This window comes from Nocardioides sp. (assembly GCF_030150155.1).
Taxonomy (GTDB): domain Bacteria; phylum Actinomycetota; class Actinomycetes; order Propionibacteriales; family Nocardioidaceae; genus Nocardioides.
Window position 1 is genome coordinate 1 of sequence record NZ_JASLGR010000025.1, and the last position, 55169, is coordinate 55169.

Annotated in this window: 54 protein-coding genes, 2 tRNA genes and 2 pseudogenes (1 of these 58 running past the window's edge); 22 read left to right on the forward strand and 36 right to left on the reverse strand. The window is 70.7% G+C overall.

Translation table 11 applies throughout. From position 1 onward, the window contains the following. A partial coding sequence (gene metH / locus Q1V88_RS06255; protein ID WP_366914063.1) for a methionine synthase occupies positions 1 to 2212 on the reverse strand: 2212 nt, incomplete at its 3' end. A 118-nt stretch (positions 2213 to 2330) separates the two neighbouring features. On the opposite strand from metH, the gene Q1V88_RS06260 reads away from it, so the two are divergent. Then, positions 2331 to 3191, forward strand: coding sequence for a PAC2 family protein (locus Q1V88_RS06260; protein ID WP_300679383.1), 861 nt, complete (start codon positions 2331 to 2333; stop codon positions 3189 to 3191). Between the two features lie 9 nt (positions 3192 to 3200). Here the strand turns inward: Q1V88_RS06260 and mshC are convergent, their stop codons facing one another. From mshC to Q1V88_RS06280, 4 genes are read right to left on the reverse strand one after another with little or no spacing between them, the layout of a single operon-like run. Further along, positions 3201 to 4439 (reverse strand): cysteine--1-D-myo-inosityl 2-amino-2-deoxy-alpha-D-glucopyranoside ligase, encoded by a 1239-nt coding sequence (gene mshC / locus Q1V88_RS06265; protein ID WP_300679387.1) that lies wholly within the window; start codon positions 4437 to 4439, stop codon positions 3201 to 3203. 29 nt (positions 4440 to 4468) lie between these two features. Beyond that, complete coding sequence (locus Q1V88_RS06270; RefSeq protein WP_300679390.1) at positions 4469 to 5242, reverse strand: SCO1664 family protein; 774 nt, start codon at positions 5240 to 5242, stop codon at positions 4469 to 4471. Next, positions 5232 to 5840, reverse strand: a complete 609-nt coding sequence (locus Q1V88_RS06275; protein WP_300679391.1) for a DUF3090 family protein — start codon at positions 5838 to 5840, stop codon at positions 5232 to 5234. The genes Q1V88_RS06270 and Q1V88_RS06275 overlap by 11 nt, the downstream gene beginning before the upstream one ends. Position 5841: 1 nt before the next feature. Next, positions 5842 to 6552 carry an MSMEG_4193 family putative phosphomutase gene (locus tag Q1V88_RS06280; RefSeq protein WP_300679394.1) on the reverse strand — a complete coding sequence of 237 codons (711 nt, stop codon included), beginning with the start codon at positions 6550 to 6552 and terminating at the stop codon, positions 5842 to 5844. A 46-nt stretch (positions 6553 to 6598) separates the two neighbouring features. On the opposite strand from Q1V88_RS06280, the gene Q1V88_RS06285 reads away from it, so the two are divergent. Then, the gene (locus Q1V88_RS06285) at positions 6599 to 7579 is read left to right on the forward strand and encodes a magnesium and cobalt transport protein CorA (RefSeq protein ID WP_300679397.1); all 981 of its coding nucleotides are present in this window, start codon (positions 6599 to 6601) and stop codon (positions 7577 to 7579) included. Between the two features lie 24 nt (positions 7580 to 7603). Here Q1V88_RS06285 and Q1V88_RS06290 read toward each other — a convergent pair whose 3' ends face one another. Together Q1V88_RS06290 and Q1V88_RS06295 are read right to left on the reverse strand one after the other, a co-directional pair. Continuing rightward, positions 7604 to 8137: a hypothetical protein gene (locus tag Q1V88_RS06290; protein ID WP_300679400.1), complete on the reverse strand. Its 534-nt coding sequence runs from the start codon at positions 8135 to 8137 to the stop codon at positions 7604 to 7606. A 67-nt stretch (positions 8138 to 8204) separates the two neighbouring features. Next, positions 8205 to 9032 (reverse strand): undecaprenyl-diphosphate phosphatase, encoded by an 828-nt coding sequence (locus Q1V88_RS06295; protein WP_300679403.1) that lies wholly within the window; start codon positions 9030 to 9032, stop codon positions 8205 to 8207. A gap of 63 nt (positions 9033 to 9095) precedes the next feature. Between Q1V88_RS06295 and Q1V88_RS06300 the strand changes: the two genes are divergently transcribed. Together Q1V88_RS06300 and Q1V88_RS06305 are read left to right on the forward strand one after the other, a co-directional pair. Further along, entirely contained in the window at positions 9096 to 10040 is a 945-nt protein-coding gene (locus Q1V88_RS06300) for an aldo/keto reductase (protein WP_300679405.1), read from the forward strand. A 3-nt stretch (positions 10041 to 10043) separates the two neighbouring features. Then, positions 10044 to 10262, forward strand: coding sequence for a DUF5703 family protein (locus tag Q1V88_RS06305; RefSeq protein ID WP_300679408.1), 219 nt, complete (start codon positions 10044 to 10046; stop codon positions 10260 to 10262). Between the two features lie 2 nt (positions 10263 to 10264). Here Q1V88_RS06305 and Q1V88_RS06310 read toward each other — a convergent pair whose 3' ends face one another. Next, the gene (locus tag Q1V88_RS06310) at positions 10265 to 11611 is read right to left on the reverse strand and encodes a M20/M25/M40 family metallo-hydrolase (RefSeq protein ID WP_300679411.1); all 1347 of its coding nucleotides are present in this window, start codon (positions 11609 to 11611) and stop codon (positions 10265 to 10267) included. Between the two features lie 65 nt (positions 11612 to 11676). On the opposite strand from Q1V88_RS06310, the gene Q1V88_RS06315 reads away from it, so the two are divergent. From Q1V88_RS06315 to Q1V88_RS06325, 3 genes are all read left to right on the forward strand, one after another. After that, positions 11677 to 11761 (forward strand) — tRNA-Leu (locus Q1V88_RS06315). A 157-nt stretch (positions 11762 to 11918) separates the two neighbouring features. Then, positions 11919 to 12003, forward strand: a tRNA-Leu gene (locus Q1V88_RS06320). Between the two features lie 157 nt (positions 12004 to 12160). Beyond that, positions 12161 to 12736, forward strand: coding sequence for an HAD family acid phosphatase (locus Q1V88_RS06325; RefSeq protein WP_300679414.1), 576 nt, complete (start codon positions 12161 to 12163; stop codon positions 12734 to 12736). 42 nt (positions 12737 to 12778) lie between these two features. On the opposite strand, the gene Q1V88_RS06330 is transcribed toward Q1V88_RS06325, so the two are convergent. Next, positions 12779 to 14047, reverse strand: coding sequence for a carboxypeptidase-like regulatory domain-containing protein (locus Q1V88_RS06330; RefSeq protein WP_300679417.1), 1269 nt, complete (start codon positions 14045 to 14047; stop codon positions 12779 to 12781). A 67-nt stretch (positions 14048 to 14114) separates the two neighbouring features. Between Q1V88_RS06330 and Q1V88_RS06335 the strand changes: the two genes are divergently transcribed. Together Q1V88_RS06335 and Q1V88_RS06340 are read left to right on the forward strand one after the other, a co-directional pair. Continuing rightward, on the forward strand, positions 14115 to 15122 hold the full coding sequence (locus Q1V88_RS06335; protein ID WP_300679420.1) for a glycoside hydrolase family 6 protein: 1008 nt from the start codon (positions 14115 to 14117) through the stop codon (positions 15120 to 15122). A gap of 55 nt (positions 15123 to 15177) precedes the next feature. Next, complete coding sequence (locus Q1V88_RS06340) at positions 15178 to 16254, forward strand: response regulator (protein WP_300679424.1); 1077 nt, start codon at positions 15178 to 15180, stop codon at positions 16252 to 16254. A gap of 96 nt (positions 16255 to 16350) precedes the next feature. On the opposite strand, the gene Q1V88_RS06345 is transcribed toward Q1V88_RS06340, so the two are convergent. From Q1V88_RS06345 to Q1V88_RS06375, 7 genes are all read right to left on the reverse strand, one after another. Further along, complete coding sequence (locus tag Q1V88_RS06345; protein WP_300679426.1) at positions 16351 to 17097, reverse strand: hypothetical protein; 747 nt, start codon at positions 17095 to 17097, stop codon at positions 16351 to 16353. Then, positions 17094 to 18524 carry a glycosyltransferase family 2 protein gene (locus Q1V88_RS06350; RefSeq protein ID WP_300679429.1) on the reverse strand — a complete coding sequence of 477 codons (1431 nt, stop codon included), beginning with the start codon at positions 18522 to 18524 and terminating at the stop codon, positions 17094 to 17096. The genes Q1V88_RS06345 and Q1V88_RS06350 overlap by 4 nt, the downstream gene beginning before the upstream one ends. Continuing rightward, positions 18514 to 19632, reverse strand: a complete 1119-nt coding sequence (locus tag Q1V88_RS06355) for a diguanylate cyclase (protein WP_300679432.1) — start codon at positions 19630 to 19632, stop codon at positions 18514 to 18516. Before Q1V88_RS06355 ends, Q1V88_RS06350 begins: the two co-directional genes overlap by 11 nt. After that, positions 19629 to 21287, reverse strand: a complete 1659-nt coding sequence (locus Q1V88_RS06360) for a cell wall metabolism sensor histidine kinase WalK (protein WP_300679435.1) — start codon at positions 21285 to 21287, stop codon at positions 19629 to 19631. The genes Q1V88_RS06355 and Q1V88_RS06360 overlap by 4 nt, the downstream gene beginning before the upstream one ends. Continuing rightward, positions 21281 to 22216, reverse strand: coding sequence for a transporter substrate-binding domain-containing protein (locus Q1V88_RS06365; protein ID WP_300679438.1), 936 nt, complete (start codon positions 22214 to 22216; stop codon positions 21281 to 21283). Before Q1V88_RS06365 ends, Q1V88_RS06360 begins: the two co-directional genes overlap by 7 nt. A 65-nt stretch (positions 22217 to 22281) precedes the next feature. Then, a complete protein-coding gene (locus tag Q1V88_RS06370; protein ID WP_300679440.1) occupies positions 22282 to 23181 on the reverse strand; it encodes a hypothetical protein in 900 nt (299 codons plus the stop codon). A 71-nt stretch (positions 23182 to 23252) separates the two neighbouring features. Next, entirely contained in the window at positions 23253 to 23552 is a 300-nt protein-coding gene (locus tag Q1V88_RS06375) for a hypothetical protein (RefSeq protein WP_300679443.1), read from the reverse strand. Between the two features lie 42 nt (positions 23553 to 23594). Here Q1V88_RS06375 and Q1V88_RS06380 point away from each other — a divergent pair, with 42 nt between their 5' ends. Next, complete coding sequence (locus tag Q1V88_RS06380) at positions 23595 to 24170, forward strand: LysR family substrate-binding domain-containing protein (RefSeq protein WP_300679444.1); 576 nt, start codon at positions 23595 to 23597, stop codon at positions 24168 to 24170. A gap of 9 nt (positions 24171 to 24179) precedes the next feature. On the opposite strand, the gene Q1V88_RS06385 is transcribed toward Q1V88_RS06380, so the two are convergent. From Q1V88_RS06385 to Q1V88_RS06395, 3 genes are read right to left on the reverse strand one after another with little or no spacing between them, the layout of a single operon-like run. Further along, on the reverse strand, positions 24180 to 24725 hold the full coding sequence (locus Q1V88_RS06385) for a nucleosidase (protein ID WP_300679447.1): 546 nt from the start codon (positions 24723 to 24725) through the stop codon (positions 24180 to 24182). A gap of 18 nt (positions 24726 to 24743) precedes the next feature. After that, the gene (locus tag Q1V88_RS06390) at positions 24744 to 25958 is read right to left on the reverse strand and encodes an acyl-CoA dehydrogenase family protein (RefSeq protein ID WP_300679450.1); all 1215 of its coding nucleotides are present in this window, start codon (positions 25956 to 25958) and stop codon (positions 24744 to 24746) included. Continuing rightward, entirely contained in the window at positions 25958 to 27322 is a 1365-nt protein-coding gene (locus tag Q1V88_RS06395; protein WP_300679453.1) for an acyl-CoA dehydrogenase family protein, read from the reverse strand. Before Q1V88_RS06395 ends, Q1V88_RS06390 begins: the two co-directional genes overlap by 1 nt. 76 nt (positions 27323 to 27398) lie before the next feature. On the opposite strand from Q1V88_RS06395, the gene def reads away from it, so the two are divergent. Next, positions 27399 to 28007: a peptide deformylase gene (gene def, locus Q1V88_RS06400; RefSeq protein WP_300679456.1), complete on the forward strand. Its 609-nt coding sequence runs from the start codon at positions 27399 to 27401 to the stop codon at positions 28005 to 28007. 18 nt (positions 28008 to 28025) lie between these two features. Here def and Q1V88_RS06405 read toward each other — a convergent pair whose 3' ends face one another. Continuing rightward, positions 28026 to 28850: an RNA methyltransferase gene (locus tag Q1V88_RS06405; protein WP_300679458.1), complete on the reverse strand. Its 825-nt coding sequence runs from the start codon at positions 28848 to 28850 to the stop codon at positions 28026 to 28028. 5 nt (positions 28851 to 28855) lie between these two features. Next, positions 28856 to 30073 (reverse strand): uroporphyrinogen-III C-methyltransferase, encoded by a 1218-nt coding sequence (gene cobA, locus Q1V88_RS06410; RefSeq protein WP_300679461.1) that lies wholly within the window; start codon positions 30071 to 30073, stop codon positions 28856 to 28858. Between the two features lie 39 nt (positions 30074 to 30112). Between cobA and Q1V88_RS06415 the strand changes: the two genes are divergently transcribed. Together Q1V88_RS06415 and Q1V88_RS06420 are read left to right on the forward strand one after the other, a co-directional pair. Further along, complete coding sequence (locus tag Q1V88_RS06415) at positions 30113 to 30643, forward strand: YbhB/YbcL family Raf kinase inhibitor-like protein (protein ID WP_300679463.1); 531 nt, start codon at positions 30113 to 30115, stop codon at positions 30641 to 30643. Positions 30644 to 30698: 55 nt separating this feature from the next. Beyond that, on the forward strand, positions 30699 to 32936 hold the full coding sequence (locus Q1V88_RS06420) for a bifunctional diguanylate cyclase/phosphodiesterase (RefSeq protein WP_300679466.1): 2238 nt from the start codon (positions 30699 to 30701) through the stop codon (positions 32934 to 32936). A gap of 11 nt (positions 32937 to 32947) precedes the next feature. Here Q1V88_RS06420 and Q1V88_RS06425 read toward each other — a convergent pair whose 3' ends face one another. After that, positions 32948 to 33637 (reverse strand): FMN reductase, encoded by a 690-nt coding sequence (locus Q1V88_RS06425; RefSeq protein ID WP_300679469.1) that lies wholly within the window; start codon positions 33635 to 33637, stop codon positions 32948 to 32950. Next, positions 33637 to 34785 carry an LLM class flavin-dependent oxidoreductase gene (locus tag Q1V88_RS06430; protein ID WP_300679543.1) on the reverse strand — a complete coding sequence of 383 codons (1149 nt, stop codon included), beginning with the start codon at positions 34783 to 34785 and terminating at the stop codon, positions 33637 to 33639. The genes Q1V88_RS06425 and Q1V88_RS06430 overlap by 1 nt, the downstream gene beginning before the upstream one ends. 105 nt (positions 34786 to 34890) lie before the next feature. Between Q1V88_RS06430 and Q1V88_RS06435 the strand changes: the two genes are divergently transcribed. Continuing rightward, positions 34891 to 35883, forward strand: coding sequence for an alpha/beta hydrolase (locus tag Q1V88_RS06435; RefSeq protein ID WP_300679471.1), 993 nt, complete (start codon positions 34891 to 34893; stop codon positions 35881 to 35883). 10 nt (positions 35884 to 35893) lie between these two features. Here Q1V88_RS06435 and Q1V88_RS06440 read toward each other — a convergent pair. The 3 genes and pseudogenes from Q1V88_RS06440 to Q1V88_RS06450 all read right to left on the reverse strand — a co-directional run. Then, positions 35894 to 36778 (reverse strand): annotated as a pseudogene (locus Q1V88_RS06440) (SPFH domain-containing protein); the annotation flags it as partial. Between the two features lie 35 nt (positions 36779 to 36813). Continuing rightward, the gene (locus Q1V88_RS06445) at positions 36814 to 37269 is read right to left on the reverse strand and encodes an NfeD family protein (RefSeq protein ID WP_300679474.1); all 456 of its coding nucleotides are present in this window, start codon (positions 37267 to 37269) and stop codon (positions 36814 to 36816) included. Between the two features lie 9 nt (positions 37270 to 37278). Beyond that, positions 37279 to 38076, reverse strand: a complete 798-nt coding sequence (locus Q1V88_RS06450; protein ID WP_300679477.1) for an ABC transporter ATP-binding protein — start codon at positions 38074 to 38076, stop codon at positions 37279 to 37281. A gap of 71 nt (positions 38077 to 38147) precedes the next feature. Between Q1V88_RS06450 and Q1V88_RS06455 the strand changes: the two genes are divergently transcribed. Both Q1V88_RS06455 and serB read left to right on the forward strand, forming a co-directional pair. Next, positions 38148 to 38873: a hypothetical protein gene (locus Q1V88_RS06455; protein WP_300679480.1), complete on the forward strand. Its 726-nt coding sequence runs from the start codon at positions 38148 to 38150 to the stop codon at positions 38871 to 38873. A 40-nt stretch (positions 38874 to 38913) separates the two neighbouring features. Continuing rightward, positions 38914 to 40122: a phosphoserine phosphatase SerB gene (gene serB, locus Q1V88_RS06460; protein WP_300679482.1), complete on the forward strand. Its 1209-nt coding sequence runs from the start codon at positions 38914 to 38916 to the stop codon at positions 40120 to 40122. Between the two features lie 15 nt (positions 40123 to 40137). On the opposite strand, the gene Q1V88_RS06465 is transcribed toward serB, so the two are convergent. Genes Q1V88_RS06465 through fabG form a run of 3 tightly spaced genes read right to left on the reverse strand, consistent with a single transcriptional unit; the run spans position 40138 to position 42231 of the window. Next, positions 40138 to 40626 carry a histidine phosphatase family protein gene (locus Q1V88_RS06465; RefSeq protein WP_300679485.1) on the reverse strand — a complete coding sequence of 163 codons (489 nt, stop codon included), beginning with the start codon at positions 40624 to 40626 and terminating at the stop codon, positions 40138 to 40140. A 52-nt stretch (positions 40627 to 40678) separates the two neighbouring features. After that, the gene (gene fabI, locus Q1V88_RS06470) at positions 40679 to 41515 is read right to left on the reverse strand and encodes an enoyl-ACP reductase FabI (protein ID WP_300679487.1); all 837 of its coding nucleotides are present in this window, start codon (positions 41513 to 41515) and stop codon (positions 40679 to 40681) included. Then, positions 41515 to 42231: a 3-oxoacyl-ACP reductase FabG gene (gene fabG, locus Q1V88_RS06475; RefSeq protein WP_300679490.1), complete on the reverse strand. Its 717-nt coding sequence runs from the start codon at positions 42229 to 42231 to the stop codon at positions 41515 to 41517. The genes fabI and fabG overlap by 1 nt, the downstream gene beginning before the upstream one ends. Before the next feature lie 84 nt (positions 42232 to 42315). Between fabG and Q1V88_RS06480 the strand changes: the two genes are divergently transcribed. From Q1V88_RS06480 to Q1V88_RS06490, 3 genes are read left to right on the forward strand one after another with little or no spacing between them, the layout of a single operon-like run. Continuing rightward, positions 42316 to 42636, forward strand: coding sequence for a DUF3099 domain-containing protein (locus Q1V88_RS06480; protein WP_300679492.1), 321 nt, complete (start codon positions 42316 to 42318; stop codon positions 42634 to 42636). Next, complete coding sequence (locus tag Q1V88_RS06485; RefSeq protein ID WP_300679494.1) at positions 42633 to 42854, forward strand: acetone carboxylase; 222 nt, start codon at positions 42633 to 42635, stop codon at positions 42852 to 42854. The genes Q1V88_RS06480 and Q1V88_RS06485 overlap by 4 nt, the downstream gene beginning before the upstream one ends. 9 nt (positions 42855 to 42863) lie before the next feature. Then, positions 42864 to 43784, forward strand: coding sequence for an SURF1 family protein (locus Q1V88_RS06490; protein ID WP_300679496.1), 921 nt, complete (start codon positions 42864 to 42866; stop codon positions 43782 to 43784). Between the two features lies 1 nt (position 43785). On the opposite strand, the gene Q1V88_RS06495 is transcribed toward Q1V88_RS06490, so the two are convergent. Continuing rightward, positions 43786 to 45129 (reverse strand): ammonium transporter, encoded by a 1344-nt coding sequence (locus tag Q1V88_RS06495; RefSeq protein ID WP_300679499.1) that lies wholly within the window; start codon positions 45127 to 45129, stop codon positions 43786 to 43788. A gap of 138 nt (positions 45130 to 45267) precedes the next feature. Further along, positions 45268 to 45936, reverse strand: a complete 669-nt coding sequence (locus tag Q1V88_RS06500; protein WP_300679502.1) for an FCD domain-containing protein — start codon at positions 45934 to 45936, stop codon at positions 45268 to 45270. Positions 45937 to 46120: 184 nt separating this feature from the next. On the opposite strand from Q1V88_RS06500, the gene Q1V88_RS06505 reads away from it, so the two are divergent. Then, on the forward strand, positions 46121 to 47863 hold the full coding sequence (locus Q1V88_RS06505; protein WP_300679505.1) for a 2-isopropylmalate synthase: 1743 nt from the start codon (positions 46121 to 46123) through the stop codon (positions 47861 to 47863). A 56-nt stretch (positions 47864 to 47919) separates the two neighbouring features. On the opposite strand, the gene Q1V88_RS06510 is transcribed toward Q1V88_RS06505, so the two are convergent. Continuing rightward, on the reverse strand, positions 47920 to 49518 hold the full coding sequence (locus tag Q1V88_RS06510; RefSeq protein ID WP_300679507.1) for an ABC-F family ATP-binding cassette domain-containing protein: 1599 nt from the start codon (positions 49516 to 49518) through the stop codon (positions 47920 to 47922). 83 nt (positions 49519 to 49601) lie between these two features. Here Q1V88_RS06510 and Q1V88_RS06515 point away from each other — a divergent pair, with 83 nt between their 5' ends. Further along, the gene (locus tag Q1V88_RS06515) at positions 49602 to 50576 is read left to right on the forward strand and encodes a neutral zinc metallopeptidase (RefSeq protein ID WP_300679509.1); all 975 of its coding nucleotides are present in this window, start codon (positions 49602 to 49604) and stop codon (positions 50574 to 50576) included. Positions 50577 to 50587: 11 nt separating this feature from the next. Here Q1V88_RS06515 and Q1V88_RS06520 read toward each other — a convergent pair whose 3' ends face one another. Beyond that, positions 50588 to 50941, reverse strand: coding sequence for a helix-turn-helix domain-containing protein (locus Q1V88_RS06520; protein WP_300679512.1), 354 nt, complete (start codon positions 50939 to 50941; stop codon positions 50588 to 50590). Positions 50942 to 50959: 18 nt separating this feature from the next. Between Q1V88_RS06520 and Q1V88_RS06525 the strand changes: the two genes are divergently transcribed. Further along, positions 50960 to 52159, forward strand: a complete 1200-nt coding sequence (locus tag Q1V88_RS06525; RefSeq protein WP_300679515.1) for an MFS transporter — start codon at positions 50960 to 50962, stop codon at positions 52157 to 52159. Between the two features lie 10 nt (positions 52160 to 52169). Here Q1V88_RS06525 and Q1V88_RS06530 read toward each other — a convergent pair whose 3' ends face one another. The 3 genes and pseudogenes from Q1V88_RS06530 to Q1V88_RS06540 all read right to left on the reverse strand — a co-directional run. After that, positions 52170 to 53075 (reverse strand): phosphotransferase, encoded by a 906-nt coding sequence (locus Q1V88_RS06530; protein ID WP_300679518.1) that lies wholly within the window; start codon positions 53073 to 53075, stop codon positions 52170 to 52172. Positions 53076 to 53085: 10 nt separating this feature from the next. Beyond that, positions 53086 to 54654 carry a hypothetical protein gene (locus Q1V88_RS06535; RefSeq protein ID WP_300679521.1) on the reverse strand — a complete coding sequence of 523 codons (1569 nt, stop codon included), beginning with the start codon at positions 54652 to 54654 and terminating at the stop codon, positions 53086 to 53088. A gap of 66 nt (positions 54655 to 54720) precedes the next feature. After that, positions 54721 to 55169: pseudogene (locus tag Q1V88_RS06540) on the reverse strand (ABC transporter ATP-binding protein); its annotated part runs 214 nt beyond the window's last position; the annotation flags it as partial.

The following is a 55169-nucleotide window of genomic DNA, read 5'->3' on the forward strand; positions in this document are numbered from 1 at the left end:
TGTCGGCGCCGGCGAGCTCGGGGTTCGCCAGCTTCTCCTCCTCGATGAAGGGGATCAGGTAGGCGACCGCGCGCTTCATCACGCGCGCCGACTTCACCACCTGGGGCAGGAACATCTTGCCCGCGCCGAACAGGTCGCCGACGACGTTCATGCCGTCCATGAGCGGGCCCTCGATGACCTCGATCGGGCGCCCGCCGCGGGCCGCGATCTCGACGCGCAGCTCCTCCGTGTCGGCCTCGACGAAGCCGTCCAGGCCCTTGACGAGGGCGTGGGTGATCCGCTCCCCGACCGGCAGCGAGCGCCACTCCTCCGCCTTCTGGGCCTCCTCCTCGCCGGTGCCTCGGTGCTTCTCCGCGAGCCCGAGGAGCCGCTCGGTGGCGGCGACCGAGTCGTCGGTGCGGTTGAGCACGACGTCCTCGATCGCGTCGCGCAGCTCCGGGTCGATCTGGTCGTAGGGAATCAGCGCGCCGGCGTTCACGATGCCCATGTCGAGGCCGGCGCTGATCGCGTGGTAGAGGAAGACGGCGTGGATCGCCTCGCGGACGGGGTTGTTGCCGCGGAACGAGAAGGACACGTTCGAGATGCCGCCCGAGACCTTGGCGCCCGGGAGGTTCTGCTTGATCCAGCGTGTCGCCTCGATGAAGTCGTCGCCGTAGTTGGCGTGCTCCTCGATGCCGGTCGCGACGGCGAACACGTTCGGGTCGAAGATGATGTCCTCGGCCGGGAAGCCGACCTTGTTCACCAGCACGTCGTAGGCGCGGGCGCAGATCTGCTTGCGGCGCTCCAGGTTGTCGGCCTGACCGTCCTCGTCGAAGGCCATCACGACCGCGGCGGCGCCGTACTTCTTGCACAGCTGCGCCTGGGCGATGAACTTCTCCTCGCCCTCCTTGAGCGAGATCGAGTTCACGATCGGCTTGCCCTGGACGTTGCGCAGCCCGGCCTCGATCACCTCCCACTTGGAGGAGTCGATCATCACCGGCACCCGGCTGATGTCGGGCTCGGACGCGATCAGCTTGGTGAAGCGGTCCATGGCCGCAACGCCGTCGATCATGCCCTCGTCCATGTTGACGTCGATCACCTGGGCGCCGGCCTCGACCTGCTGGGCCGCGACCTGGAGGGCGGTGTCGTAGTTGCCGTCCTTGATCAGGTTGCGGAACCGGGCCGAGCCAGTGATGTTGGTCCGCTCGCCGACGTTCACGAAGAGGCTGTCGTCGGTGATCGTGAACGGCTCCAGCCCTGAGAGCCGCATCGCGACCGGCACCTCGGGAGGGGTGCGCGGGGTGAGGCCGTCGACGGTGGTGGCGATCTCGGCGATGTGCGCCGGGGTCGTGCCGCAGCAGCCACCGACCAGGTTGACGAACCCGGAGGAGGCGAAGTCGTGGATCTGCGCTGCGGTCTCGACCGGCGCCTCGTCGTACTCGCCGAAGGCGTTCGGCAGGCCGGCATTGGGGTAGCAGGAGACGAAGGTGTCGGCGACACGGGACATCTCGGCGATGTAGGGCCGCATCTCCTTGGCACCCAGGGCGCAGTTGAGGCCGACCGCGAGCGGCTTGACGTGCCGCACGGAGTCCCAGAACGCCTCGGTGACCTGGCCCGACAGGGTCCGGCCCGACGCGTCGGTGATGGTGCCGGAGATGATCACCGGCCAGCGCCGGCCGGTCTCCTCGAAGAGCGTCTCGATCGCGAACAGCGCGGCCTTGGCGTTGAGGGTGTCGAAGATGGTCTCGACCATCAGGATGTCGGCGCCGCCCTCGACCAGGCCGCGTGCCGCGACCAGGTAGGCGTCGACGAGCTCCATGTAGGAGACGTTGCGCGCAGCCGGGTCGTTGACGTCGGGGCTGATGCTGGCCGTCCGCGTGGTCGGGCCGATCGCTCCGGCGACGTAGCGGGGCTTGTCCGGGGTGGCGAACTCGTCGGCGCAGGCCCGTGCCAGCCTGGCGGCCTCGTAGTTGAGCTCGTAGCCCAGCTCGACCAGGTCGTAGTCGGCCAGCGATACCGCGTTGGCGTTGAACGTGTTGGTCTCCACGATCTCCGCCCCGGCGGCCAGGTACTCACGGTGGATGCCGGCGATGATGTCGGGCTGGGTCAGCGTGAGCAGGTCGTTGTTGCCGATCAGGTCGGTGCCGTGGTCGGCGAACCGGGTCCCGCGGTAGCCGGCCTCGTCGGGGCGGTCACGCTGGATCGCCGTCCCCATCGCTCCGTCGATCACCATGATCCGCTGGCGCAGGGTCGTGGTCAGATCGGCGGTGGCATCGGGGCGGTACGTCACCTGAGAATCCTCCCACTCCCCTTCACACCCGGGGGAATCGTCTCGCCACTAGGCTGGAGTGGTGATCGAGTTCGAGCGTGCGGCACTGGGTGAGGGAGCGTTGGTCGACCCGGTGGTGATCGCCGCGTTCGAGGGCTGGAACGACGCCGCCGACGCCGCGTCCAACGCTGTGGACCACCTGATCTCGGTGTGGAACGCCCGCCTGGTCGGTGAGATCGACCCCGAGGACTACTACGACTTCCAGGTCAACCGTCCGATGGTCGGCAGCGGTCCCGACGGGATCCGCCGGATCACCTGGCCCACCACCCGGATCTGGCTGGCCTCCCCGCCCGACCTGCCCCGCGACGTCATCCTGATCCGCGGCCTGGAGCCCTCGATGCGGTGGCGCCAGTTCTGCGACGAGCTGATCGACATGCTCGGCCTGCTCGGCTCCACGATGGTGGTCACCCTGGGCGCGCTGCTGGCCGACGCCCCACACACCCGCCCGATCCCGGTCTCGGGGACCTCCACCGAGCCCGACCTGCTGGACCGGCTCCAGCTGGAGGTCTCCACCTACGAGGGCCCGACCGGCATCGTGGGCGTGTTCCAGGAGGCCTGCGTGGGCGAGGACCTGCCGGCAGCGTCATTCTGGGCCGCGGTGCCGCACTACGTCGCCCAGCCGCCGTGCCCGAAGGCGACCCTGGCCCTCATCCACCGGATCGAGGAGCTGCTCCAGACCCCGATCCCGCTGGGTGAGCTGCCCGAGGACGCCCGCGCCTGGGAGCGCGGCGTCGACGAGCTCGCGGCCGAGGACTCCGACATCGCCGACTACGTCCGTTCCCTGGAGGAGACCCGGGACACCACGGACCTGCCCGAGGCCTCGGGTGAGGCGATCGCGCGGGAGTTCGAGCGCTACTTGAAGCGGCGCGACGAGTCCGAGTGAGCCGGCGGACTAGAGCTTGAGGCCCAGCGCGGCGTCGAGCAGGTTCGCGATCGTGACGGCCGCGGTCGGGTCGGAGTTGTCGGCCAGACCGTCCTTGCCCAAGGTGGCGTCCACCCAGGCCTGGACCAGCTCGACGGCCGAGGGGGCGTCCAGGTCGGCAGCGAGCACGTCGAGGACGTCCTCGACCACCGGCAGCGCCGGAGCACCCGAGCCGAGTGCCAGCGCACGACGCCACTCGTCGACGGTGTCGAACGCCTGACGCAGCTCGTCGTTGGTCCACTCCCAGTCCGAGCGGTAGTGGTGACGCAGCAGCACCATCCGGATCGCCATCGGGTCGATGTCGGAATTGCGCAGCGAGGAGACGAAGACCAGGTTGCCCCGCGACTTCGACATCTTCTCGCCGTCGTAGGCGACCATGCCGGCGTGCGCGTAGACCTTCGCGAACGGGGTGCCCGGGACAGCGACCTGAGCGTGGCCAGCACACATCTCGTGGTGCGGGAAGACCAGGTCGGAGCCGCCACCCTGGACGTCGAAGGCACCGCCGAGGTGCTCCATCGCGATCGCGGCGCACTCGATGTGCCAGCCCGGCCGGCCCTTGCCGAACGGCGAGTCCCACGACGGCTCGCCCTCACGCTCGGCCAGCCACACGATCGGGTCGAGCGGGTCCTTCTTGCCCGGGCGCTCGGGGTCGCCGCCACGCTCGGGGAAGATCCGCAGCATCTCCTCGCGGGAGTAGTGCGACTCCTCGCCGAAGGCCGGGTCGGCGGTCACGGAGAAGTAGTGGTCGCCCTCGACCTCGTAGACCGCACCGGCGTCCTGGAGACGCTGGATCAGGTCGATCACGAGCGGGATCGACTCCACCGCACCGGTGTAGTGCGCCGGCGGCAGCACCCGCAGGGCGGTCATGTCCTGGCGGAACAGCTCGGTCTCTCGCTCGGCCAGCTCGACCCAGTCGACGCCGACCTTCGTCGCCCGCTCCAGCAGCGGGTCGTCGACGTCGGTGACGTTCTGCGCGTAGACCACGTCGTGGCCGGCGTTGCGCCAGGCGCGGTTGAGCAGGTCGAAGCCGACGTACGTCGCCGCGTGACCCATGTGGGTGGCGTCGTACGGCGTGATCCCGCAGACATAGAGTCGCGCGGCCCCCTCGGGCACGACCGGGACCAAGCCACCGGTCGCGGTGTCGTGCAGCGCGACCTCCGGGGCAGTCACGGGCAGGGCGGGGACGTCAGGGGCACTCCACGGCTGCATGGCCCGCAGTCTACGGGCGCTCGTCCAGCTCAGAACGGCGGCCACGGGATCGCGGGTCGACCGAGCTCCGGACTGGGCATCGTCGCGGTGCCGATCAGGGTGTCCAGGCGTTCGGCCAGAGCCCTCAGATCGGTGGTGGTGAGCCAGAAGCCGAGCTCGTCGCCGAGGTCGCCCGCGACCTGGGCGCGCAGCTCCCGCAGTGCCCCCAGCTCGGCGTCGGTGAGGCGCTCACCGGCCCACCCCCACAGCACCGTGCGGAGCTTGGGCTCGTGGTGGAAGCAGATGCCGTGGTCGATGCCATAGCGGTGTCCGTCGGGCTGCTCCAGCACGTGCCCGCCCTTGCGGTCGGCGTTGTTGATCACGACGTCGAAGATCGCGATCCGGCGCAGCAGCTCGGAGTCCTCGTGGACCAGGGAGATCGGGGTGTCGTCGTACGCCGTCGCGTCGAAGACCCACAGGTAGCCCGGCGGCACCTTCCCGACCGCGACGATGTCGACGGCCGGGCGAGCGTCCTGGTCGGCCGGGCGCCAGACCTGGACCATGCCCGGGCCGAACGGTCCCTCGCGGAACCAGGTCGGCGGCACCACGTCCCAGCCGAGCGCCTCGGAGATCAGGGCCGCGGCGACCTCCCGGTAGGCCAGCCGGCCGTCAGGGAAGTCCCACAGCGGCTGCTCCCCCGCGATCGGCTTGTAGACCACCTGCTGGTCGCCGATGGTGCCGACGTACGTGTGATTGGAGGCGCCCTGCACCCGGCCGACGAGCACCAGCTCGTCCTCGACCAGGTCGACGCCCTCAGGGGTCACGGCGCTTGAACCCGTTGGCGCGCGGGCACAGATGGCCCCCGACGTCGATCGGACCCCCACAGAACGGGCACGCCTCGCGCCCGGCACCGACCACCTGGAGCGCCCGCTGCGCGAACGCCCGGGCCTGGCCCGCCGCCAGGGAGACGACGAAGACCTCGCTCGGCTCGGCCTCCTCCTCCGCTGCCATCCCGGCCAGCTCGGCGAGCTCCTCGAGCCCTTCGGCCTCCTCCAGGGCACCGGGGTCGACGGCGGTTTCCTCGAACGGGTAGACCTCGATCACGACCCGGGCGATGGACGGGTCCCACGACAGCGTCATGGTGCCGGCGCGGAACTCCTCCTCGATCGGCGACTCCAACGGCTCGTTGTCCACCAGCCCCAGCGGCGCCATCGCCGGGATCACGGTCGGGGCGCTGCCGGCGACCTCGTCGAGCAGCTCCTCGACCCGCTCGGCGAGCAGGGCGACCTGCTGCTTCTCCAGGGCGACGCTGACCAGGCGGCGCTGCTGACGCGCCTGCAGGAAGAAGGTGCGAGCCCCGGGCTCGCCGACGGTGCCCGCGACGAAGCGGTCGGGCTGGTCGAAACGGTGTACGACGGGCATCTCAGGCCGCCTCTCCGGGTCCGGCTCCACCGCCGACGACAGCGTCGTTGCTGCTCTCGGCGGGAGCGTTGACAGGCGGCACCAGCCAGCTGAGGTCGCCTGCGTGGGTGTTGGTGGCGAGCACGAACGGCCGCGACTCGGTGTAGCGGATCACCGAGATCGAGGCCGGGTCGACGTGCAGCCGCTGGAACAGGTCGAGGTGCATCCCGAGCGCGTCAGCCAGGACGGCCTTGATCAGGTCGCCGTGCGAGACGGCCACCCAGACGGCGCTCTCGCCCGCCTCGGCGCTCACCGCCGCATCCTGCTCGCGTACGGCGGCCACGGCCCGGGCCTGCATCGCGGCCATCGACTCCCCGCCGGGGAAGACCGCCGCCGAGGGCTGGGCCTGCACCGTCTTCCACAGCGGCTCGCCGGTCAGCTCGGCGATCTTGCGACCCTGCCACTGGCCGTAGTCGCACTCGGTCAGGCGCTTCTCCTCACGCCACGGCGGCGGTGCGTCCTGTGCGTCCAGGATGGTCTTGGCGGTCTGCTTGCAGCGCTGGATCGGGCTGGTCACGATCGCTGCCAGCGGGATCGGCGCGATCCGGTCGGCGGCGTTGCGGGCCTGCGCGATCCCCGTCGGATCGAGCTTGACGCCCGGCATGCGCCCTGCAAGAACACCCGAGGAGTTCGCGGTGCTCCGTCCGTGCCGGACAAGAATCACGGTGGCCATGCGTGCCAGCCTAGTCAGCGCCTGTGCGTGTCCTAGCGTGTGCACTGTGATCGTGGACATTGCGCTCTACCGTGGCGGCCGACGTCTCGAGGTCGACTGCCACCCGCACGAGTACGCGGCGTTGCGCGAGCGCGCCTCGGAGTCGGGCGACTTCATCTGGCTGGGCCTGTACGCGCCGAGCCAGTCCGAGCTGAACGAGGTCGCCCAGGCCTTCGACCTGCATCCGCTGGCGGTCGAGGACGCGATCACCGCCCATCAGCGACCCAAGCTCGAGCGCTACGGGGACAGCATCTTCCTGGTGCTCAAGACCCTCTGGTACGTCGACGCCGACGACCAGGTCGAGACCGGCGAGATCAACCTCTTCGTCGGCCGCGACTTCATCATCACGGTGCGGCACGGTCGCGGCGTCCGCCTCGACACCGCACGGCACGAGGTGGAGAAGTCGCCCGAGCGGCTCTCCCAAGGCCCCTCGGCAGCGATCTGGGCCGTGGCCGACACCGTCGTCGACGGCTACCTGTCGGTGCTCAACGAGCTCCAGATCGACGTCGACGAAGTGGAGACCTCGGTCTTCTCCCCGGTCCGCACCAGTGACTCCGAACGGATCTACACCCTCAAGCGTGAGCTGGCCGAGGTCCGTCGCGCCGTGCAGCCGCTGCGCGAGCCGATCCGCAACTTCGCCGCCGGCAACGTCGCCGAGGTCGACCCCGACATCCAGCCGTTCTTCAGGGACGTGCTCGACCACCTCAACCAGGCCGCCGACAGCGCCGAGCAGCTCGAGTCGATGCTGTCCTCGGCCTTCGAGGCCCATCTCGCCCAGATCTCGGTTCAGCAGAACGACGACATGCGCAAGATCTCCGCGGGCGCCGCGCTGGTCGTCGTACCGACGTTCGTCGCCGGCGTCTACGGGATGAACGTGCAGCTGTGGCCGAACAACGGCACCTGGGCCGCCTTCGGCGTCGCGATCGGCCTGATGGTGCTGTCCGTCGGCGTGCTGTGGTGGTTCTTCCGCAAGTCCGGCTGGCTCTGAGGCAGCACCGTCTCGCCTCCGGGCTCAGTGCCCCAGAGCGACCTTGGCGACTACGATCACCGCAGCCACGCCTGCCGTGATCAGTCCGCCGACGAAGACCCGGAAGCTGAGCTGGCGACCACGGACGCGCTCGGCGACCAGCTGGACCGCGGCCATCCGCAGCACCACGGAGCCGCCGGCGATCAGAGCGGCCAGCGCGGTGGGCAGCCAGCCGAACCAGCCCAGCATCAGGACGAAGGACGGGAAGAACGCCGACGAGGCGATCGGGACCGCGTCGCGCAGCTCGTCGAGCACCGACTCGCGCACCCTCTCGGGGCCGGCGTGCTCGGCGGGGTGGGAGTCCGGGACCGCTGAGTGGGCCACCAGCTCGGCGAACACGTGGGCGACGTACGTCGTCACGCCCGTGCCCACCACCAGCAGCGCCGCCTCGCCGTTCTCGATCGTGTGTCCGGTGGCGACGGCCACCGAGGCGAGCACCAGGATGTTGCCGTAGACGTAGGCGGCCAGCCGCGAGGCGGCACGCTCGGGTGGCAGCGGGCCGTCACGGCGCTCGGTCACCCGACGGCGCCACCGCCCCGCCGGATGGTGATGACTGTGCTGACCGCTCACGCCGTTCCGCTCAGCCTCAGGTGGCGCTGATGACCGAGGTCGACAGCAGGCCGAGCAGCACGACGCCCAGGACGACGCGGTACGGGACGAAGGCGACGATGGTGTTGGACGCGACGAACTTCAGCAGCCATGCCACGGCGACGTACGCGACGACGAAGGCGACCGCGGTGCCGACGATGGTCTGGCCGATCCCGATGTGGGAGCCGACCACGTCCTTCATCTCGTACAGGCCCGCGGCGAAGAGTGCCGGGATGGAGAGGAAGAAGCTGAGCCGGGTGGCGGTGACGCGGTCGAGGTTGAGCAGCAGACCGGTGGAGATGGTGGCGCCGGAGCGGGAGACGCCCGGGATCAGGGCGATGCACTGCGCCAGGCCGATCACGACCGCGTCGCGCATGGTCAGCTTGCGCTCGCCACGGTCCTGACGACCGACCCGCTCGGCGAAGACCATCACCGCGCTCCAGGCGATCAGCGCACCGGCCACCCACCACAGCGAGCGCAGCGGACCGGAGATGACGTCCTTGGCCGCCAGTCCGATGATGCCGATCGGGATGGAACCGACGATCACGTACCAGCCCATCCGGTGCTCGATGGTGCCGCGCAGCTCGGGCTTGACCAGGCCGGAGAACCACCCGCGGACGATGTCGCGGATGTCCTTGGCGAAGTACACCAGGACCGCGAAGATCGCCCCCATCTGGATCACGGCGGTGTACGCCGTCACGGAGTCGTCATCGATCGGAAGGCCGAGGATCTTCTCGGCGATCGTGAGGTGACCGGTGCTGGAGACCGGAAGGAACTCGGTCAGTCCCTCGACGATTCCCAGGATCACAGAGTCGAAGTAGTTCACAGACGACCAGCCTAGAGGCGTGGCACTCTCACTTCGGGTATGCCACGCACTATGTTGCTCTTCATGCAGCAACGCTCGCTCGGGTCCAGCGGCCTCAAGGTCTCCCGGCTCGGGCTCGGGACCGCCACCTGGGGACGCGGGACCGATGAACACGAGGCCCGCGACCAGATGATCGCCTTCTCCGAGTCCGGCGGCACCCTGGTCGACTCCGCGTCGGCGTACAACGACGGACAGTCCGAGACCATGCTCGGCCGTCTGATCGGCGACGTCGTGGCCCGCGACGAGATCGTGATCTCGACCAAGGCCGGGATCAGCCGTCGCGGCGGCCACCGCAGCGTCGACACCTCCCGCGGCCACCTGCTGCGCTCCCTGGAGGACTCCCTCACCCGGCTGGGCACCGACCACGTCGACCTGTGGCAGGTCCACATGTGGTCCGACGACGCTCCGCTGGAGGAGACGCTGGCAGCCCTCGACCATGCGGTCTCCTCGGGCAAGGCGACCTACATCGGGATCTCGAACTACGCCGGGTGGCAGACCGCCCAGGCCGCGACCTGGCTGCGCGCCTCGGGCCGCACCCCGTTGGTCTCCACCCAGGTGCAGTACTCCCTGCTCGCCCGCGAGGCCGAGTACGACATCCTTCCCGCCGCCGACGCCAACGGCCTGGGCCTGCTGGCCTGGTCGCCGCTGGCCGGCGGGGTGCTGACCGGCAAGTACCGCACCGGCACCCCCTCGGACTCCCGTGGCGCCGAGCGTGACATGGCCTCCCGCGTCGACGCCCACCTGGACGGCCGTGGCCGCAGCATCGTCGAGGCGGTCTGCAAGGCCGCCGACGGCCTCGGCTGGCAGCCGCTCCAGGTCGCCCTGGCCTGGCTGCGCGACCGTCCCGGCGTGACCGCCCCGATCCTCGGTGCCCGCACCGCCGCTCAGCTGCACACCGCTCTGGCCGTGGAGTCGCTCGCGCTCCCCCGCGAGCTGGCCGCCGCCCTCGACGACGTCTCGGCCGAGTAGCCCGTGGCAGCCGTCGACCGTCGACCGCCTGCACCCGGGGTGGAGTGGGAGTTCGACCACATCCACCTCAGCCGCGAGATGTCGCGCAACGCGGTCACGCGCTACCTGGTGGAGCAGGCCGAGACCGGTGGCTGGACCCTGGATCGGGTCCGGATCGGGGCCGACGGGATCCGCCGGGTGATCCTGCGTCGCAAGATCATCCGCGCCGTGCGGACCGCCTGACCTCAGACCTCGTCGAGGAAGCGGTCGAAGACCCGCGCACCGAACTCGAGCGCGTCGACCGGCACCCGCTCGTCCACCCCGTGGAACAGTCCGGTGAAGTCGAGGTCGTCGGGCAGGCGCAGCGGGGCGAAGCCGTAGCCCTTGATGCCCAGCTTGCCGAAGTGCTTGGCGTCGGTGCCCGCCGAGAGCAGGTACGGCGCCACCGCGGCGCCCGGGTCCTCGGCCAGCAGCGAGCGGGTCATCGCCCGGGCGATGGCGGTGCCGTCGTACGGCGACTCCCACGGGTGCTGGTGGGAGAGGAACTCCATCTCGATGCCCTCCCCGGTGAGCTCGGCCAGGGTGGCGAAGAAGGCGTCCTCATGGCCGGGAAGGAAGCGCCCGTCGACGTACGCCGTCGCCTCGGTCGGGATCACGTTGACCTTGTAGCCGGCGTCGAGCATGGTCGGGTTGGCCACCTGCCGCAGCGTCGCCCCGATCATCCGCGCCGCCGGACCGAACTCGTCGACCAGGGCCTCGGCGTTCTCCGGGGTGGCCTCGACGCCGGCGATCTCACCGACCGCGGCCAGCAGCGTCTCCATCGTCGGGGTCAGCGTGACCGGCCAGTCGTGGGCGCCGATCCTCGCGACGGCACCGGCCAGCCGGGTGACGGCGTTGTCGCCGTTGATCATCGAACCGTGACCTGCGGTGCCACGGGCGGTGAACTTCATCCAGGCCATGCCCTTCTCGGCGGCCTCGATCAGGTACAGCCGACGGCCACGGATCGTGGTGGAGAAGCCGCCGACCTCGCCGACCGCCTCGGTGACGCCGTCGAAATGCTCGCGCAGGTCCTCCACCAGCGGCTGGGCGCCGTGGTGACCGCCGGCCTCCTCGTCGGCGGTGAAGGCGAGCAGTACCGGGCGCTTCGGCACCACCCCGGCACGCTGCCGGGCCCGGACCAGGCTCAGCACCATCGCGTCGAAGTCCTTCATGTCCACAGCACCGCGGCCCCACACGTAGCCGTCGACGATCTCGCCCGAGAACGGGTCGACCTGCCAGTCGGCGGCCTGGGCCGGCACCACGTCGAGGTGTCCGTGCACGAGCAGGACGTCGTCACGGCTGCCGTCGCCACCCCAGTGCGCCAGCACGTTGGTGCGCCCCGCAGCGCCCTCGTGCAGCGTGACCTCGATCCCGACCTCGTCGAGCAGCTCGGCGACCCGCTCGGCCGCGGGACGCTCCCCCGGCCCCGAGCCGTCGCCGTAGTTGCTGGTGTCGATCCGGATCAGCTCCTGGCACAGATCGACCACCTCGGCGGCCGGATCGTAGGAGGCAGCAGTGGCGCCGGAGGCGGGATCGGACACGGAAGACGACATGGGTCCACCGTAACGGCCCCCGATTCGTGCCGCAGGCCGGGCGCTGCTAACGTTCTATCTGCATCGCGCGGGTGGCGGAATAGGCAGACGCGCTAGCTTGAGGTGCTAGTCCACGTATAGTGGGTGGGGGTTCAAGTCCCCCCTCGCGCACGCGATGAAGAGCCCGTCCTGAGTCTCTCAGGACGGGCTTTTTGCTTCCCCTGAGCCCTGCCCGCGGCATGGTTTCCGGGGTGCTTCCGAGTGTTTGCCACGGCGTCGCCCCGCATTCTGCACTTTGCCCAGCCCCTGCTAGGGTTTCACCATCAACGCGCGGGTGGCGGAATAGGCAGACGCGCTAGCTTGAGGTGCTAGTCCACGTATAGTGGGTGGGGGTTCAAGTCCCCCCTCGCGCACGTTGAAACGAACGGCCCGACACTGCGATCTCGCGGTGGCGGGCCGTTCGTGATTTCCGGGCGCCACTGCGGTCTCCGACGCCGGATCCTGCACACAGCCTGACCGTCCGACGCTCTGTCACGCCGCGGTCCGGCCAGATCCTCTATGGTCGAAGTCATGCGATCGTCTCGGCTCCGCGCCGCCCTGAGCACCCTCACCGTCCTGCTGGTCCTGGCTCTCGCTGCCAGTACGACGGCAGGCCCGGCCCAGGCCGCCGGACGGCTGCCGAGCAAGAAGGTCTGGCTGCACGACGTCGCTGTCGCGATGAAGCCGGCGATCCCCTACCTCAACGACCGGGTCGACCAGGGCGGAAGCAACCTCGCCATCGTGCTCGACATCGACAACACCTCGATCGCCACGCACTACGCCTGGCCGCGCCCGGTCAAGGCCACCCTCGCGTTCGCCCAGCGCGCCCACCGGCTCGGGGTGAAGACGTTCTTCGTCACCGGTCGGATGGACGCCAACGCCAAGGCGCAGCGCCCCGTGCTGCGCAAGGCCGGCTACTCGATCTCCGGGATCTGCGGTCGCCGCAGCGGTGAGAGCCTGGTGAAGAGCAAGACCCGGTGCCGCAAGGCCCTGGTCAAGCGTGGCTACACGATCATCGCGTCGGTGGGGAACCTGCCCTCGGACTTCAAGGGCGGCTACTACGAGCGGAAGTTCGACCTCCCGGACTACGACCATGCCCTGTCCTGACGCCGCGCGTCGCGACCTAGGGCCGGCCGGCGCCAGCGCCGTCTAGCGCGAGCTCGCGGCCGCTGTCGCCGTGCCGGTCGCGGTGCTGGTGGCCGTCGCCGAACCGGTCGCGGTAGCACTGCCGGTCGCAGTCGCACTGCCACTCGCGGTGCTGGACGCTGAGGGGCACGCAGCCGCTGCCACCACCCGGGCGGGGACGGTGACCGTCACGGTGGCTGTCGCGGTCACCGTGGCCGACCCAGTCGCCGTGGCCGACCCAGTCGCCGTCGCCGAGCCGGTGGCCGTCGCCGAACCTGTCGCGGTGGCGGAACGAGTCGCGGTCGCAGAGCCCGTCGCGGTCGCAGAGCCCGTCGCCTGACACGACGGCGCCTTGGTGGGGTTCTTCACCGGCTCGAACGGGGCCGGACGAGCGTCGAGCCGCACCAGCCGGAGCCGGCCCGCACGCGTGGCCGGGACGGCGATGTTCTGTGCCAGCACCTGCTTGGTCCGCGGGAGCTGGAGGATGTAAGCGCCGGGGTAGAGCCCGACGAAGCGGGACAGATCGCCGTTGCGGATCGGGGCGGTCCACCACTGGCCGGTCGCGCGGCTGACCATCGTCGCCCAGATGGTGCCGGTCGCGGGCAGGCCGTTGACCCGCAGGAGACCGACGTACCCACCCGTGCGGGTGCGCAGTCGAACGGCGACGTTGCGGCCCTTGCCGACCTTGAGCACGCCGACGTAGATGGACTTGCCGGCCCACTGCTTGCGTCGGTCCCAGGTGAAGACGGAGTACTTCTGCCCGGCCGGCAGACCTCCGACGGCGAAGCGACCGGCGCGGTCGGCGATGGTCTCGAAGGAGGCGCCGTACTGGCTGACCACCCGCACCGTCGCGCGGCGCCCCACCGACGCGGGGCGTCCGACCTTGACCGTGCCGGTGACGAAGGAGCCGCGGCGCATCACGACGTCGCGCTCGATGCTCTGCCCGGCGCCGACGGTGAAGGTGGCGTCGGTGCGGGCCAGCCGCTTGATGTCCCACGACTGGCGGGTGTCGGAGGCCTGCAGGTGATAGGTGCCGGCCTGGAGGCCGCCCATCCGGTAGACGCCGCCACTGGTCGAGACCACCGCACGCAGGTAGGTCCAGTCGGCGCTGAACAGGGCGATCCGCACCTTCACCGCGCCGCCGGTCTTGGCCAGCACGACACCGAAGACGGTCGACGTCCCAGCCGCGACGGACTCCCCCGCCACGGTGCCACCGACCGCCGGCACGAAGGTCGCTGCGACCGCCACCACCACTGCTACGACGAAACGCCGCACCATGCCTCCCCTGATCACCGGCCCAATCTACGCCGGAGCGACCCGATCCCCCGTGTTAATGGGGGAATCCGACTAGAATCGCGCCGTGAGAAGCCAGCCCCGCACGTACGTTCTCGCCGGGCTCCTGGCCACCGCCGGAGTGCTCCTGAGCGCCTGCGGCTCGACCTCCACCACGACCTCGTCCGATCCCACGGCCACCTCCACCTCGGCCTCGACCGGCACCGTCACCGCGCCCCCGACCGGCAACCCGTTCACCGGCCGCCAGCTGTGGGTCGATCCCGACTCCAAGGCCGCTCAGGCCGCCGCCACGGTGAGCGGCCACGACCAGGAGCTGGTCCAGCGCATCGCCGACATCCCCACGGCGGTCTGGCTGACCCCGGAGAACCTGCCGGTGACGAAGGTCGGCCCCTTCGTCGACTCCGACATCACCCAGGCCGCGGGCCAGCTGCCGGTCTTCGTCGTCTACGGCATCCCCGACCGCGACTGCACCGGCTGGCACTCCTCGGGCGGCCTGGACGCCACCAGCTACCTCACCTGGGTGCGTGAGATCGCCGGATCGCTGCGCGATGCCCCCGTCGTCGTCCTCGAGCCCGACGCGCTGGCCTCGGCGCAGGCCTGCCACCTGGTCGAGCAGCGCGAGCAGCTGCTCTCGGCGGCGATCGACCTGCTCGCCCCCCATGCCTCCGTGTACGTCGACGCGGGCCACTCCTCCTGGATCGCCCCCGAGACGATGGCGCAGATGCTCTCGGTGGTCGGCGTCGAGCGCGCCCGCGGCTTCGCGGTGAACGTGTCGAGCTACGGCAGCGACGCCGCCGAGCAGGCGTACGCCGACGCGGTGCGCACCACCCTGCCCGAGACGCACTACGTGATCGACACCAGCCGCAACGGGCGTGGCGGCAACGGCGACTGGTGCAACCCGACCGGGCAGGCACTCGGCGTGACCCCGGCCGGGACCGGCGACGACAGCGGCCTCGATGCGCACCTGTGGATCAAGCCCCCCGGTGAGAGCGACGGCACCTGCCACGGCGGCCCCGCAGCGGGCACGTTCTGGACCGAGCGGGCCGTCGAACTCGCGACGAATGCCGGATGGTGAGTCAGATCCTCCCCAAAACTGTCGATTGACAGGATTTCTGGCCTAGGCTTGGAGCATGGTTTCTGAGCGCAAGCTTGCCGTGATCATCGAGGATGATCCCGACGTGCGGAACCTCCTCCGCACCGTCCTCACCCAGAGTGGCTTCGAGACCGTCCTCACCTCCAACGGCGAGGACGGCGTTGCTGCGGTGCGGATGCACGAGCCCGTGCTGACCACCCTGGACGTCTCGATGCCCGGCATGGACGGCATGGCCGCCGCTGCCGCGATCCGTGAGTTCAGCGACACCTACATCATCATGATCACGGCCCAGGACGAGGAGATCGACATCATCTCCGGTCTCAACGCCGGGGCCGACGAGTACCTCTCCAAGCCGTTCCGTCCGCGCGAGCTCCGGGCCCGGATCGCCAGCCTGCTGCGCCGGCCGCGGGGCGCTCACCCGGCCGAGGCCGAGGGCCAGGCCGACGACGGCCTGTGGCACCGCCCGACCGACTCCGCGGAGCGGGCGACCGAGCAGCCCGCCCCGGCGCTGGTCCAGCAGCCCGCCTTCACCCGCACCCCGCTGCCCCAGCAGGTCCACGTCGAGCAGCAGCCGGCCCCGGTGACGCCGTACGTTCCCGAGCAGCGTCCCTTGGAGGCGCCGGTGCCGCAGTCGTTCCAGCAGCCGGTCTACGAGCGGCCCGCTCCGCCGCAGCGTCCCGCCTACGAGCAGCAGACCTACGAGCAGCCCACGCAGGTCCGCGCCGGGGTCGCCTTCGACGCCCAGGCTCCGGCAGTCTCGCCGGCCGCCGGTCAGTCGTTCGCGACCACCGAGGGCGTCTACGCCTACAACGGCCTCGAGCTCACGGTCAGCACCGGCCAGGTGGTGGCCGCCGGCCGTGCGGTCGACCTCGACCGTGACGAGTTCGACCTGCTCCGCACCCTGATGTCGACCGGTCGTCGGGTCCGCAGCAAGGCCGATCTGGTCCTCGCCGCCCGTGGCGAGTCGTACGTGACGTCGTACTTCGTCACCGAGCAGGACAAGCGGCACATCGACCGCCAGATCTCCTCACTGCGGCGCAAGCTCAACGACGACCTCGAGCCGGGGCGCTGGATCGAGACGGTCGCAGGGGTCGGCTACAGGATGGCTGCCTGATCCCCCACGACACCGCGAGAGGGCCACGACCGCAACGGTCGTGGCCCTCTCGTCGTCTCGGTGCCCGGCCGGGCCGGGATCACCCCTGGATCACACTCAGTTGGCGTCGATCGCGATCGGGAGGACCCGGGTCGGCTGGTCGCTCTTGTAGATGAAGATCGGCATCTTCTCTTCGATCGTGTCCTGCACGTAGGTCTTGTCGCCGGCCTTCTTCTGCACCCAGACGTGGAACTTGAAGTCCAGGGTGACCTGGGTGGTGTCCTCGGGCAGGTCGCCGATCACCTGGTTGCGGACCTCGAGTGAGCCCTTGGGCGAGGTGATCATCTGGCCGTACTTGGCCGAACGCAGCGGGCTGGGGTCGAGGGTGATGTCCAGCGGCGAGGAGTCCAGGGAGTACGGCGCCGTGCTCAGGCCGCTCGACGAGTTCGACGCCGAGGAGATCTCGACCCGGGACAGGTAGACCTTGCGCTTGGTGTGGAACGGGTCGCGCAGGGCCCGGTCCAGGTCGTAGGCCTGGAAGGTGAAGGTGAAGTACTTGTTGCCCCGCGGATACCACTCGTGGGTGCGCGGGGTCGCCTTCGTCGGGTACACCGTCATCACGAAGTCGACGCCGGTCGAGGAGGTGTGGGTCTCGAACGTGCCGTCGCGGGTGAAGGCGGAGTACACCTCCTCGATCTTCGAGTGGGTCTTGTACGGGTCGGCCGCGGTGGTGACCTCGTCGCCGGCACCGGTGCCGACCGACCCCGACGAACCGGTGCCCGACGAGCCGATCGCCTCGCAGGCGGTGGCCAGCGGGAGCGTGAGACAGAGCGCCGCAGCGGCGGCGAGACGACGAGTGATCATGCCTTGAAACCCTTGTACGGCTGGAAGAGTTGGTACGCCATCATCAGCGTCTGGATCACGGTGATGACCCCGAGAGCCCGCCAGCCGACCCAGAGTACGTTGCTCTTGACGGCTGAGGAGAAGAACAGGTCGTAGACCACGACGCCGAGCACGGAGGCGACCACGGTCACGATCAGCGGCAGCAGATACGTGTTGCCGGCGCGGCCCGACTCCGCGCGCGCCTGGGCGGCCCAGTTGTCCGAGGCACGGTTGAAGAAGAACTTCCACCAGCCGCGGACGAAGTGCCCGAGCCGGACCCAGGTGTAGAACTCGGCGGGGAAGAACAGTCCGGCGAAGAGATAGTCGGACTTGTTCCGTTGCCCCATGCTGTGGGCGATCCGCAGGTTCAGCGCCCAGCCCAGCAGCGGCGGAAGCAGCCACAGCGGGGTGAAGACGAACGCGTGCAGCAGCAGCGAGCAGGCCAGCAGCACACCGAAGCCGACCCGGGTCAGGCCGTTGAGGAACATCGCGATGTTGTCGAGCCAGCGCAGCCGCAGGTTCGGGTGGAAGGGCTGGCCCCGGTAGCCGTTGCGCTCACCGGGCCACATCAGGTCGATCGACCCGTGGTTCCACTTCACCTGCTGGGCGTCGAGCGACTTCAACGTCAGCATGCCGCCGACGTTGGCGCGGGCGTCCTTGCTGATCATGGTCTTGTAGCCAGCGCTCTTGATCTGCAGCGACAGCAGCGAGTCCTCGACCTCGCTGACGGTCTGCCACGGCTCGATCTGGTGGCCCTCGGCGGCGACCGCGTGCAGCGCCTCCATCGAGAAGATCGAGAGCTGGCCGCCGAGCACCGCCATCTGGCGCTTCTTGAGCAGGTTGCGCATGTTGAACGAGGAGAACTGGGCGCGCTGGCCGCAGATCAGGAACTTCGCCATCAGGCCGTCGATGGCGGTGTCGTCGATGGAGTAGATCGCTGAGAGGCCGCCGATGGTCGGGTCGGACTCCATCTCGTCGATCAGGTACTCCACGGCCCGCGGGTCGGCGGTGGTGTCACCGTCGATGCCGACCAGGTAGTCCATCCCGTCGACCAGGCGGAAGCCGTAGTTGAGCGCCCCGACCTTCTTGTCGTCCATCGCGCCGAGGTCGTGCACGTGGATCTCGGTGATGATCCGCTCGCCGTTGATCACCATCTCGTGGGCACCGGCGTACCAGGCCGCGATCCGGGCGGTGTCGTCGGTGGTGTTGTTCACCACCACGTGGATCGCGTCGGGACGACGGGTCTGGGAGAGCATCGAGTCGAGCACACCGGCGATGGACGTCGCCTCGTTGTACGCCGGCACGATGCAGCCCACCGTAGGGCGGCGCTTCGTCGCCGGAGCCGCCGGCGCCTCGGCCCACGAGGTCTCGGTCGGCAGCGCGCGCAGGTGCTGGGGTTCAGGAGACATGGGACAGTCGCTCCTCTGCGGTCTGTCGGAGAAGGTCGAACTCGAACCCGGCCTCGTCGGAGGAGGACCAGGCGAAGACGGGGGTGAGTCGGACCGGCAGCGTCGCCGGCGGGGGGACCCGCATCATGCCGTTCTGGACGGCGTTGGCCACCAGCTCGGGCTCGCGGGAGGTGACGATCGCGAACCGGCCGGCGCCGAGGTGGCCCAGCACCGCCGAGGGCGGTGCCTGGCGACGCAGCAGCTCGGCGACCCAGCGCAGAGCGGCGTCGCCGGCCAGATGCCCGTAGGCGAGGTTGAGCTCGTCGAGGCCGGGCAGCGCGGTGGTGATCACGTGCACCGGCTGGCCGACGTTGCGGCACCGGTCGATCCGGTCCCGTGCCTGGCCGAGGAAGTCGTCGAGCTCGTCGACCCCGAGGGCGGACCGGTCGAGGTCCTCCCCCAGCGTCCACCAGTTCCCGTAGCGCTCCACCCGCAGGGCCATCAGCGTCATCGCGGCGATCAGGGTGAGGGCGGCACAGGTCCCCGCCAGTCCGGCCCAGCCCTCGGCGACGCTGATCCGGTCCAGTCCGGTGAGGAAGGCCACCACGATCGAGGTGCCCGCAGCCACCCAGAGCGAGGACTCCAGCAGCACCGAGTTGAGGTTGTGGGCCATCGAGGAGCGGCGCAGCTCCACGGTGGCGAAGGCGAAGCCGAGCGCGGCGACGCAGGCAGCCGGGAGCAGGGCCCAGGCATCGCTGGACGCCGCCAGGGCCAGGGCCGCGACACCGGCGACGGCGGTCGCCCCGGCGGCCAGTCCGAGCATCGGCCGGCGCCCGGCGAAGGCCTGGGTGGCCGTCCACAGCACGGTGGCCCCGGCGACCAGTCCGACGGTCATCACGACCAGGGTCGCCTTCGCGGCTCCGGTGTCGACCGCGCCCAGCCCGTCGTCGGTGACGGCGCCGACGGCGGGGCCGCAGGCCAAGCCGAGGACGGTGGCGAGCATCGCACCGGCGGCGAGCCGGTTCGGCCGGTCGTTGTGCCGCTGCAGGGTGGTGATCGTGAACAGGCAGCACGCCAGGGCGACGCCGACGGCGGCGGTCGCGATCAGTGTCGTCGGGTCGATGCTCATGCGGCCTCCAGTGACGGCAGCGTGATGGTCATGGTGGTGCCGGTGTCGGGGACGCTCTCGACCCTGATCGTGCCCAGGTGCAGGTCGATCAGCTCCCGGGAGATGTTGAGGCCGAGGCCTGAGCCGCGGATCGCGGTGTGACGCACCGACGGCGCCCGGTAGAAGCGCTCGAAGAGTCGCCGGGTCTCCTCGGCGGTCATCCCGCGGCCGGTGTCGCTGACGGCCAGCTCGATCAGGTCGCCCTGGACGGCGTCGTGCCGGGTGGAGCCGACCACCTCGACCTCGCCGCCCTCACGGTTGTACTTGATCGCGTTGGAGAGCAGGTTGTCGACCACCTGACGCAGCCGGAGCGCGTCGCCGACCAGCGGCAGCCGGGTGGGCAGGTCGACGTTGACGGTGATCAGCCGGTCGTGGGCCATCGGCATGATCGCGGCGACGGAGTCGAGCACGACCGGGACGAGGTCCATCGGCACCTTCGTCACCGTCAGGGTGCCCGAGGCCTCACGCTCACGGTTGGCGAGCAGGTCGTTGACCAGCAGCAGCATCCGATCGGCGTTCTTCGAGACCACCTCGAGCTGCTCCTGCACCTCCTCGGAGAGCTCGGGGGTGTCCAGTGCCAGGTCGACGTAGCCGATGATCGAGCTCAGCGGCGTGCGCAGCTCGTGGGAGACCGACGCGAACAGGTCGTCGCGGGCCTGCAGGGCCTCGTACTCGGCGGTGATGTCGCTGGCGACGAGCACCACCTGGGTGGCGGTGCCGGCGCGGTCGCGCAACACCCGGGTGGAGACCCGCAGCGCTGCCCGGGCCTCGCCGGGGTGACCCAGCCAGTACTGCTCGTCCTCGACGTTCTCCCCGCCCAGGGCCCGGCGGACCGGGTTCTCCACCGGCGTCACCGGGCTGTACCCGTCACCGTGGTAGAAGGGGAACGTGCTCAGCTCGGAGGTCTGCGGCAGGTTGAGGCCGGCGACCAGCTCGCGGCTGGCCCGGTTGGCGGTGACCAGGTGGCCGGCACCGTCGAAGCTGAGCACCGCGAAGCCGACGGCGTCGAGCACCTGGCGCAGCGTCTCCTCGCCCTTGCTGGTCCGCTCGAAGGCGTTCTCCAGCATCCCGGCCTGACGCTGCAGCAGGGCGTGCTGGGCGTCGGAGCGGCGCCGGATCCACCAGATCACGGTGGAGACCAGGGCCATCGCGCAGGTCGCGCTGAGGCCCATCATCACCGCGCCGAGACCGACCTCGCCCCCGGCGATGCCGGGGATGCGCGGCACCCAGATCGCGGCCACCATCACCGCGAAGCCGGCGCTCACGATCCGGGCCGGATAGGCGGTGGCCAGCCAGATCAGCGGGAAGACCAGCAGCGTCTCCAGCCCGGCCGCGGCGACCTCGCGGGTCATCACCACGATGCCGAGAACGTCCATCGCCGGTACGACGAGCAGCGCCGGTGACAGGCCGCGGCCGTCGGCAGCGGCGTACGCCACGATGCTCGACACGGCGATGACCGCCCCGCCGATCACGAGCGAGAGCCGCTGATCGGTGCCGAGGCCTCCGAAGATCAGAAGTCCGAGGATCGCGACCCCGGCGGCGGCGGTGAACTGGAGCTGAAGCGGAGCGACCGGGAAGACCCCCAGCCGGGCCTTCGCCTCAGACTGGCTCAGCATGGCTCGAAGGCGGGAGGCTCCGGCGGCGACTCGACACCGGACTGTCCCAAGGTGTCGTCGAAGGCCTCGAGCCAGCTGCCGTCCTTGTAGCCGCGCAGCAGGGTGCGCTGGACGAAGTCGCACATCCCGGTCATGCCCTTCGGGAAGGCGACGCCGTACTTCTCCTCGGTGAACGGGTCGCCGGCCACGACCAGCGCGCCGGCCGAGGAGTGGGCGTAGCCCATCCCGATCGCACCGTCACCGGCGACGGCCGCGACGGTGCCCTGCTGGAGCAGGCCGACGCAGTCGCCGTAGGCGGCCTTGAGCACGGGCTGCTGCTTGAACTCGTGGACCAGGGTGCTGGCCGTGGTCGAGCCGGAGACGGCACAGACCTTCTGACCGGAGCTGATCGGCATCCGCCGCAGCCGCGGGTTGCCGTTGGGGCCGGGCGTGGCCGCGTTGATCGCGGCTTGGTCGGCGGCACGGACCAGGAGCTGGGTGCCGGTGATGTAGTAGGGACCGGCCATGCCGACCTGCTGTTCCTCGCTGCGGGTCATCGCGAGCGAGGAGATCACCATGTCGACGGCGTTGGTGGTCAGGGCCTGGTCGCGACCGCTGTCGAGGACCTGGATCCACTGGATCTTGTCCGCCGAGATGCCTAGTCCACCGGCGATGATCTTGCCGACCTCGACCTCGAAGCCGGTGGGGGCGCTGCTCCCCGGGGCGAGATAGCCCAGGCCGGGGGTCTGGTAGGAGACGCCGATCCGGACGCGGCCGGTCGAGGCGAGCTGCTGGGCGTAGCCGGTCAGGCCGTCCAGGGCGGTGACGGAGCCACGGTCGGCCGTGGACGAGGAGCCCGTCGAGGAGGAGGTCGCCTCACCGCCACCACAGGCGGTCAATGCCAGCGCTACCGGGATCGCCAGCACCGAGTGCCACCATCGACGTTGCACGCAACCCTCCGAACCTGCCATGTCTGAATGTCTGTCGGAGACCCGGAACCCCCTTATCCCCCATTCTAGTCATGACGAGGGGGTCTCCGTGTGCTGAAGCCGTAGAGTCCCGCGTCCGGTGCGCGCTCGCGATGTTGCCGTGGTGTGGGGATCTCCACACCGATCATCTCGGCCAGATCGGCCAGGGTCTGGAACGGTGTCAGGGTCTCGTCGACGACGTGCGGCTCGCCACGATCGGCCGACGCGGGCCTGTCACGACGCCGCATCGAGCGCCGCCCGAGCCGCTCCTCGGCCATGTCGGTCAGCACCGTGACCTCGGCGCCCATCCGGATGAGCTGCTCGTAGGCGGAGTGCCCCTTGATCTGGATGCCGCCGTTGTCGGCGTCGACGATCAGGTCGAGCAGCACCTCGGCCTGGGGCAGCAGGTCCGCGATCCGGCTCAGCGCCTGGGGCATCACGCCGAGGTCGAGGACGACCGCGGCGCCGTCACGGATCGTCTCGTAGGCGTCGGCGAGGTCGGTGCGGACCAGTCGGCCGGTGGGGCGGAGCTTGTCGAAGTACGCCTGCGACTTGACCAGGGTGCCGAAGCCCGCGGCGAGGAAGACCAGGGTGACCAGTCCGACGACGAGGTCGGCGGTCTTGCCGCGCGCGGGGTCGTCGGCGATCTGGGTCGCCAGGATGACGACGATCATCGCGCACACGGCGGTGACGGCGAAGGTGACCACCGGCACCCAGACCGCGGCCTGGGCGTCGAGCTCCTTCATCCGGGTCAGCTCCCGGGGCGCGTGGGTGAGCCGCTTGAGGGAGTGCGGGTAGCGTGCCACCCGGACCCGCTCCTCGACGCGTCGGTCGAACTCGAGACGGGTGTCGTCGACCGCCTCGCCGTCCACCGCCTCGCCGTCGGTCGTCTCGGCCTCGACCCAGCTGTGGGCGGGGAGCGCGTCAGGCTCCTCCGGTTCGCTCACGTCCGAGTATCGGCAGGGCTGTGAGTCTCCTGAGTGTCACCGGCGAACTGATCGGAACTTCCCGCAGCCGCTCAGCAGGCGTGGCGGTCGAGCAGGGCCGCCCGCTCGGCGGCGAGGGCCCGTTCGGCCGGGGTGGCGCCGGGGTCGACGGCCAGCCGGCGCAGCGCCGCGGCGGCGTTGGAGCGGGACCGGGTGGCCCTGACCAGGGTGGCGGCCAGGGCAGGAGTCGGGGTCGGCACCGGGCCGCCTGCCACGGGACGGACGGTGTTCCTCGCGGTGCCCATCGTCCAGGCCGCGCGATGGGCGGCCCCCAGGACGGCTGCGTCACGGAGGGTGGCCTGCGGAGCGGCGACGTGAGCGACGAGGTTCATGCCCGTCTAACGGGCGCCGGGGCCCTTAGCTACGGTGAGTCCATGACCTTCCGACTCGGCTTCGTCACCGGCGCCACCCCCGACAAGTGGGCCCGTGCCTGGCGTGACCGGTTCAAGGAGAAGATCGAGCTCGTCCCGCTGCTCCAGGAGGACCAGCTCGACGCGCTGCGCTCGGGCGAGGTCACGATGGCCCTGGTCCGGCTGCCCGTGCCGACCGACGGTCTGCACCTGATCCGGCTCTACGACGAGGTCCAGGTCGCCGTGGCTGGTCTGGAGCACTTCATCGCCGCGGCCGACGACGTCAGCCTCGAGGACCTGCGCGGCGAGCAGCTGGTGCTCCCCCATCAGTCCGGCTGGACGCCGGAGGCCGAGCAGCTCGCGTGGCCGCCGATGTCGCCCAAGGACGCGATCGAGACCGTCGCCGCCGGGACCGGGATCGCCCTGGTGCCGATGTCGGTCGGGCGGCTCTACCAGCGCAAGGACACCGTCCAGCGCCAGGTCACCGACCTGGAGCCGACTACCGTCGGCCTGGCCTGGCTGCGCGAGAACGACGACGAGCGGACGCAGGCGTTCGTCGGCATCACCCGTGGCCGGACCGCGAACTCCTCCCGCGGCTGAGCCGTCCCCCTAGCCCGCAGCGGGGCGATGCTCCCGCAGCCAGGCGGCCAGCTCGCGAGCTGACTCGTCGATCACCGCGGCCCACTCCCACGCGCCGTCGTCGGCGTGGTCGGAGACGTGCTTGACCAGCGTCACCGGTACGCCGGCCCGCTGGGCCGCCCAGGTGACGGCGTACCCCTCCATGTCGACGAGGTCGGCGACCTGCGCCAGGCGGGCTCGCACCGCCGGGTCGGCGACGAAGAGGTCGCCGGTGGCGAGCCGGATCCCGTCACCGACGGTGATCCACTCCTGCGGGTCGTAGCCGAAGCCCCGCAGCGCCTGCGCCGACAGGTCGTGGTTGTGCACCGACCCGACGAGATGGAGCCCGGCCAGGTGGTCGTGCAGCGCCCCGGCCGAGCCGATGTTGACCACCTCGCTGATCTCCGGGTCGCGGGCGAGGGCGTCGGCCACCGCAGTGGCCGACGCGACCTTGCCCACGCCCGTGATGAGCAGTCGATAGGACGCGGGAACGTGCGCTGCCTCTTCGGGCGTCGCGCTGACCACCAGGATCGTCACGGCGCCCCACTGTACGGACTACTTGAGCTCGGAGCTGCTCAGCCCCAGCACTCGTCGCGCCACGATCAGCTGCTGGATCTGCTGGGTGCCCTCGAAGATGTCGAGGATCTTGGAGTCACGGGCCCACTTCTCCAGCAGCTCGCCCTCGTCGTACCCGATCGAGCCGCACAGCTCCACGCACGAGAGCGTGATGTCGGAGCCGACCCGGCCGGCCTTCGCCTTGGCCATCGAGGCCTCCAGCGAGTTGGGCTTGCGGTTGTCGGCCATCCACGCGGCCTGGAGGGTGAGCAGGTAGGCGCCCTCCCAGTCGGCCTCCATCTGGAGGAACTTGGCCGCAGCCGCCGACTGGGCCATCGGGGTCCTGTCGTAGTCGATCTCGATCCCGGCCTTGCCCAGCATCTCGCGGGTGAGGTCGAGGGCGGCGCGGGCACAGCCGACCGCCATCGAGGCGACCAGCGGCCGGGTGTTGTCGAAGGTCGCCATCGCCCCGGCGAACCCCTCGGCGACGTTGACCTCCTCCGAGCCCAGCAGGTTGGCGGCCGGGACCCGGCAGTCGGTGAAGGTGATCACCGCGGTGTCGGAGGCCCGGATGCCGAGCTTGTGCTCCAGCCGCTCCACCTTGAGGCCGGGGGTGCCCTTGGGCACCACGAACGACTTGATCGCCGCCCGGCCCAGGGTCTTGTCCAGGGTGGCCCAGACCACCACGGAGTCCGAGCGCTCCCCGGCGGTGACGAAGATCTTCTCGCCGTTGAGGACGTACTCGTCGCCGTCCTTGGTCGCGGTGGTGGAGACCTGCGCGGAGTCGGAGCCGAACGCGGGCTCGGTGATCGCCATCGAGGCCCAGGTGCCGTCGAAGCGGGCCAGCTGCTCGTCGTTGGCGACCGAGGCGATCGCGGAGTTGCCCAGGCCCTGGCGCGGCATCGACAGGGTCAGACCGGTGTCACCCCAGCACATCTCGGCCACGGTCATCACCGACGCCATGTTGGAGCCGTTGCGGACGCCCTCCTCGGCCTCGTTCGCGCCGCGCCGGACGCCGGTCGCGCCGGCCCCCTCGCCCGAGCCGGAGGCGGCGAGCCCGTCGGCCATCGCCGCGAGCATGTCGAGCTCCTTGGGGTAGGCGTGCTCGGCGCGGTCGTACTTGCGCGAGATCGGCCGCAACATGTTCATCGCGACCTGGTGCACCTGGTCACGGACGGGGCGCAGCTTCTTCGGGTCCTCGAGGTTGATGGCCATCAGACCAGCACCGTCCCTTCCATCACGGCGATGGCCCGCAGGTCGCGGTACCACCGTTCCACCGGGTGCTCCTTGACGAAGCCGTGCCCGCCGAGCAGCTGGACGCCGTCCAAGCCGATCCGCATGCCCTTGTCGGCGCACAGCCGGCGGGCCAGCGCGATCTCGCGGGTGGCGTCGATCCCCTGGGCGACGCGGGCGGCCGCCTTCCAGGTGAGCAGCCGCATCGCCTGGAGCTCGATCGCGATGTCGGCCACCGAGAAGGCGACCGCCTGGCGGTGCGCGATCGGCTCGCCGAAGGCCTCACGGCTCTTGACGTACGGCGTCACGTAGTCGAGCACTGCCTGCGCGGTGCCCACCGCCAGCGCACACCAGCCCAGCCGGGACAGCCTGACGCACTCGCGGTAGGTGGAGCCGTCGGTCGCACCGAGCAGGTTCGCCGCCGGGACCCGGGCCTCGCTCAGCGTCAGCGTGGTCATGCCCGCAGCCCGCACCCCCATCGCCGGGTCGGCCTCGATGCTGAGTCCGGCGGTGGCCGACTCGACCAGGACCAGGACAGGGGCACCGTCGAGCACGGCGCCGACGACGTACAGCTCGGCGACGGCACCGCGGGCGACGAGCGACTTCACCCCGTCGAGCACGAGGGAGTCGCCCTCGCGCCGGGCGGTGGTGGAGGGCGCCAGCACGTCGAAGAGGACGGCGGGCTCGGTCAGGGCGAGGGCGGCGACTGCGACGTCGGTGCCGGTGAAGGCCGGCAGGTAGGTCTGCTGCTGCTCCTCGGTGCCCCACAGGCTGAGCGCGGTGGCGACCGAGCCGGGGCCGAGCGCGGCGACGGCCAGCCCCATGTCGCCGTGGGCGAGCGCCTCGGCGACCAGCACACCGGCGGTGGCCGAGCGCTCCTCGTAGACTCCGCCGAGTGCCTCGGGGACGCCGAGCACGGGCAGCCCGATCTCCACAGCGGCGCCGAGCAGCTCAGACGGGGCCTCGCAGGTCTCGTTGGCCTCGGCGGCGGCGGGACGCAGCACCTCCTCGGCGAACTCCCGGGCGACGTCGACGAGCATCTGCTCGTCCTCGCTCGGGGTGAGGTCGAAGACCCCGGGGCGCACGGCGGGGGTCGAGCGCACGCCCGCGCTCCCCCGTCGGCCGGCCCGGGCGAAGGTGCGACCGGCGCTGGTCGCGGCCTTGAAGCCGCCGCGGGTCAGGGTGAAGACGGTCTGCTCGGTCTGCTTGCGCACGCCGAGCCGGTCCAGCAGCGGACTCTGGGCGAGGCGGTTGAGCGCGGCGACGGCGAGGCCGATCGGATCGCGGGTCTCGGTCGCTGCGACGCCGTGCCGGCCGCCGCCCTTGAGACTGGTGAGGAGAGACATGGAGAAACTGTAACTCCGAGTTACACAATGCGCTACAGATTCCTCGTCCTGAACCCCGCACGCCTATCCTCGGCGGGTGAGTGTCCCCGCCGAGCCCGCTGACCACGCGCCCTACGGCGCCCTCCCCACCGGAGGCACCGTCCGCACCATCACCCGCTGGGGCACCCCGGTCATGCACCGCACCCTGGCCACCGTCACCGAGTTCGACGACGAGCTGCGCGCCCTGGCCGCCGACATGGTCGCCACCATGTACGCCGCCGACGGCGTCGGCCTGGCCGCGTGCCAGATCGGCGTGGACCGCTCGGTCTTCGTCTTCGACTGCCCCGACGACGCCGGCGAGCGCTGGGTCGGCGTGGTCTGCAACCCCGTGCTCACCCTGCCCGAGGGCAAGGAGCGCCACCTCGACAACGACGACGAGGGCTGCCTGTCCTTCCCCGGCGCCTTCGTCAACCGGGCCCGTCCCGACTGGGCGAAGGTCGACGGCGTCGGCCTGGACGGCCAGCCGGTGACCTTCGAGGGCGACGGGCTGCTGGCACGCTGCCTGCAGCACGAGACCGACCACCTCTACGGCCGGGTCTTCGCCGACGGGCTGTCGGACCGAGCCCGCAAGAAGCTCACCAAGACCCACGACAAGCTGGCCGAGGAGTTCCCCGAGGACTGGCCGGTCACGCCGCGGCGGGGCTGAGCCCGACCGCGGGCCGGGTCAGCGGGTCGCGTAGAACGTCACCGCCGTCGCCGCGGCGACGTTGAGGGAGTCCACGCCCGGCTCCATCGGGATCTTCACCCGCAGGTCGACCTGGCGCGCCGTACGCGGGTCCACCCCGGCGCCCTCGGTGCCGAAGACGAACGCCATCGCGTCGAGCTCCATCGCCACCAGGTCGTCGAGCTCGATGGCGTCCTCGGACAGGGTCAGCGCGACGGTGGTGTAGCCCGCCTCGCGCAGCGCCGCCAGAGTGTCGGGCATGCCAGTGGTCCGGGTCCACGGCACCTGGAAGACGTTACCCATCGAGGTCTTGATCGCCCGCCGGTAGAACGGGTCGGCGCACTGCGGGGTGATCAGCACCGCGTCGATGCCGATCGCCGCGGCGTTACGGAACACGCTGCCGACGTTGGCGTGGTCGACCAGGTTCTCCAGCACCGCCACCCGCCGGCGACGGTGCGGTGACGACGTACGGACGTGGTCGAGGACCTCGACCGCGCTCGGCAGCGGGTTGCGTGCCAGGGAGGCCAGCGCGCCGCGATGGACGTGGAAGCCGGTGACCTGCTCGGCGGCCCGCTCCGACATCACGTAGCAGGGCGCCTCGGAGCGCTCCAGGACGTCGGCCAGGCCGTCGAGCCACTTCGGCGCCATCAGGAACGAACGCGCCTCGAACCCGGCCTCGACGGCACGCCGCACGACCTTGGCGCCCTCGGCGAGGAAGAGGCCGTGCTCGACCTCGAGGGTGCTGCGCAGCTGGACGTCGCGCAGGTCGCGGTAGTCCGCCAGGCGCGGGTCGGTCGGGTCGGTGACCTCGATCAGCTCGGCCATCGGCGTCAGTGGGCGTCGGGGAACGCGACCCCGACCACATCGCCGATCACGATGATCGCGGGCGGACGCACCTGCTCGGCCTCCAGCCGCTCGGCCAGAGTGCCCAGCGTCGCCACCACCGTGGCCTGGGTGGCCATCGAGCCGTCGCTGACCACCGCGACCGGGGTGGCGGCGTCGCGGCCACCGGCGATCAGGGTCGCCGCGATCGCCGGAGCGTTCTGCACCGCCATCATCAGCACCACGGTGCCGCGCAGCTGCGCGACCGCCTCCCAGTTGGTTAGCGAGTCGGGGTGGCCCGGCGGCACGTGGCCCGAGATCACGGTGAACTCGTGGGTGACACCACGATGCGTGACCGGGATCCCGGCCAGGCCGGGCACGGTCACCGGGCTGGTCAGGCCCGGGATGATCCGCACCGGGACACCGGCCTCGGCGCAGGCCAGCAGCTCCTCGTAGCCGCGGCCGAAGACGAAGTTGTCGCCGCCCTTGAAGCGGACCACGACCTTGCCCTCCAGCGCCCGCTCGACCAGCACCTGGTTGATCGACTCCTGGGTGGCCGAGCTGCCGCGGGGCAGCTTGGCGACGTCGATCAGCTCGACGTCGGCCGGCAGGTCGGAGAGCAGCTCACGGGGGGCCAGCCGGTCGGCCACCACGACGTCGGCCTCCATCAGCGCCTTGCGTCCGGCCACCGTGATCAGCTCGGGGTCACCCGGACCACCGCCGATCAGCGTGACTCCCGGCGTACGACGGCGTTCGTGCCGTGCCGCGAGGGCGCCCTCGCGCAGCCCCTCGACGATCTCGTCCCGGATCCGCGCCGAGCGCCGCGGGTCGCGGTTGCCCAGCACCGCCACCGTGACGCCGTCGTCGCGCCCCACCGCGGGGGTCCAGGCGGTGGCGGCCTCGGCGTCGTCGGAGCGGACGCAGAAGATCCGGCGCTCCTCGGCCGCGACCGAGACCGCCTCGTTGGCCTCGCGGTTCTGGGTCGCGGCGATGACGTACCAGGCGCCGTCGAGGTCGGCGGCCTCGAAGCGGCCCTCGCGCCAGGAGAGCTCACCGGCCTCGATCATCCCCTCGATCGCGGGCGTGACGTGGGGCGAGACCACCTCGACGCGTGCGCCGGCGGCGAGCAGCGCCGGGATGCGGCGCTGGGCGACCTGTCCGCCGCCGACAACGACGACGCGACGACCGGTGAGGATGAGGCCCGAGGGGTAGGGGGGAAAGTCCATGATGGAACCATCATCGCGGATCGGGCTAGATTCCTGAGCATGAGCCTGGACCGTCCCGTTCACCCGGACCCGTACACCCTCCTTCCCGCTGTCGCGTCGTTCGGTGTGACGAGCACCGATGTCACCCACGGCGAGCCGCTCGACGACGCCCAGGTGGCCTCCGGTGGCGACACCTCGCCGCAGCTCTCCTGGGAGCCGGGTCCCGAGGGCACCCGGTCCTACACCGTGACCTGCTACGACCCCGACGCGCCGATCGTCAGCGGCTGGTGGCACTGGGTGGTCTGCGACGTGCCCGCCGACGTGACCTCGCTCGACACCGGTGCCGGCGCACTGGGTGACGCGGGCCTGCCCGAGGGGGCCTTCCACGTCCGCAACGACCTCGGCGTCCGGGCCTTCGGCGGTGCCGCCCCGCCCGAGGGCGACCAGGTGCACCGCTACTTCTTCGTCGTGCACGCCGTCACCGAGCTGACGCTGGGCGTGAGCCCCGACGTCACCCCGGCCGTGGTCGGCTTCAACCTGGCGTTCAAGACCGCCGGCCGTGCCGTGCTGGTCGGGACCTACCAGCACTGAGACGCGGGTCTCGCACTCCAAGACAGAAGGGCCTCGCGCCACTACTGTGGGCGCCATGCCGTTGACCCGACGGTCCGTCTTCGACGGACTTGCCTGCGTCGCGGCGTTGACAGTGATCACCGGTGCGGTGAGTGCCTGGCAGCAGCGCTCCCCCGCCCTCTCGGCGGAGGTCCTGGTGACGCTGGGCGCTGCTGCCGTGCTGGCTCTGCTCGCCGGCGTCTTCGTGCACGGTCCGACCACGCGGGAGGCGACGCCGATCCTGGCCGGCAGCGCACTGGCGGTGCTGGGCACCGAGCAGCCCGACGACCTGTGGCCCGTGGTGGCGGCGTGGGCACTGGCGGTGATCCTCGGCTACCGGGTCCTGATCGGCTCGTGGCGTCAGTGCCTGCCGCGGGCCGCCACGGTGATCGTGGCCGGGGCCGCGTGCGCTGCAACCATGCCGTGGGTGGACCTGCACCGGGCGCCGTACGACCGGGTGCTGGTCGGCGTGGTGGTGTTCGCCCTGGCCCATGCCGTGCTGGAGTGGGCGCGCCCCGGGCACACCGGCTCCCCGTTCGGCCCGCGGTTCGCGGTGCTGGTCTGCATCGGGATCGTGTACGCCGCCGGCCTCGTCCTCGTGATCGACCAGGCCTCCGGCTTCGGCGAGGACCCCTGGCCGGCGCTCGCGACCGGAGCCGCGGTCGGGCTCGGCGGGCTCGCGATCGCGCAGGCCGTCCACATCCTGATGCTCACCCGGGTCACCGATGCGCTCACCGAGGCCTCCACCACCACGCCGTGGGCGCCCGACCAGATCGACGACACCCTGATCCGGCTGGTGACTGCGCACGTGCGCGCCGGGTCGACGGCGATCGAGCCGACCGACGCCGGACCCGACACGCTGAGCGAGCACGTCCGCGACGGGGCGGTGCTGGTGCTGCGTCGTGAGCCGGGCGACTTCGCCTTCAGCCGCTACGACACCCGCCTCGTGGCCGGGCTCGCCGCGATGGCACGTGCCTCGCACGCCCAGGTCGACCGGGAGAGCCGGCTGTGGACCGCCTCGGTGACCGACGAGCTCACCGGGCTGTGGGCCTACGACCACTGGCGCACCCACCTGCGCGACACCGTGCGCACCCGCGCCGCGGGCCAGCGCCTCGGTGTGGTCTTCCTCGACCTGGACCACTTCAAGCAGGTCAACAGCGACTACGGCCACCTGCGCGCCGACCAGCTGCTGGCCTCGATCGGTCAGCGCCTCGCCGCGCAGTGCCCCGGCTGGCGCTTCGGCCGGTTCGGGGGTGACGAGTTCGTCGCCCTGATCTCCGACGTCCGCGACGCCGCCCACCTCGACGACCTGTGCCGTCACGTCGCGGGCGTGATCCGGCAGCCGGTCGAGGCCGACGGCATCACCATCTCCGTGACCGGCTCCCTGGGCCGGGCCTTCTCGGCGCACCGACACGACTCGGCCGAGTCACTGCTCGCCCGCGCCGAGCGTGACCTGCGCCAGCGCAAGGCCGAGCGGATCGTCCCTGCCGCACCGATCGTCGCCTTCGACGAGGACGAGATCCTGCGCCGCCTGCTGGACCAGGGCGTCGACGTCGCCTACCAGCCGATCGTGGACCTGCGCACCCGCCAGCTGGTCGGCTGGGAGGCCCTGCTGCGCGGCAGCCTACCGCTGCTGGGATCCCTCAACCCCGAGCAGCTGGTCGGCTCGGCGGTCCGTGCCGGTGTCCTCGACATCGTCACCCGACAGCTCGCCAAGCAGGCCCTGGAGACGGTCTCGGAGGCCTCACGCCGGCTCGGGCGCCGGCTCTCGCTGAGCATCAACCTGGAGCAGGAGCAGTTCCGCGACACCAGCACGATGATCAAGTGGGTCGCCGAGGAGGCCGACCGGCTCGGCGTCGACCTCGTCCTGGAGCTGACCGAGCGCGGCGACGCCGAGGCCTGGGGTGCACGCGAGGACGCCCTGGCCGACCAGCTGGAGCGGTTCGGGGTGGGCATCTCGCTCGACGACCTGGGCTCGGGCAACACCCGGATCCCGCTGCTGATCCGTCGCCACTGGCACACCGTCAAGCTCGACCGCGGGCTGCTGCTCAGCGGCCACCGCGGCCTGGTGATGCTGACCCACACCGTCGCGATGCTGCGCTCCCTGGGCCTGACCATCGTGATGGAGGGCGTGGAGACCGCCGAGCAGCTCGAGCTCACCCAGGAGCTCGGCATCGACCGGGTGCAGGGCCACTACTTCGCCGCGGCCAGCACGGCCGCCGAGCTCTTCGCCTTCGTCGACAGCAACGGCCTCGACTTCAGCCAGGTCGGCTGAGGGCCCGAGCCTCAGCCCTGGCTGGCGCGTCGCAGCAGGACCGAGAAGTCCGTCGGGTCGGCGAACTCGTCCTCCACCAGGCGCCGCTTCGGCTCCGCCGTGGCGCCGGCACCGTCGCCGCCGGCACCGTCGCCGCCGGCCAGCGCCGCCTGGTGACCGGTGACCAGCGCGGCGAACTCGGACGCGGCCCGCTCGACCCGCTTGTGCAGGTCCCCGCCGGCCCCGACCCCGGTCGCGGCGAAGTCGTCGGTCGCGGCGAAGACACCGGTCGGTACGACGACCGCGTGCAGGTAGGAGAAGAGCGGGCGCAGCGCATGGTCGATCACCAGACTGTGCCGAGCCGTGCCGGCCGTCGCGGCGGCCAGCACCGGGGTGCCGTCGAGCACCCCGGTCTCCAGGACGTCGAAGAACGTCTTGAACAGGCCCGAGTACGACGCGGAGAAGACCGGTGTCACGGCGATCACGCCATCGGCCCGACGTACGGCGTCGAGGGCATGAGCCAGCTCCGCCGTCGGGAACCCGGTGAGCAGGTGGTCGGTCAGGGCGTGGGCCAGACCGCGCAGCTCGATGTGCTCCACCTCGACCTCGACGCCGCGCGCCTGGACGGCCTGCTCGCTGGCGTTGGCCAGCATGTCGGCGAGCAGCCGGGTGCTCGACGGGACGCTCAGCCCCGCCGAGGCCACCACGATCCGGGTCGTCATCACAGCTCTCCGTCGAGGTCGGTGCGGTCGCTGGTGCCGGTGGCGTCGTCGACACCGTAGACGGCGGTGTCCTTCGGGCCACCGGCCAGCTCGACCAGGCTGGTGTGCGTGGGCGCGTCCGGCACGCCGGGCTGGCGGACCTTGGCGAACTCCTCACGCAGGGTGGGCAGGATCTCGCCGTACAGGTCGAGCTGCTCCAGCACGGTCTTGAGCGGCAGGCCGGCGTGGTCGATCAGGAAGAGCTGGCGCTGGTAGTCGCCGACGTACTCACGGAAGGAGAGCGTCCGCTCGATCACCTGCTGCGGCGAGCCGACGGTCAGCGGCGTGGCCTGGGTGAAGTCCTCCATGCTCGGCCCGTGGCCGTAGACCGGGGCGTTGTCGAAGTACGGACGGAACTCGTTGATCGCGTCCTGGCTGTTCTTGCGCATGAAGAACTGCCCGCCGAGGCCGACGATGGCGGTCTCGGGCGCGCCGTGACCGTGGTGCGCCCAGCGCTCACGGTAGAGCCGCACCATCTGCTCGGTGTGGGAGGCGGGCCAGAAGATGTGGTTGTGGAAGAAGCCGTCACCGTAGAAGGCCGCCTGCTCGGCGATCTCGGGGCTCCGGATGGAGCCGTGCCACACGAACGGCGCGACGCCGTCGAGCGGACGCGGGGTCGAGGTGTAGCCCTGCAGCGGCGTGCGGAACCGACCCTGCCAGTCGACGTTCGTCTCGCTCCACAGCCGACGCAGCAGCGCATAGTTCTCGATCGCGAGGTTGATCCCCTGCCGGATGTCCTTGCCGAACCAGGGGTAGACCGGGCCGGTGTTGCCGCGGCCCATCATCAGGTCGACGCGACCGTCGACCAGGTGCTGCAGCTTGGCGTAGTCCTCGGCGATCAGCACCGGGTCGGTGGTCGTGATCAGGGTGGTGGCGGTGCTCAGGATGATGTTCTCGGTCTGCGCACCGATGTAGGCCAGCGTGGCGGTCGGGTTGGAGGCGATGAACGGCGGGTTGTGGTGCTCGCCGGTGGCGAAGACGTCCAGGCCGATCTCCTCGGCCTTCTTGGCGATCGCGACCGTGGCCTTGATCCGCTCGTGCTCGGTGGGGGTCGTGCCGGTCGTGGGGTCGGCGGTCAGGTCGCCGACCGTGAAGATTCCGAACTGCATGCCCATGATCTCTCCTCCTCAGGATCACTTGAATGTTCAAGCAATAGGTAGAAGCGTAGCAGGCGGTGATCTATTCCCCCGTCCACGCTATGCCAGACTGACGGTATGACGCTGGACCTGACGAATGAGCCGGTCACCGATCGCCTGGGAGCGCCGTACACCGCCGAGACGATCCCGCTGGCGCCCGACGACGAGGGCGACGTCGTCGCCACGCTGGTCAAGCGTCCCGCCGAGCCCAGCGCGGACGGCAGCACCGACGGCAGCACCACCGTCAAGGCGGTGCTGCACGTGCACGGGTTCTCGGACTACTTCTTCCAGAAGGAGCAGGCCGAGTGGTGGAGCGGACGCGGCTATGACTTCTACGCCCTGGACCTGCGCAAGTACGGCCGCTCCCTGCGGCCCCACCAGACCCCGAACTACGTCGAGGACCTCACCACCTACTACGAGGAGATCGACGAGGCCTGGCGACTGATCACCGAGCGCGACGGTCACACCGACATGATCGTCACGGCGCACTCCACCGGCGGCCTCACCATGCCGCTGTGGGCGCACGACCGCCAGCCCAAGCAGCTCTCCGGGATGGTGCTCAACAGCCCCTGGCTCGACCTGCAGGGCTCTCCCCTGCTGCGCGTGGTGGGCACGCCGGTGCTCAAGCAGCTCGGCGGCCGCTACCCGCGCTTCCACATCAAGCGGCACGTCAGCGGGATCTACGCCCGCAGCCTGCACCGCGACCACGAGGGCGAGTGGGACTTCGAGCTCGACCTCAAGCCGCTGACCTCCTTCCCGGTGTACGCCGGCTGGCTCAAGGCCATCCGCGAGGGGCACGCCCGCCTGCACGACGGGCTCGACGTGCCCGCACCGGTGCTGGTGCTCTCCTCGGACCAGACCCACTGGACGGTGCACATGACCGAGGAGGCGCACACCTCCGACCTGGTGCTGGACGTCAAGCAGATCCGGCACTGGTCCACCGCGGTGGGCACCGACGTCACCTACAAGGCGATCGCCGGTGCCCGTCACGACGTCCTGCTGTCACTGCCCGAGGTCCGGGCGACGGCCTACGACGTGATCAACCGCTGGCTCACTGCTTGGGTGGCGTGAGGCTCGACCCGAGGGTGCCCAGGCCCTTGATCGCGTCGCCGATCTCCGACGGCACGATCCAGAGCTTGTTGGCGTCGCCCTGCGCGATCTCGGGCAGCATCTGGAGGTACTGGTAGGCCAGCAGGGGCTGGTCCGGGTTGCCCTCGTGGATAGCGGTGAAGACGGTGTCGATCGCCTGACCCTCACCCTCGGCACGCAGGATCGCCGCCTGCTTGTCCGCCTCCGCGGCCAGGATCTGCGCCGCCTTGGCACCTTCGGCGTTGAGGATCGCCGACTGCTTGGTGCCCTCGGCGGAGAGGATCGCCGACTGCCGCTCACCCTCGGCCTGGAGGATCATGGCGCGCTTGTCACGGTCGGCGCGCATCTGCTTCTCCATCGCGTCCTTGATGGACGCCGGCGGGTCGATGCTCTTGATCTCGACCCGCTTGACCTTGATCCCCCACCGGCCGGTGGTCTCGTCCAGGACGACGGAGAGACCGGAGTTGATCTGCTCACGGCTGGTCAGGGTGCCCTCGAGGTCCATCCCACCGACGATGTTGCGCAGCGTCGTCATGGTGAGCTGCTCGACACCCTGGATGTAGCTGGCGATCTCGTACGTCGCCGCCACCGGGTCGGTGATCTGGAAGTAGATCACGGTGTCGATGGAGACGGTCAGGTTGTCCTCGGTGATCACCGGCTGGGGCGGGAACGAGACGACCTGCTCGCGCATGTCGAGGTGATACCGGACCTTGTCGATGAACGGGACGACCACGTTCAGCCCAGGGTTCAGGGTGCCGTGGTACTTGCCGAACCGCTCCACGACGCCGGCCGAGGCCTGCGGGATGATCTTGATCGTCTTGGCCAGGATCGTGATCGCGAGCAGGACGAGAAGTCCCAGGATGATGAGTGCTGCCATCTCGTTGCCTTCCTTTCGGTCGTCGGTCGAACGAGTCAGGGTGCGTCGACGGGAGCGACAACGGCCGTCGCACCGGCGATGGCCACCACGATCACCGTGGTGCCGGGCGGGATCGGCGCCGCGCCCTCCACGGGACGGGATGCCCACAGCTCGCCGTCGATCTTGAGCTGCGCGGGCGCCAGGTCACTGAGCGCCACCGGCGTCACCAGCTGGACGCCGATCAGACGCTGCGGGCCGACCAGCAGGTCGGGTCCGCGGTGCAGACGGCGGGCCAGGCTCGGGCGTACGAGCGCCAGCAGGGCCACCGAGACCACCACGGCGACCACGATCTGGAGCGGCCAGGCGTCAGTGAACGCGGCTGTGAGGGCACCGGCGGCGGCGCCGACGGCGAGCATCAGAAGGATCAGGTCGACGGTCGCCAGCTCGCCGATCACCAGCACGAACATGATGCCGAGCCATGCCGCCCACAGATTGTCGCCGAGCCAGTTCATGGCCAGACCCTAGCGTGCTGCGCGCGTCCTGCGTCGGGCCCAGTAGCGCTGGTCGCGGTGTTCCAGGGTCAGCGGCATCCCGAACGTGGCCGACAGGTTGGCCTCGGTGAGGGTGTCGTCGATCAGTCCGGCGGCGACCATCCGGCCTCCGCGCAGCATCAGCACGTGGGTGAATCCCGGCGGGATCTCCTCGACGTGATGGGAGACCAGCACGGTGGCGGGCGCCTCGGGGGCGTAGGCCAGCATCGACAGCGTGGAGACCAGGTCCTCACGGCCGCCGAGATCGAGGCCGGCGGCCGGCTCGTCCAGGAGCAGCAGCTCGGGGTCGACCATCAGGGAACGGGCGATCTGGACCCGCTTCTTCTCCCCCTCCGACAGGCTGCCGAAGAGCCGGTCACCCAGGGCGACGATGCCGAGCTCGCGCAGCAGGGACTCGGCGCGCTCATGGTCCATCGTGTCGTAGACCTCGCGCCAGCGGCCCAGCACGCCGTACGCCGCCGAGACGACGACGTCGCGCACGCTCTCGTGGGCCGGGATCCGCTCGGCCAGGGCGGCGCTGGTGAAGCCGATCCGCGGCCGCAGCTCGAACAGGTCGACCTTGCCGAGCTGGTGTCCCAGGACCGAGACGGTGCCCGTCGAGGGGAACATCTGCGTGGAGGCGATCTGCATCAGCGTGGTCTTGCCCGCACCGTTGGCCCCCAGGATGACCCAGCGCTCGTCCTCCTCGACCGCCCAGGTCAGCGAGTCCAGCAGGAGGGACTGGCCCCGTCGCACCGACACATCAACGAAATCGAGCACCGCAGCCATAAAGCAAAGCCTACCGAGGCCCGACCGGCCCGGCAGCGAGACCCTCCACCTGGGCTCCTTAGACTCTCGCGGTGACCTTCGACCTCCCGCTCTCGCTCCGCTTCGCCTGGTGGGGAACCGCCTGGCTGCGGGGCCAGGTGTCGGCCGACGACCTGCTGGACGCGGTCCGCGGCGAGGACGCCCAGCACCTGGTGGCGCGCCTGGACGGTGAGGTCGAGGGCCTCCTGATCGGACTGGGCCGGGCCCGCGCCGCCGGGGCCAGCGGCATCGGCGTCGCGCTGCCGGTCGAGGGCGATCCGGTCGGCCTCGGCGGCCCCGCGACGTTCAACCACGCCGCCCTGGAGGCGGGCGAGGCGATCGTGCTGATCGGCACCGGGCTCGGCCTGGTGCCCGAGCGCACCGGGGCGGCGGTGGTGTGGCGCGAGTACGCCGCCTCGCGCCGGCAGCTCCCCGACGTCGGCGAGTGCGACAGGGCCCTGCGCGCTGCCCTCCCGGCCGCGGCCGACGAGCTGGCCCGCCTGGACGTGGCGCACTGGAGCCCCGACGTCGCCGACGAGCTGATCGACCTGACCCGCACCGAAGCGCCGCCGGCTCCGGACGGGATCCCCGACCGCTGCCGCGACCTCGCCGCGCGGGCGCTCTTCGCCGCCGGCGTGGTCGACCTGGCCCTGGTCGACGACGGTGGTGCGGTCTCGCTCACCGAGGCCGCGGCGCGCCGTGACGCCCTGATCCCGCTCGATCGCTGCGCGCGGCGGGCGCTGGTGGCGGCGGGCTCGCCGGAGGTCTGGGCCCCGTGAGCGCGGGGACCGGCCGACACGCCCTAGAGTGAGCCCCGCCATGACACAGCCCGACACGCTCCTGTTCACGCTCACCGGCCGCGATCGCCGTGGCGTCAGCTCCCAGGTCTTCGCCACGCTCGCCGAGTTCGGTGTCGACGTACTCGATCTCGAGCAGATCGTGCTGCGCGGCCGCCTCATCTTGGGGGTGCTCACCTCGGTGCCCGCCGACATGGCCGGAGCCGAGGCCGCGATGGCGGCCGCGGCGGCCGAGCTTGGGATGAACCTGGAGATCGCGCACGGCAGTGGCGACAGCCGGCGCAACCGCACCGGGCGCTGTCACGTCACCGTGATCGGTGCGCCGCTGAGCGCCCAGGCCCTCTCCGGTGTCACCCACCGGATCCGCGACGCCGGCGCGAACATCGACCGGATCGAGCGGATGGCCCGCTACCCCGTCACCGCGTTCGAGCTGGCCCTGTCCGGTGCCGACGTGGACCAGGTCCGGGCTGAGCTGGCCGCCGAGGCCGCAGCGCAGGGCGTCGACATCGCCGTCCAGCCCGCCAGCCTCCTGCGCCACGGGATGCGCCTGATCGTGATGGACGTCGACTCCACCCTGATCCACGGCGAGGTGATCGAGATGATCGCCGCGCACGCCGGCTGCGAGGCCGAGGTCGCCGAGGTCACCGAGCGGGCGATGCGCGGCGAGCTCGACTTCGAGGAGTCGCTGCGCGCCCGGGTGGCGCTGCTCCAGGGCGTGCCGGCCTCGGCGATCGACGACGTCTACCAGCACATCCAGCTCAACCCCGGCGCCCGGACGCTGGTGCGCACGCTGCGTCGGCTGGGCTACCGGTTCGCGATCGTGTCGGGCGGGTTCAGCCAGATCACCGACCGGCTCGCCGCCGACCTGGGCATCCACTACGCCCGCGCCAACGAGCTCGAGATCGTCGACGGCGTCCTGACCGGCGGGATCGTCGGCGAGGTCGTGGACCGGGCCGGCAAGGCCCGTGCACTGCGGGAGATCGCGGCCGAGATCGGCATCCCCGAGGAGGCCACCGTCGCGATCGGTGACGGTGCCAACGACCTCGACATGCTCTCCGCGGCCGGGCTCGGCATCGCCTACAACGCCAAGCCGCTGGTCCGCTCGCAGGCGGGCACGGCGATCAACGTGCCCTACCTGGACACGATCCTCTACCTGCTCGGGATCAAGCGCGAGGAGATCGAAGCGGCCGACGCCGAGGCCGGCATCGTGACCCCCGCTCCCCCGGTCTGACGCGCCGTCGGAGCCTCAGGCTCGCGGCACCGCGAAGCTCCGCAACCGGCAGGTGGCGGCGTCGACGTCGGCCCAGCTGACGTCGACGTCGAAGACTGCGACGGCGCAGGTGTCGAACTCACCGAGGGCGACGCCGGTGCCATCGTCGAGCAGGTGGGCGGTCATCGCGATGGTCGGATTGTGCCCGATCACGACAGCGGTGGTGGCGTCCTCAGGCAGGGCGTGCAGGAGCTCCAGCACGGTGTCGACACCGGCGTCGTAGAGGGTGGAGTCGATCCACGGCTCGACCTGCCAGCCGGCGGCGTCACTGATCGCCGCACAGGTCTGGCGGGTGCGCAGTGCGGTGGAGACGAGCAGCTGGTCGGCCACGATCCCGGCCTCGGCCAGCATGCGGCCGGCGAGGGCCGCGTCGCGCAGGCCACGTTCGGCGAGAGGCCGCTCGTGGTCGGAGGGGCCGAACTGCTCCGCCTTCGCGTGGCGGACCACCACCAGGGTCCTCGTCATGCACCAACCCTAGTGGTGGCCCGTTCAGCGCTCGGGCGTGGAGTGCCTGCGGTCAGGCACCCATCGCGTGGTAGCCACCGTCGACGTGGACGATCTCGCCGGTGGTCGCCGGGAAGAAGTCCGAGAGCAGTGCGCAGATCGTCTTCGCGGTCGGCTCCTGGTCGGTGTTGTCCCAGCCCAGCGGGGCACGCTCGGACCAGACCTCGTCGATCTCGTGGAAGCCGGGGATGGCCTTGGCCGCCAGCGTCTTGAGCGGGCCGGCGCTGACCAGGTTGACCCGGATCCCGGCCGGACCGAGGTCACGGGCCAGGTAGCGGGCGCACGACTCCAGAGCGGCCTTGGCCACCCCCATCCAGTCGTACGCCGGCCACGCGACGGTGGCATCGAAGGTCAGGCCCACGACGCCCGCGCCGGGCTTCAGGATCGGCTGCACGGCCTGGGTCAGACTCATCAGGGAGTACGCCGACACCTGCACGGCCTGGGCGACGTCGGGCCACGGGGCGCCGACGAAGTGGCCGCCGAGGACGGTCTCAGGGTTGCCGAAGGCGATCGAGTGGACCACGCCGTCCAGGGTGGCGTCGGGGCCGAGGTGGCTGCGGACCTGCTCGACCAGGCCGGCGAGGTGGTCGGCGTCGGTGACGTCGAGCTCGAGCACGGGCGCCTCGACAGGGAGCCGCTTGGCGATTCGCTTGGTGATCGACAGCGCCCGGCCGAAGTTGGAGATCAGGACGGTGGCGCCCTGCTCCTGGGCGATCTTCGCGGTGGCGAAGCCGATGGAGGAGTCCATCGTCACGCCGGCCACGAGGATGGTCTTGCCGGCCAGGAGGCCCTGGGGGTTGATCGTGCTGGTCATCGTCTCGCTCTTCTCTGCGGTGGTGGCGTCACTCATCAGTGGCCCATGCCCAGTCCGCCGTCGACCGGGATCACGGCGCCGGACACGTAGCCGGCTCCGGCCAGCCACAGCACCGCGTCGGCGACCTCGGCGGGAGCGGCGTACCGGCCCAGCGGGACCTGCGCCTTGATCGCGGCACGCTGCTCGTCGGTGAGCACGTTGGTCATGTCGGTCTCGATGAAGCCCGGCGAGACGACGTTGGCGGTGATGCCCCGGGAGCCCAGCTCGCGCGCCAGCGAGCGGGACAGGCCGATCAGGCCGGACTTCGAGGCGGCGTAGTTGACCTGGCCGGCGCTGCCGAGCAGGCCCACGACACTGGAGATGAAGATCATCGAGCCCTTGCGGGCGCGCAGCATGCCCTTGGAAGCACGGCGCGCGAGCCGGAAGGCCGAGGTCAGGTTGGTGTCGATCACCCGGTCCCAGTCGTCGTCGCTCATCCGCATCAGCAGCGTGTCGGCGGTGATGCCGGCGTTGGCGACCAGCACCTCGACGGGGCCGTGGGCGGCCTCGACCTCGGCGAACGCGGCCTCGATCTGGGCCGGGTCGGTGATGTCGCAGGTGACGGCCAGGGTGCCCTCGGGAGCGTCGCCGTTGCGGGTGGTGACGGCGACCTTGTCGCCGGCGGCCACGAACGCCTCGGCGATCGCGCGTCCGAGGCCGCGGTTGCCGCCGGTGATCAGGACAGAGCGCGGGCTCTGCTCAGAAGTGCTCATGTCATCACACGCTAGGGACCCCGGCGGGGCAGGCCCGGGCACGCCACTGACAAGGAATCACCAGAGGGTTCGTAGAATGTCTACATGGCACGTGGCAAGAAGGATGCACCTGAGGCGTTTCGGATCACTGATGCTCCCGAACCGCTGTCGACGGACATCTCGGCCCGGCAGAAGCGCTACCTGGTCTCGATGCTCGCCCGCACGGTCTGCTTCATCGCCGCCGGTGTCGCCGGCATCGCCGGGGTGCTCTGGCTTGCCCTGATCTTCGCGTTCGGTGCGATCGTGCTGCCCTACGTCGCCGTGGTGATGGCCAACGCCGCCACCCCCCAGGGCAACGAGGCCTCCCCGTTCGGCCTGACCGCGGCCGACCGCCGCGAGCTGCGCGGCCGCGAGCACCACGCATGAGCCTGGACGACAAGTCCGAGCAGGATCTGTGCTCGGCCAAGGGCTGTCACGCCGCCGGGGTGTGGGAGCTGCGCTGGAACAACCCCAAGATCCACACCCCTGAGCGACGCAAGATCTGGCTGGCCTGCGAGGAGCACCGCACCAGCCTCAGCTCGTTCCTGAGCTCGCGCGGCTTCCTCAAAGAGACCGAGGCGCACGCTCCCGAGACGGCGCGTTAGCCTCGAACCGTGGGTCGTCTCCGCTTCCTCTTCAGCCGGCGCTGGATTCTCTTCTTCCTCGCCGTCGTCGTGATCTCCTGGGCCACCTGGTGGCTGGGCAACTGGCAGTTCGGCCGGCTGACGGACCGCAAGGAATCCAACAGCATCGTCAGGACCAACGAGTCCCAGACCGCGACCCCGGTCGGCAACGTGCTCTCGGTCGGCTCCAAGGTCGGCAAGAAGAGCGAGTGGCTGCTGGTCACCGCGACCGGCACCTACGACCCGACCAAGACCATCACCTGGCGCTACCGGAGCAACGACCGCACCGACGAGGCCGGGATCGACGTGGTGGTCCCGTTCGTCACCACCTCCGGCACCACCCTCTTCGTCGACCGCGGCTTCATCGCCAACGACGGCAACGACACCCTGACCAAGGTCCCCGCACCGCCCACCGGCACCGTCACGGTGGAGGGCTACGTGCGCGCCGACGGCACCGGCGACTCGACCAAGGTCGACGGAAGCCTCAACACCCGCAGCCTGTCGTCGGTCACCGCCGCCAAGGCGACCGGACTGACGTCGTACGGCGGCTGGCTGCAGCTCAAGAGCGAGGATCCCGCCCCGGCCAGTGCCCCCGAGCCGGCAGGGCTGCCGGATCTGGGCAACGGGCCGCACTTCTTCTACGGCATCCAGTGGTGGTTCTTCGGCCTGCTCGCCATCGTCGGGTTCGGCTACCTGCTCTACGACGAGTACCGCCTCAACGGCACCGACGAGGAGGGCCACGAGTCCGAGGAGGCGCAGCGCCGCCGGGCCGAGAAGTCGGCCAAGGAGCGCGAGCGCGACGCCAAGGTGTCGAAGAAGAAGGCGCTCAAGGCCGCCTATCAGGCCGCCTACGAGCGCGAGCGCTCCAGCGACTCCTCCAGCGACTCCGCCAGCGACTCTTCGGCGAGCTGACCTACTCCTCGCCGAGGTCGGCGTCGTGGTCGCGCCGGGCGCCGAACAGCGACGCTCCCCCACCGTGGAGCACCGAGCCGTGCCGGCTCGCCCCGACGGTGTGCAGGTCGTAGGCGGACTCGGCGTGGATCACCAGGTCGATGCCGATCACCTCGTGGTCCTCGTCGACCCGGAAGCCGAGGGTGCGCTCGATCAGCCAGCCCAGGGCGTAGGAGACGCTGAAGGCGAAGACCAGCACCACGCCGCAGCCGAGCGCCTGGCGGCCCAGCTGGGCCGGATCGCCGTGCAGCAGGCCGTTGACGCCGGTCGGGGCCGCCGCGGTGGCCAGGACGCCGACGCCGAGCGTGCCGACGATGCCGCCGACCAGGTGGACGCCGACCACGTCGAGGGAGTCGTCGTAGCCGAAGCGGTACTTCAGGCCGATCGCCAGCGCACAGACCAGGCCGGCGACCAGGCCGATCAGCATCGCGCCGAACGGGGTCACCGAGCCGCACGAGGGGGTGATCGCGACCAGTCCGGCCACCATGCCCGAGGCGGCGCCGAGGGAGGTCGCATGACCGTCGCGCCAGCGCTCCAGCAGCAGCCACCCGCACGCGCCTGCCGACCCTGAGACGAAAGTGGCGGCGAAGACGTCGGCCGCCGCCGTCCCGGCGCCGTAGGCCGAGCCGGCGTTGAACCCGAACCAGCCCACCCACAGCAGCCCGGCGCCGAGCATCACCAGCGGCAGGTTGTGCGGCTTCATCGGGTCGTTCGCGAAGCCGATCCGGCGTCCGAGGACCAGGGCGAGGGCCAGTCCCGAGGCCCCGGAGCAGACCTCGACCGCCGTACCGCCGGCGTAGTCGACCAGGCCGAGGTGGTTGACCAGCCAGCCACCGGCGTGGCCTGGCCGGGAGACGTCGAAGACCCAGTGCGCGACCGGGGCATAGACCAGCACCGTCCAGGCGATCACGAAGACCACCCAGGAGCCGAACCGGGCGCGGTCGGCGATCGCCCCGCAGACCAGGGCGCCGGTGATGACGGCGAACAGGCCCTGGAAGGAGGCGAAGAGCACCGTCGGGACCGGCAGCCAGGCGTCGCCGCCACCCATCAGGGTGCGGAAGCCGAGGTGCTGCAGCGGGTTGCCCAGCAGGCCGCCGCCGAGGTCGTCGCCGAAGGCGAGCGAGTAGCCGACCGTGACCCACACCAGCGTGATCACAGCCAATGACACGAAGGTCATCATGATCATGTTCAGCACGCTCTTGGAGCGCACCATGCCGCCGTAGAAGAGCGCCAGACCGGGCACCATCAGCATCACCAGCGCCGACGCGGCGAGCATCCACGCGGTGTCGCCGGTGTCGATCTTCATCCTGGAGGTGTCTGCCAGGGCCGAGGAAACAACGTCGAACACAAGCGTCGACTGTCGTGCCGGACTATTTCACGTCGTGACCGATCGTGTTACGCGAGGGTTAACAGGCTCGGAGTGGGCCGAGCGGTCAGGTCAGGATCACGTCAACGAGCGCGCCAGCGCGGTCAGGTGGTCGCGGGCCAACGCCCTCGCTGCGGCCTCGTCCTGGGCCGTGATCGCCTCCTGGAGGCCGCGGTGCACGTCGTGGTCGGCGTCGTCGCCGTGGCTGCCGTTGCGGCGCAGCATCTCGATCATGGCCTGGCGACTGCGCGGGGTGAAGCCGTCGAAGAGCTCGACCAGGAGCGGGTTCTGCGCTGCCACCACGATCGCGCGGTGGAAGGCCAGGTCGGCGTCGACCAGGTCCTCGATCCGGGCGCGCTGCGCGTCGCGTTCGCGCAGGGCACGGGCCAGGGCCCGCAGGTCGGCGGCGGTACGCCGGCCGGCAGCCAGTCCGGTCGCCTCGACCTCGATCGCGATCCGCGCCTCCAGGACGCTGCGGATCTCGGCCACCCGCACGGTCCGGGTCCAGTCCTCGGGGACGTCGAGGGCGGTCAAGAAGACGCCCGCGCCCTGCCGGGAGGCCAGCACGCCCTTGCCTGCGAGCTGGCGGATCGCCTCGCGCACCGTGGAACGGCCTACCCCGAGCTGCGGGGCGAGCGTGGTCTCGCCGGGCAGCTTGGCGCCCAGTGCCCACTCGCCGGCGCGGATCCGGGCCAGCAGCAGGTCGGCTGCCTGATCGGCCAGCGGCTCGCGGCGTACGACGTTCATGCGAGCATCATGGCAGACAGGTCTACTTCTCTACTTGTCTGAGGAGTTGTGCTAGCGTCGGCAACATGAGGTCACCTCACGTTCTCCTTCTTCGCCGCCACGGCGGGATGTAGCCGGACCGGCTCCCCTCCGTGGAGTCAACGCCTGCGCCGGTCCGCCCCTCAGCCCTGACGAAGGACCCGCCATGACCTCCCCCGACCTGAGCACCACCACGCCGGCCCGCGCGACCTGGAACCGCCAGCAGCCCTCTCCGATGCCCTCGCACCGCTACCGCGACGTCTTCGCCCGGGTCGAGGTGCCCCTGACCGACCGGCGCTGGCCCCAGGCCCGCCTCACCCAGGCGCCGCTGTGGGTGCCCGTGGACCTGCGCGACGGCAACCAGGCGCTGGCCGAGCCGATGAGCCCTGAGCGCAAGCGGCGGTTCTTCAAGCTGATGGTCGCGATGGGCTACAAGGAGATCGAGGTCGGCTATCCGTCGGCCTCGCAGACCGACTACGACTTCGTCAGGCTGCTGGCCGAGACCGACCTCGCCCCCGACGACGTCACGATCGTGGTCTTCACCCCGGCCCGACGCGACCTGATCGAGCGCACCGTGGAGTCGCTGCGCGGCCTGCGCCGACCCGCCGTGATCCACCTCTACACCGCGACCGCACCGATCTGGCGCGACGTCGTCCTGGGCCACGACCGTGCCACGCTGCGGGACCTGATCCTGGGTGGGGCTCGTGACGTGCTGGAGTTGGCCGGCGACCTGGACGACGTACGGTTCGAGTTCTCGCCCGAGGTGTTCAACCTGACCGAGCCCGACTTCGCCCTGGAGGTCTGCAACGCCGTCACCACGACCTGGGACGCCTCGCCCCAGCGACCGGTGATCCTCAACCTGCCGGCCACCGTCGAGGTCGCCACGCCGAACGTGTACGCCGACCAGATCGAGTACATGGACCGCCACCTGGAGCGACGCGACTCCGTGATCCTCTCGGTGCACCCGCACAACGACCGCGGCACCGGCGTGGCCTGTGCCGAGCTCGCGGTGCTGGCCGGGGCGCAGCGGGTCGAGGGGTGCCTGTTCGGCAACGGCGAGCGCACCGGCAACGTCGATCTGGTCACCCTGGCCCTCAACCTGCACGCCCAGGGCGTCGACCCGAGGATCGACCTCTCCGACATCGACGAGGTCCGCCGGGTGGTCGAGGAGTGCAACCGGATCCCGGTCCATCCCCGCCATCCGTACGTCGGCGACCTGGTGCACACCGCCTTCAGCGGCACCCACCAGGACGCGATCAGGAAGGGCTTCGCCGAGCACCGGGCGCGGGCTGCGGCCCAGGGACACCCGGAGTCGGAGATCGCCTGGCAGGTGCCCTACCTGCCGATCGACCCGGCGGACCTGGGGCGCACCTACGAGGCGGTGATCCGAGTCAACTCCCAGTCAGGCAAGGGCGGGATCGCCTACCTGCTGGAACGCGACCACGGCATCGAGCTGCCCCGGCGCCTCCAGGTCGAGTTCGCCCGCCACGTCCAGCGCCACACCGACGCCGACGGCGGTGAGGCCACCGCGGCGCAGGTGTACGACCTGTTCCGGGACGCCTATCTCCCCCACCCCGGCGAGCCGACCCCGATCGTGCTGGAGGCGTTCGAGGCCAGCGCGGAGGCCACCTCGATCACGCTGCTGGTCGAGGGGCGCTCGCACCGCAGTCGCCATCACGGCATCGGCCCGGTCGAGGCACTGATCGCAGCCCTGGCCGAGCACGGCGTACTGCTGGAGGTGGTGAGCCTCCATCAGAGCAGCTTGGCCACCGGCGTCAGCGCCGACGCGCTGACCCTGGTGGAGTACCGCTCCGGCGAGGTCACCGGGTGGGCGGCGGGGACCGACCGTTCCGTGGTCACGGCGACGTTGAGTGCCCTGATGCACGCCGCCACCGCCCTGAACCGGTGAGGAACCCGGATCTGGGCGGTGGCGAACCCGGAAGTCGGCGGTGGTGAACCCGGATCTCAGGCGAGGCTGATCAGCTCGGCGTAGGACTCGTTCCACAGGTCCTCGACGCCGTCGGGCAGGATCAGCACCCGGTCGGGCTCCAGTGCATGGACAGCGCCCTCGTCGTGGGTGACCAGGATGATCGCGCCCTCGTAGGCCCGGATCGCGTTCAGCACCTCTTCGCGCGAGGCGGGGTCGAGGTTGTTGGTCGGCTCGTCGAGCAGCAGCACGTTGGCCGCCGAGACGACCAGCGAGGCCAGCGCGAGCCGGGTCTTCTCCCCACCGGAGAGGACGCCGGCCGGCTTGTGCACGTCGTCGCCCTGGAAGAGGAAGGCACCGAGCACGGTGCGGGCCTCGGAGTCGGTCAGGTCCGGCGCCGCGGACTGCATGTTCTCGAAGACCGTCCGATCGACGTCGAGGGTCTCGTGCTCCTGGGCGTAGTACCCGATCTTGGCGCCGTACCCCGGGATGACCTCGCCGGTGTCGGGCTGGTCGACACCGGCCAGCATCCGCAGCATGGTGGTCTTGCCCGCACCGTTGAGACCCAGGATGACCACCCGCGAGCCCTTGTCGATCGCGAGGTCGACGGCGGTGAAGACCTCCAGCGCACCGTAGGACTTCGACAGGTCCTGGGCGGTGAGCGGCGTCTTGCCACACGGTGCCGGGGAGGGGAACTTGATCGCGGCGACCTTGTCGACCTGGCGAGCGCCCTCCAGACCAGCAGTCAGCTTCGCGGCACGCTTGAGCATCGACTGGGCGGCCGAGGCGCCCGAGGCACGGGCCTTCATCTTGTTGGCCTGATCGGTGAGCGTCTTCGCCTTGTTCTGGGCGTTCATCATCTCGGCCTTGCGCCGGTGCTCATCGGTCTCGCGCTGCACGAGGTAGTTCTTCCACCCCATGTTGTAGACGTCGATGGTCTCGCGATTGGCGTCGAGGTGGTAGACCTTGTTGACCGTCTGGGAGAGCAGGTCGTTGTCGTGGGAGATCACGATGAAGCCGCCCTTGAAGGACTTCATCCAGTCCCGCAGCCACAGGATCGAGTCGGCGTCGAGGTGGTTGGTCGGCTCGTCCAGGATCAGCACGTCGGCACCCGAGAACAGGATCCGGACCAGCTCGACGCGACGACGCTGACCGCCCGAGAGGGTCTTGAGCGGCTGCTCCCACAGGCGCTCGGCCAGGCCCAGGGAGTTGCAGATCTGCTTGGCCTCGGACTCGGCGGCGTACCCGCCACCGGCCTCGAACTCGTCGAGGGCGCGCTGGAACTTCCGCATCGCCTTGTCCTGCACCGTGGCGTCGGTCGAGGCCAGGTCGACCTCGGCCTTGCGCATCCGGCGGATCGCCTCGTCCAGGCCGCGGGCCGACAGGATCCGGTCGCGGACCAGCACCTCGGGGTCGCCCACCCGCGGGTCCTGCGGCAGGTAGCCGATCTCCCCGACCTGGTTGACCGAGCCACTGGCGGGCTCGAGGTCACCGGCGAGGACCTTGGTCAGGGTGGTCTTTCCGGCTCCATTGCGACCGACGAGACCCACCTTGTCCCCCGGGCCGACCCGGAAGTTCACGTTCTCCATCAGGAGGCGGGCACCGACGCGGACTTCGAGGTTATGAGCGGTGATCATGGCAGTTCACTAGTCTATGGGGCGGGGGCGCGGCCTCCGCATTTCACGACGACCCCGGGCGACCGGGTGAGGGGGCAGCTCGGATGCGGTTCAACCCGAAGGCACGTCTCGACAACAGCCGGGTCCAGGACGTCGGTGGCAGCGGCGGGAGCAGTGGCGGCGGCGGTGGCTTCGGCAGCGGCGGCGGACTGCCGATCCCGACCGGCAAGATGGGCGGCGGTATCGGCGGCCTGATCCTGGTCGTTGCGATCCTCATCATCGCCCAGTGCAGCGGGGCCAACCTGGGTGGTGTCCTGGGCGGCTCGTCCTCGTCCTCCCTGGACGCCAGCCGGATCTCGGGAGTCTCCGTGACCGGGTCGGGCACCGGCACCCACGACTTCGCCAGCTGCCAGACCGGCGAGGACGCCAACAACTCCGAGGACTGCGCCCTGGTCGCGGTGGAGAACTCGCTGGTCGACTACTGGAGCAAGGAGCTCGGCAGCACGTTCCAGAAGGAGGCCGCTGTCGACGTCTTCGAGGGCCGGGTCACCACCAACGGCTGCGGCAGCGCCACCTCCGACGTCGGTCCGTTCTACTGCCCCACCGACCGCACCATCTACCTGGACACGTCCTTCTACCAGGACGTGCTCAAGAACGAACTCGGCGGCCAGGACGCCCCGTTCGTCAGGGCGTACGTGATCGCGCACGAGTTCGGCCACCACATCCAGAACCTGCTCGGCATCATGAACAAGGTCAAGACCCAGCAGGGCGCGAACTCCGACTCGGTCAAGCTCGAGCTCCAGGCCGACTGCTTCGCCGGGATGTGGGCCCAGGCCGCGCAGACCACCCCCGATGCCGACGGCAACGTCCTGATCGAGGGCCTGACCGACACCGACATCTCCGACGCGATCGGCGCCGCCACGGCGGTGGGCGACGACTACATCCAGAACCGGATGCAGGGGAAGTCCAACCCCGAGTCCTGGACGCACGGCTCCTCGGCCCAGCGGGTGAAGTGGTTCAAGACCGGGATGGCCTCCCACAACGACATCCAGGCCTGCAACACCGGCCTCGGCGCCTGAGCGCCGACCCCTCAGGCCTCGTCCCACCCGGCGATGATCCGTCGCCCCTCGGGCACTGCCAGCTCGATCAGGCCCGGGAACCGGTCGTCGATGTCGGCAGCGCGTAGCCGATTGAGGCGCTTGGTGCCTTCGTCCCGCTGACGGATCACACCCGCCTCGCGCAGGGTCTTGAAGTGCCCGCTCTGGGTGGACTTGCTCACCGGCAGGGCGAAGGTGCCACACGGCAGCTCCCCGTCGGGGCCCTCGTCGGCCAGGCGCGCCACGATCGCCAGCCGCACCGGGTCACTCAGCGCCATCAGGACGGTCGGAAGGTCCAGCTCGGCGACGCTCGGATGCCGCAGCACTGTCGATGTTCTGCTTGCCACGGCCCCACCCTAGCAATCATGTTCACACATTCCGAACATGTGTTATGTTCGGCAATCATGAACATAAAGTTCTGGAGCGCCACCTACGCCCTGCTCGTGCTGCTGGTCGGCGCCAACCTGCCAACGCCCCTGTATCGGCACTACCAGGAGCGATTCGCCTTCTCCCCGATCGTCGTCACCCTCATCTTCGCCACCTATGTGGCGACGCTGATCCCGACCCTGATCGTCGCCGGCCCGCTCTCCGACGCGATCGGTCGACGTCGCGTCGTCCTGCCGGCGATCGTGCTGGCCGCCCTCGCCTGCGTCGTCTTCGCCACCGCCGGCTCTCCCGGGTGGCTGTTCGTCGCCCGCGCGCTGCAGGGCGTCGCAGTAGGAGCCGCGTCGGGCTCGCTGACCGCCGCCCTCAGCGAGCTCGAGCCGACCGGCGACCAGCGTCGGGCCGCGCTGGTCGCCACCGCCACCTCGGTCAGCGGCCTCGCACTCGGCCCCCTCGTGACCGGCCTCGTCGCTGAGACGATGCCTGCGCCCCAGGTGACGCCCTTCGTCCTCGAAGGCGTCCTGCTCTGCCTCGCGTTCGTCGCCGCCGGGCGCGCCTTGACCGCGACACCCACCACTGCCTGGCACCCCCGACGCCCCACCATCCCGGCAGGGATGCGTTCGGTCTTCGGCACCACGGGCAGCGCGAACTTCATCGCCTTCGCCGTCACCGGGCTCTTCCTCGCACTCATCCCGACGCTGGTGGCCACCCTGACCGGCAGCACCAACCCGCTGCTCGGCGGAGGCGTCGCCGGACTGATCCTCGCCGCCTCGGCGCTCACCCAGGTGGCCAGCTACCGCAGCACGACACCACGCGGCGAGCTCACGGGTCTGCTGATCCTGGCCAGCGGCCTGGGCATCCTGCTCCTCAGCGTGACGACAGGCTCGCTGCCACCACTGCTCGCAGCCAGCGTCGTCGCCGGGGTCGGACATGGGCTGGTCTTCCTGGGCGGACTCACCACCATCAACCAGCACGCCCCCGCCGCACGTCGCGCCGAGGTGGTCTCGAGCTTCTACGTGATCGTGTACGCCGGCGTCGGCGTGCCCGTCATCGGCGTCGGCCTCCTCGCCGCGACCACCACGCTCACCCACGCCGTCGGCGTCTTCGCGGGACTCTTCGCCGCCCTGGCCCTGCTGACCTTCGGCGCACTACTGAAGCAGACGACACGACGCCCAGGATGAGGCCATCGCCTCACAGCGCCAGCACTGCCTCCACCGCGGCGTGCTGGCGTTGCAGGGCCCGCAGGTGCGGGGCGACCGAGGGGTGCCGGAACTTCCCGGCCAGCGCACCCTCTCCCCCGGCGACCCGGGCCAGCGCCCACTCGGCGCGGGTGAACGCGGTGTAGGCCAACGTCACCTGGGCGGCCACCGCGATCTCGTCGCGACGCCGACTCCGCTCGGGCAGACCCAGCAGGTAGGCGTCCAGCAGCGGCTCGAACCCCTCCCGCGCCCCCAACGCGTAGTAGCCGAGGTCCGCGCCGAGCGGCCCGACCCCGAACGTGCCCCAGTCCACCGCGACGATCTCCTCGCCGTCACGCCCTGCCAGATTGGCAGGCGTCGGATCGCCGTGCTGGAGCACCTGCTCCAGGCTGTCGAGCACGCTGAGCATCCGATCACGCTTGTGCCACAGCGCGTCGGCGATGTCGCTGGCGGTGGTGCGCCCCAGGGTCGGCCAGCCACCGCGACGCCCGACCCGCTCCAACCGGCTGCGCAGCTGGCCGCGAGCCAGCCACCGTGCCTCGGGCACCTCCGTCGCGGCGAAGCGGCCCATCGAGATCGCGGCGAACAGCCCGCTGTTGGCGGCGTCCTCCACCCAGTCCTGGGTCAGCGTGATCCCCTCGGAGTCCTCCTCGACGGCCGCTACCGGGGCACGCAGCCCCGCCGTGGCGTCCAACAGCCCCGCACGCGCGACCTCGGCCTCGCGGCGCCACCAGGCGAAGTGCTGCGGATCCGACAGCTCCGGCGGGTCGTCGGGCCCCGGGGCCCGCAGCCGCTTGATCACCAGCGGTCGCCCGCCGATCTCCGTGCGCCACACGCCGTACGTCGACACCGACGCGCCCCCGGTGAGGGGAAGCCACTCGGGCTCCGGCTGCCACATGGCAGGCACGCTAGCCGATATCACGCTCGCGGAAGCGGAACCACGCGAGAAGGCCGACCAGCGCGGCGCCCACCCACAACCCCAGCACCGGGCTCCACCGCCACGCCTCGACGGGGTACTGCGGCACCACCGAGTACGGCGACACCTTGACCAGCCAGGTCGGGAACCGCAGCAGCTCGCCGAGCAAGGTGTCCAGCAGACACAGCGCCACCACACCCCAGCCCAGCACGCTCCACGCGGCGCGGTGGCTCCAGGCCAGGATCACCACCGCCTGCACCGCGACGACAGCGCCGACCCAGGCACCGGCAGCGACCAGGGCGGTCCAGGGCCGCGCCCCACCCGCGAGGGCGTCCCCGATCATCAGCCCCAGGCCGCCGAGCAGCACCAGCACCGCGGAGCCGATCAGGGCGAACCCGACCACCGCGCCGAACCAGGCACGGCGCGAGACACCGGTGGCCAGCACCAGCTCGGCATGACCACCGGCCTCGTCGGCACCGGCCGCAGCGACGATCGAGACCCCGAAGAAGGTGACCGCCATCGCCAGCACGCTCAGCACCGCGGCGATCATGGCGCCGCCGAGCCTGTCGATCAGCTCCTGACCGCCACCCATCGAGGCGACCAGGCTGTCCAGGCCCGGCGACATCGCACCGAACGCGATCCCGCCGCCGAACAACGCGACCGCCCACAGCAGCGCTCCGGTGCGGTGCACCCGCACCACCAGGCCGAGCGCGGAGCCGAGCCAGGCCGGCGCACTGGTCCGCCCGGGCCGGGCCGCGACGAGTCCTTCGCCCAGGTCCCGGGCGCCGCGGAGCACAGCGGCCACGACCAGCAGGAGCGCGCTGGTGACGGCGTACAGGGCCAGGACCCAGATCCGGGGGTCGCTCCAGGCGCGGAGCTGGGTGTTCCAGCCCAGGGGCGAGCACCAGCTCAGCCAGGTGGCCTGCAAGCCGTCGCCCAGCGCACGCACCACGTAGAAGGCGCCGAGCACCGCCGCGGCGATCGCCGCACAGGTCCGGGCACTGGCGCTGAGCTGGCAGGCGACGGCGGCCACGCCGGTGGCGACCGCGGCAGTGCCGACCCAGGAGAGACCGAACCAGAGCGATCCGGCTACGGGCAGGCCACCGAGCGCGGAGGCGGCGAAGACGACGGCACCGAGCACGACGGCCAGGCCCAGGCACTCCAGCACCGCTCCGGCGAGCGGGGCGTTGCGGCCGATCACGGTCGCGGCGAGGAGCTCGGCGCGTCCGCTCTCCTCCTCGACCCGGGTGTGGCGCCGGAGCACCACCACGAAGAGGATCGCGGCGATCAGCGCGTAGAGCACCGTCATCTTGCTCATCGCGACCTCACCGAGCGCGTCCGGGTCCAAGATCGGGCCGTAGAGGGCCCGCAGCGCCGGTTGGGCGTTGAGCTCGAGTGCGAGCCGGCGCTGGTCGGCGGGTGAGGAGATCAGTGACGGGGTGGCGTAGGCCGACGCGGCGGCCATCGCGGCCATCAGCACCAGCCAGACCGCGGCGATGATCCGGTCGCGGCGCAGGTTCTGCCAGGCCAGGGCGGTGGCGCCGGTGAGACTCGACGTCACGGCTCAGCCCTCGTAGGCACTGAGGAAGAGCTCTTCCAGGCTGGCATCACGGTCGCCGCCCGCCTTGAGCAGGCGCAGCTCGTCGAGGGTGCCCGACTCCGCGGTCCGCCCGGCCCTGATGATCGTCACCCGGTCGGCGAGCCGCTCCACCTCGCTCAGGATGTGGCTGGACAGCAGCACCGTGCCACCGCGGGCGGTGTGCTCAGCGACGCAGGCGGCGAAGAGCTGCTCCATCAGGGGATCGAGTCCGCTGGTCGGCTCGTCGAGGACGAGCAGGTCGCAGTCCACGGCGAACGCGGCGACGAGGGCGACCTTCTGCCGGTTGCCCTTGGAGTACGCCCGGCCCTTCTTGGTCAGGTCGAGCTTGAACCGCTCCACCAGGTCGGCCTTGCGGGACTGGGCCGGATCGGCACCCCGCATCCGCAGCAGCAGGTCGACCGTCTCCCCGCCTGACAGGTTGGGCCACAGACTGACGTCGCCGGGCACGTAGGCCAGTCGGCGGTGCAGCGCCGGCC

Bases quoted from the DNA above. Each gene is read 5' to 3' on its own strand.
- Q1V88_RS06390 (WP_300679450.1), bottom strand. From the start codon at position 25,958: ATGGCCATCAACCTCGAGGACCCGAAGAAGCTGCGCCCCGTCCGTGAC.
- Q1V88_RS06510 (WP_300679507.1), bottom strand. From the start codon at position 49,518: ATGATCACCGCTCATAACCTCGAAGTCCGCGTCGGTGCCCGCCTCCTG.
- Q1V88_RS06300 (WP_300679405.1), top strand. From the start codon at position 9,096: ATGCAGCAACGCTCGCTCGGGTCCAGCGGCCTCAAGGTCTCCCGGCTC.
- Q1V88_RS06495 (WP_300679499.1), bottom strand. From the start codon at position 45,129: ATGAAGATCGACACCGGCGACACCGCGTGGATGCTCGCCGCGTCGGCG.
- Q1V88_RS06435 (WP_300679471.1), top strand. From the start codon at position 34,891: ATGACGCTGGACCTGACGAATGAGCCGGTCACCGATCGCCTGGGAGCG.
- Q1V88_RS06340 (WP_300679424.1), top strand. From the start codon at position 15,178: ATGGTTTCTGAGCGCAAGCTTGCCGTGATCATCGAGGATGATCCCGAC.
- fabG (WP_300679490.1), bottom strand. From the start codon at position 42,231: ATGAGCACTTCTGAGCAGAGCCCGCGCTCTGTCCTGATCACCGGCGGC.
- Q1V88_RS06425 (WP_300679469.1), bottom strand. From the start codon at position 33,637: ATGACGACCCGGATCGTGGTGGCCTCGGCGGGGCTGAGCGTCCCGTCG.
- Q1V88_RS06415 (WP_300679463.1), top strand. From the start codon at position 30,113: ATGAGCCTGGACCGTCCCGTTCACCCGGACCCGTACACCCTCCTTCCC.
- Q1V88_RS06530 (WP_300679518.1), bottom strand. From the start codon at position 53,075: ATGTGGCAGCCGGAGCCCGAGTGGCTTCCCCTCACCGGGGGCGCGTCG.
- Q1V88_RS06375 (WP_300679443.1), bottom strand. From the start codon at position 23,552: ATGAACCTCGTCGCTCACGTCGCCGCTCCGCAGGCCACCCTCCGTGAC.
- cobA (WP_300679461.1), bottom strand. From the start codon at position 30,073: ATGGACTTTCCCCCCTACCCCTCGGGCCTCATCCTCACCGGTCGTCGC.
- Q1V88_RS06505 (WP_300679505.1), top strand. From the start codon at position 46,121: ATGACCTCCCCCGACCTGAGCACCACCACGCCGGCCCGCGCGACCTGG.
- Q1V88_RS06450 (WP_300679477.1), bottom strand. From the start codon at position 38,076: ATGGCTGCGGTGCTCGATTTCGTTGATGTGTCGGTGCGACGGGGCCAG.
- Q1V88_RS06500 (WP_300679502.1), bottom strand. From the start codon at position 45,936: ATGAACGTCGTACGCCGCGAGCCGCTGGCCGATCAGGCAGCCGACCTG.
- Q1V88_RS06480 (WP_300679492.1), top strand. From the start codon at position 42,316: ATGGCACGTGGCAAGAAGGATGCACCTGAGGCGTTTCGGATCACTGAT.
- Q1V88_RS06485 (WP_300679494.1), top strand. From the start codon at position 42,633: ATGAGCCTGGACGACAAGTCCGAGCAGGATCTGTGCTCGGCCAAGGGC.
- Q1V88_RS06395 (WP_300679453.1), bottom strand. From the start codon at position 27,322: ATGTCTCTCCTCACCAGTCTCAAGGGCGGCGGCCGGCACGGCGTCGCA.
- Q1V88_RS06445 (WP_300679474.1), bottom strand. From the start codon at position 37,269: ATGAACTGGCTCGGCGACAATCTGTGGGCGGCATGGCTCGGCATCATG.
- Q1V88_RS06465 (WP_300679485.1), bottom strand. From the start codon at position 40,626: ATGACGAGGACCCTGGTGGTGGTCCGCCACGCGAAGGCGGAGCAGTTC.
- Q1V88_RS06405 (WP_300679458.1), bottom strand. From the start codon at position 28,850: ATGGCCGAGCTGATCGAGGTCACCGACCCGACCGACCCGCGCCTGGCG.
- Q1V88_RS06525 (WP_300679515.1), top strand. From the start codon at position 50,960: ATGTTCACACATTCCGAACATGTGTTATGTTCGGCAATCATGAACATA.
- Q1V88_RS06310 (WP_300679411.1), bottom strand. From the start codon at position 11,611: ATGTCGTCTTCCGTGTCCGATCCCGCCTCCGGCGCCACTGCTGCCTCC.
- Q1V88_RS06515 (WP_300679509.1), top strand. From the start codon at position 49,602: ATGCGGTTCAACCCGAAGGCACGTCTCGACAACAGCCGGGTCCAGGAC.
- mshC (WP_300679387.1), bottom strand. From the start codon at position 4,439: ATGCAGCCGTGGAGTGCCCCTGACGTCCCCGCCCTGCCCGTGACTGCC.
- Q1V88_RS06430 (WP_300679543.1), bottom strand. From the start codon at position 34,785: ATGCAGTTCGGAATCTTCACGGTCGGCGACCTGACCGCCGACCCCACG.
- Q1V88_RS06380 (WP_300679444.1), top strand. From the start codon at position 23,595: ATGACCTTCCGACTCGGCTTCGTCACCGGCGCCACCCCCGACAAGTGG.
- Q1V88_RS06280 (WP_300679394.1), bottom strand. From the start codon at position 6,552: ATGGCCACCGTGATTCTTGTCCGGCACGGACGGAGCACCGCGAACTCC.
- Q1V88_RS06420 (WP_300679466.1), top strand. From the start codon at position 30,699: ATGCCGTTGACCCGACGGTCCGTCTTCGACGGACTTGCCTGCGTCGCG.
- Q1V88_RS06355 (WP_300679432.1), bottom strand. From the start codon at position 19,632: ATGAGCATCGACCCGACGACACTGATCGCGACCGCCGCCGTCGGCGTC.
- fabI (WP_300679487.1), bottom strand. From the start codon at position 41,515: ATGAGTGACGCCACCACCGCAGAGAAGAGCGAGACGATGACCAGCACG.
- serB (WP_300679482.1), top strand. From the start codon at position 38,914: ATGACACAGCCCGACACGCTCCTGTTCACGCTCACCGGCCGCGATCGC.
- Q1V88_RS06275 (WP_300679391.1), bottom strand. From the start codon at position 5,840: ATGCCCGTCGTACACCGTTTCGACCAGCCCGACCGCTTCGTCGCGGGC.
- Q1V88_RS06350 (WP_300679429.1), bottom strand. From the start codon at position 18,524: ATGTCTCCTGAACCCCAGCACCTGCGCGCGCTGCCGACCGAGACCTCG.
- Q1V88_RS06325 (WP_300679414.1), top strand. From the start codon at position 12,161: ATGCGATCGTCTCGGCTCCGCGCCGCCCTGAGCACCCTCACCGTCCTG.
- Q1V88_RS06345 (WP_300679426.1), bottom strand. From the start codon at position 17,097: ATGATCACTCGTCGTCTCGCCGCCGCTGCGGCGCTCTGTCTCACGCTC.
- Q1V88_RS06360 (WP_300679435.1), bottom strand. From the start codon at position 21,287: ATGCTGAGCCAGTCTGAGGCGAAGGCCCGGCTGGGGGTCTTCCCGGTC.